General features: G+C 63.1%; 48 protein-coding genes, 1 pseudogene and 1 riboswitch (1 of these 50 running past the window's edge). Of the genes and pseudogenes, 26 read left to right on the forward strand and 23 right to left on the reverse strand.

What is annotated here, in order from left to right:
• From groL to V7M64_RS10055, 3 genes are all read left to right on the forward strand, one after another.
• Window positions 1-1,233, forward strand: a 1,233-nt coding sequence (gene groL, locus V7M64_RS10045) for a chaperonin GroEL (RefSeq protein ID WP_333679008.1), incomplete at its 5' end; no start/stop codon positions are given.
• A gap of 241 nt (window positions 1,234-1,474) precedes the next feature.
• The gene (locus V7M64_RS10050) at window positions 1,475-2,242 is read left to right on the forward strand and encodes a hypothetical protein (protein WP_333679009.1); all 768 of its coding nucleotides are present in this window, start codon (window positions 1,475-1,477) and stop codon (window positions 2,240-2,242) included.
• A 199-nt stretch (window positions 2,243-2,441) separates the two neighbouring features.
• A complete protein-coding gene (locus V7M64_RS10055) occupies window positions 2,442-3,185 on the forward strand; it encodes an MHYT domain-containing protein (protein ID WP_333679010.1) in 744 nt (247 codons plus the stop codon).
• 124 nt (window positions 3,186-3,309) lie between these two features.
• Here the strand turns inward: V7M64_RS10055 and V7M64_RS10060 are convergent, their stop codons facing one another.
• Both V7M64_RS10060 and cysG read right to left on the reverse strand, forming a co-directional pair.
• Window positions 3,310-5,211 carry an LTA synthase family protein gene (locus tag V7M64_RS10060; RefSeq protein ID WP_333679011.1) on the reverse strand — a complete coding sequence of 634 codons (1,902 nt, stop codon included), beginning with the start codon at window positions 5,209-5,211 and terminating at the stop codon, window positions 3,310-3,312.
• A 209-nt stretch (window positions 5,212-5,420) separates the two neighbouring features.
• Window positions 5,421-6,869, reverse strand: coding sequence for a siroheme synthase CysG (cysG, locus tag V7M64_RS10065; RefSeq protein ID WP_333679012.1), 1,449 nt, complete (start codon window positions 6,867-6,869; stop codon window positions 5,421-5,423).
• Window positions 6,870-7,178: 309 nt separating this feature from the next.
• Here cysG and V7M64_RS10070 point away from each other — a divergent pair, with 309 nt between their 5' ends.
• Entirely contained in the window at window positions 7,179-8,183 is a 1,005-nt protein-coding gene (locus V7M64_RS10070) for a LysR substrate-binding domain-containing protein (protein ID WP_333679013.1), read from the forward strand.
• Between the two features lie 220 nt (window positions 8,184-8,403).
• Window positions 8,404-8,919: a DUF4019 domain-containing protein gene (locus tag V7M64_RS10075; RefSeq protein ID WP_333679014.1), complete on the forward strand. Its 516-nt coding sequence runs from the start codon at window positions 8,404-8,406 to the stop codon at window positions 8,917-8,919.
• A gap of 123 nt (window positions 8,920-9,042) precedes the next feature.
• Here the strand turns inward: V7M64_RS10075 and V7M64_RS10080 are convergent, their stop codons facing one another.
• The 4 genes from V7M64_RS10080 to V7M64_RS10095 all read right to left on the reverse strand — a co-directional run bounded on the left by V7M64_RS10080 (window position 9,043) and on the right by V7M64_RS10095 (window position 15,198).
• The gene (locus V7M64_RS10080; protein ID WP_333679015.1) at window positions 9,043-10,788 is read right to left on the reverse strand and encodes a bifunctional sulfate adenylyltransferase/adenylylsulfate kinase; all 1,746 of its coding nucleotides are present in this window, start codon (window positions 10,786-10,788) and stop codon (window positions 9,043-9,045) included.
• Window positions 10,789-10,976: 188 nt separating this feature from the next.
• Window positions 10,977-11,699, reverse strand: a complete 723-nt coding sequence (locus V7M64_RS10085) for a phosphoadenylyl-sulfate reductase (protein WP_333679016.1) — start codon at window positions 11,697-11,699, stop codon at window positions 10,977-10,979.
• Entirely contained in the window at window positions 11,696-13,393 is a 1,698-nt protein-coding gene (gene cysI / locus V7M64_RS10090) for an assimilatory sulfite reductase (NADPH) hemoprotein subunit (RefSeq protein WP_333679017.1), read from the reverse strand. The genes V7M64_RS10085 and cysI overlap by 4 nt, the downstream gene beginning before the upstream one ends.
• Before the next feature lie 8 nt (window positions 13,394-13,401).
• Window positions 13,402-15,198, reverse strand: a complete 1,797-nt coding sequence (locus tag V7M64_RS10095) for an assimilatory sulfite reductase (NADPH) flavoprotein subunit (RefSeq protein ID WP_333679018.1) — start codon at window positions 15,196-15,198, stop codon at window positions 13,402-13,404.
• Window positions 15,199-15,437: 239 nt separating this feature from the next.
• Between V7M64_RS10095 and V7M64_RS10100 the strand changes: the two genes are divergently transcribed.
• The 5 genes from V7M64_RS10100 to cysA all read left to right on the forward strand — a co-directional run bounded on the left by V7M64_RS10100 (window position 15,438) and on the right by cysA (window position 20,620).
• Window positions 15,438-16,646, forward strand: coding sequence for a porin (locus V7M64_RS10100; RefSeq protein ID WP_333679019.1), 1,209 nt, complete (start codon window positions 15,438-15,440; stop codon window positions 16,644-16,646).
• Window positions 16,647-16,771: 125 nt separating this feature from the next.
• Entirely contained in the window at window positions 16,772-17,773 is a 1,002-nt protein-coding gene (locus V7M64_RS10105; protein ID WP_333679020.1) for a sulfate ABC transporter substrate-binding protein, read from the forward strand.
• A 5-nt stretch (window positions 17,774-17,778) separates the two neighbouring features.
• Entirely contained in the window at window positions 17,779-18,603 is an 825-nt protein-coding gene (gene cysT, locus V7M64_RS10110; RefSeq protein WP_333679021.1) for a sulfate ABC transporter permease subunit CysT, read from the forward strand.
• The gene (gene cysW, locus V7M64_RS10115; RefSeq protein WP_333679022.1) at window positions 18,603-19,460 is read left to right on the forward strand and encodes a sulfate ABC transporter permease subunit CysW; all 858 of its coding nucleotides are present in this window, start codon (window positions 18,603-18,605) and stop codon (window positions 19,458-19,460) included. Before cysT ends, cysW begins: the two co-directional genes overlap by 1 nt.
• Before the next feature lie 14 nt (window positions 19,461-19,474).
• Window positions 19,475-20,620: a sulfate ABC transporter ATP-binding protein gene (cysA, locus tag V7M64_RS10120; protein WP_333679023.1), complete on the forward strand. Its 1,146-nt coding sequence runs from the start codon at window positions 19,475-19,477 to the stop codon at window positions 20,618-20,620.
• A gap of 87 nt (window positions 20,621-20,707) precedes the next feature.
• Here cysA and V7M64_RS10125 read toward each other — a convergent pair whose 3' ends face one another.
• A complete protein-coding gene (locus tag V7M64_RS10125; protein ID WP_333679024.1) occupies window positions 20,708-20,995 on the reverse strand; it encodes a peptidoglycan-binding domain-containing protein in 288 nt (95 codons plus the stop codon).
• 145 nt (window positions 20,996-21,140) lie between these two features.
• Between V7M64_RS10125 and glnE the strand changes: the two genes are divergently transcribed.
• Entirely contained in the window at window positions 21,141-23,993 is a 2,853-nt protein-coding gene (glnE, locus tag V7M64_RS10130; protein ID WP_333679025.1) for a bifunctional [glutamate--ammonia ligase]-adenylyl-L-tyrosine phosphorylase/[glutamate--ammonia-ligase] adenylyltransferase, read from the forward strand.
• Window positions 23,994-24,072: 79 nt separating this feature from the next.
• Here glnE and V7M64_RS10135 read toward each other — a convergent pair whose 3' ends face one another.
• Window positions 24,073-25,047, reverse strand: a complete 975-nt coding sequence (locus V7M64_RS10135) for a mitochondrial fission ELM1 family protein (RefSeq protein WP_333679026.1) — start codon at window positions 25,045-25,047, stop codon at window positions 24,073-24,075.
• 120 nt (window positions 25,048-25,167) lie between these two features.
• On the opposite strand from V7M64_RS10135, the gene V7M64_RS10140 reads away from it, so the two are divergent.
• The 6 genes from V7M64_RS10140 to V7M64_RS10165 all read left to right on the forward strand — a co-directional run bounded on the left by V7M64_RS10140 (window position 25,168) and on the right by V7M64_RS10165 (window position 30,158).
• Entirely contained in the window at window positions 25,168-25,761 is a 594-nt protein-coding gene (locus V7M64_RS10140; protein ID WP_333679027.1) for a malonic semialdehyde reductase, read from the forward strand.
• Window positions 25,762-25,866: 105 nt separating this feature from the next.
• On the forward strand, window positions 25,867-26,454 hold the full coding sequence (locus V7M64_RS10145) for a YceI family protein (RefSeq protein WP_333679028.1): 588 nt from the start codon (window positions 25,867-25,869) through the stop codon (window positions 26,452-26,454).
• Between the two features lie 119 nt (window positions 26,455-26,573).
• Window positions 26,574-26,783: a zinc-finger domain-containing protein gene (locus V7M64_RS10150; RefSeq protein ID WP_324147952.1), complete on the forward strand. Its 210-nt coding sequence runs from the start codon at window positions 26,574-26,576 to the stop codon at window positions 26,781-26,783.
• Window positions 26,784-26,872: 89 nt separating this feature from the next.
• Entirely contained in the window at window positions 26,873-27,997 is a 1,125-nt protein-coding gene (locus tag V7M64_RS10155) for a glycosyltransferase (RefSeq protein WP_333679029.1), read from the forward strand.
• A 138-nt stretch (window positions 27,998-28,135) separates the two neighbouring features.
• Window positions 28,136-29,410 carry an O-antigen ligase family protein gene (locus V7M64_RS10160; protein ID WP_333679030.1) on the forward strand — a complete coding sequence of 425 codons (1,275 nt, stop codon included), beginning with the start codon at window positions 28,136-28,138 and terminating at the stop codon, window positions 29,408-29,410.
• Window positions 29,400-30,158 carry a glycosyltransferase family 2 protein gene (locus V7M64_RS10165; protein WP_333679031.1) on the forward strand — a complete coding sequence of 253 codons (759 nt, stop codon included), beginning with the start codon at window positions 29,400-29,402 and terminating at the stop codon, window positions 30,156-30,158. The genes V7M64_RS10160 and V7M64_RS10165 overlap by 11 nt, the downstream gene beginning before the upstream one ends.
• Before the next feature lie 53 nt (window positions 30,159-30,211).
• Here V7M64_RS10165 and V7M64_RS10170 read toward each other — a convergent pair whose 3' ends face one another.
• The 3 genes from V7M64_RS10170 to lpxL all read right to left on the reverse strand — a co-directional run bounded on the left by V7M64_RS10170 (window position 30,212) and on the right by lpxL (window position 33,140).
• Window positions 30,212-31,288: a glycosyltransferase family 4 protein gene (locus V7M64_RS10170; RefSeq protein WP_333679032.1), complete on the reverse strand. Its 1,077-nt coding sequence runs from the start codon at window positions 31,286-31,288 to the stop codon at window positions 30,212-30,214.
• The gene (locus V7M64_RS10175) at window positions 31,285-32,046 is read right to left on the reverse strand and encodes a polysaccharide deacetylase family protein (protein ID WP_333679033.1); all 762 of its coding nucleotides are present in this window, start codon (window positions 32,044-32,046) and stop codon (window positions 31,285-31,287) included. Before V7M64_RS10175 ends, V7M64_RS10170 begins: the two co-directional genes overlap by 4 nt.
• A 167-nt stretch (window positions 32,047-32,213) precedes the next feature.
• The gene (gene lpxL, locus V7M64_RS10180) at window positions 32,214-33,140 is read right to left on the reverse strand and encodes an LpxL/LpxP family Kdo(2)-lipid IV(A) lauroyl/palmitoleoyl acyltransferase (protein ID WP_333679034.1); all 927 of its coding nucleotides are present in this window, start codon (window positions 33,138-33,140) and stop codon (window positions 32,214-32,216) included.
• Window positions 33,141-33,245: 105 nt separating this feature from the next.
• On the opposite strand from lpxL, the gene waaA reads away from it, so the two are divergent.
• Entirely contained in the window at window positions 33,246-34,511 is a 1,266-nt protein-coding gene (gene waaA, locus V7M64_RS10185) for a lipid IV(A) 3-deoxy-D-manno-octulosonic acid transferase (protein WP_333679035.1), read from the forward strand.
• A 60-nt stretch (window positions 34,512-34,571) separates the two neighbouring features.
• Here waaA and V7M64_RS10190 read toward each other — a convergent pair whose 3' ends face one another.
• The 3 genes from V7M64_RS10190 to V7M64_RS10200 all read right to left on the reverse strand — a co-directional run bounded on the left by V7M64_RS10190 (window position 34,572) and on the right by V7M64_RS10200 (window position 37,080).
• Window positions 34,572-35,918: a TolC family outer membrane protein gene (locus tag V7M64_RS10190; protein WP_333679036.1), complete on the reverse strand. Its 1,347-nt coding sequence runs from the start codon at window positions 35,916-35,918 to the stop codon at window positions 34,572-34,574.
• A 33-nt stretch (window positions 35,919-35,951) separates the two neighbouring features.
• Window positions 35,952-36,611: a protein-L-isoaspartate O-methyltransferase gene (locus tag V7M64_RS10195; RefSeq protein WP_333679037.1), complete on the reverse strand. Its 660-nt coding sequence runs from the start codon at window positions 36,609-36,611 to the stop codon at window positions 35,952-35,954.
• Window positions 36,612-36,771: 160 nt separating this feature from the next.
• Entirely contained in the window at window positions 36,772-37,080 is a 309-nt protein-coding gene (locus V7M64_RS10200; RefSeq protein ID WP_333679038.1) for a hypothetical protein, read from the reverse strand.
• Window positions 37,081-37,186: 106 nt separating this feature from the next.
• Between V7M64_RS10200 and V7M64_RS10205 the strand changes: the two genes are divergently transcribed.
• From V7M64_RS10205 to V7M64_RS10220, 4 genes are all read left to right on the forward strand, one after another.
• Complete coding sequence (locus V7M64_RS10205; protein WP_333679039.1) at window positions 37,187-37,840, forward strand: TetR/AcrR family transcriptional regulator; 654 nt, start codon at window positions 37,187-37,189, stop codon at window positions 37,838-37,840.
• Between the two features lie 59 nt (window positions 37,841-37,899).
• A riboswitch (TPP riboswitch) is annotated at window positions 37,900-37,995 on the forward strand.
• A 132-nt stretch (window positions 37,996-38,127) separates the two neighbouring features.
• Complete coding sequence (thiC, locus tag V7M64_RS10210) at window positions 38,128-40,005, forward strand: phosphomethylpyrimidine synthase ThiC (protein WP_333679063.1); 1,878 nt, start codon at window positions 38,128-38,130, stop codon at window positions 40,003-40,005.
• 122 nt (window positions 40,006-40,127) lie between these two features.
• Window positions 40,128-40,460 (forward strand): DUF3224 domain-containing protein, encoded by a 333-nt coding sequence (locus V7M64_RS10215; protein ID WP_333679040.1) that lies wholly within the window; start codon window positions 40,128-40,130, stop codon window positions 40,458-40,460.
• Between the two features lie 451 nt (window positions 40,461-40,911).
• Window positions 40,912-41,484 (forward strand): ferritin-like domain-containing protein, encoded by a 573-nt coding sequence (locus tag V7M64_RS10220; RefSeq protein ID WP_333679041.1) that lies wholly within the window; start codon window positions 40,912-40,914, stop codon window positions 41,482-41,484.
• 163 nt (window positions 41,485-41,647) lie between these two features.
• Here V7M64_RS10220 and V7M64_RS10225 read toward each other — a convergent pair whose 3' ends face one another.
• Entirely contained in the window at window positions 41,648-42,664 is a 1,017-nt protein-coding gene (locus V7M64_RS10225) for a zinc-binding alcohol dehydrogenase family protein (protein ID WP_333679042.1), read from the reverse strand.
• 195 nt (window positions 42,665-42,859) lie between these two features.
• Window positions 42,860-44,071: an MFS transporter gene (locus V7M64_RS10230; protein WP_333679043.1), complete on the reverse strand. Its 1,212-nt coding sequence runs from the start codon at window positions 44,069-44,071 to the stop codon at window positions 42,860-42,862.
• Window positions 44,072-44,173: 102 nt separating this feature from the next.
• Between V7M64_RS10230 and V7M64_RS10235 the strand changes: the two are divergent.
• Window positions 44,174-45,099, forward strand: a pseudogene (locus V7M64_RS10235) (LysR family transcriptional regulator).
• 116 nt (window positions 45,100-45,215) lie between these two features.
• Here the strand turns inward: V7M64_RS10235 and ppa are convergent.
• Together ppa and V7M64_RS10245 are read right to left on the reverse strand one after the other, a co-directional pair.
• Window positions 45,216-45,749, reverse strand: a complete 534-nt coding sequence (ppa, locus tag V7M64_RS10240) for an inorganic diphosphatase (protein WP_333679044.1) — start codon at window positions 45,747-45,749, stop codon at window positions 45,216-45,218.
• Window positions 45,750-45,914: 165 nt separating this feature from the next.
• Window positions 45,915-47,348: a PLP-dependent aminotransferase family protein gene (locus V7M64_RS10245; RefSeq protein WP_333679045.1), complete on the reverse strand. Its 1,434-nt coding sequence runs from the start codon at window positions 47,346-47,348 to the stop codon at window positions 45,915-45,917.
• Window positions 47,349-47,594: 246 nt separating this feature from the next.
• On the opposite strand from V7M64_RS10245, the gene V7M64_RS10250 reads away from it, so the two are divergent.
• Entirely contained in the window at window positions 47,595-48,080 is a 486-nt protein-coding gene (locus V7M64_RS10250; protein ID WP_333679046.1) for a hypothetical protein, read from the forward strand.
• A gap of 22 nt (window positions 48,081-48,102) precedes the next feature.
• Here V7M64_RS10250 and V7M64_RS10255 read toward each other — a convergent pair whose 3' ends face one another.
• The 4 genes from V7M64_RS10255 to V7M64_RS10270 form a co-directional block, all read right to left on the reverse strand.
• On the reverse strand, window positions 48,103-48,960 hold the full coding sequence (locus V7M64_RS10255) for a 2OG-Fe(II) oxygenase (protein ID WP_333679047.1): 858 nt from the start codon (window positions 48,958-48,960) through the stop codon (window positions 48,103-48,105).
• A gap of 143 nt (window positions 48,961-49,103) precedes the next feature.
• A complete protein-coding gene (locus V7M64_RS10260) occupies window positions 49,104-51,182 on the reverse strand; it encodes a prolyl oligopeptidase family serine peptidase (RefSeq protein WP_333679064.1) in 2,079 nt (692 codons plus the stop codon).
• A 192-nt stretch (window positions 51,183-51,374) separates the two neighbouring features.
• Complete coding sequence (locus V7M64_RS10265; RefSeq protein WP_333679048.1) at window positions 51,375-53,399, reverse strand: sodium-translocating pyrophosphatase; 2,025 nt, start codon at window positions 53,397-53,399, stop codon at window positions 51,375-51,377.
• Between the two features lie 223 nt (window positions 53,400-53,622).
• Window positions 53,623-54,891, reverse strand: coding sequence for a 6-phosphofructokinase (locus tag V7M64_RS10270; protein ID WP_333679049.1), 1,269 nt, complete (start codon window positions 54,889-54,891; stop codon window positions 53,623-53,625).
• Between the two features lie 194 nt (window positions 54,892-55,085).
• On the opposite strand from V7M64_RS10270, the gene V7M64_RS10275 reads away from it, so the two are divergent.
• On the forward strand, window positions 55,086-55,670 hold the full coding sequence (locus V7M64_RS10275; RefSeq protein WP_333679050.1) for an adenylate kinase: 585 nt from the start codon (window positions 55,086-55,088) through the stop codon (window positions 55,668-55,670).
• Window positions 55,671-55,730: 60 nt separating this feature from the next.
• Window positions 55,731-57,086: a UDP-N-acetylmuramate:L-alanyl-gamma-D-glutamyl-meso-diaminopimelate ligase gene (gene mpl / locus V7M64_RS10280; RefSeq protein ID WP_333679051.1), complete on the forward strand. Its 1,356-nt coding sequence runs from the start codon at window positions 55,731-55,733 to the stop codon at window positions 57,084-57,086.
• A gap of 73 nt (window positions 57,087-57,159) precedes the next feature.
• Here the strand turns inward: mpl and V7M64_RS10285 are convergent, their stop codons facing one another.
• A protein-coding gene (locus tag V7M64_RS10285) for a hypothetical protein (RefSeq protein WP_333679052.1) crosses the window boundary here: on the reverse strand, window positions 57,160-57,671 show its end. Its footprint extends 904 nt past the window's final position; only the last 512 of its 1,416 coding nucleotides appear in the window; its start codon lies off the right edge, out of view; it ends in the stop codon at window positions 57,160-57,162.

Raw genomic sequence — 57,671 nt, forward strand, 5'->3', positions numbered from 1 at the left:
ACCGCTGACGACAAGGCCATCGCCCAGGTCGGCACCATCTCCGCCAACTCCGACGTCGCCATCGGCGACATCATCGCCACCGCGATGAAGAAGGTCGGCAAGGAAGGCGTGATCACGGTGGAAGAAGGCTCGGGCCTGGAGAACGAGCTGGACGTGGTCGAGGGCATGCAGTTCGATCGCGGCTACCTTTCGCCGTACTTCATCAACAACCAGCAGAGCCAGCAGGTCGAGCTGGAAGACCCGTTCATCCTGCTGTACGACAAGAAGATCTCCAACGTGCGCGAGCTGCTGCCGGTGCTGGAAGGCGTCGCCAAGGCCGGCAAGCCGTTGCTGATCGTGGCCGAGGAAGTGGAAGGCGAAGCGCTGGCCACCCTGGTGGTCAACACCATCCGCGGCATCGTCAAGGTTGCCGCCGTGAAAGCGCCGGGCTTCGGTGACCGCCGCAAGGCAATGCTGGAAGACATGGCCATCCTCACCAACGGCCAGGTCATCTCCGAAGAAGTCGGCCTGCAACTTGAGAAGGCCACTGTGCAGGATCTGGGCCGCGCCAAGAAGATCGTGGTGACCAAGGAAAACACCACCATCATCGACGGTGCCGGCGAAGCCGAGAAGATCCAGGCCCGCATCAAGCAGATCAAGGCACAGATCGAAGAGACCACCTCCGACTACGACCGCGAGAAGCTGCAGGAACGCGTGGCCAAGCTGGCCGGCGGCGTGGCCGTGATCAAGGTCGGTGCTGCCACCGAAGTCGAAATGAAGGAAAAGAAGGCTCGCGTCGAAGACGCCCTGCACGCCACGCGCGCAGCCGTTGAAGAAGGCGTGGTGCCTGGTGGTGGCGTGGCGCTGATCCGCGCGCTCAGTGCCATCGACAACCTGAAGGGCGACAACGAAGACCAGAACCTCGGCATCGCCATCACCCGGCGTGCGTTGGAAGCGCCGCTGCGCGAGATCGTGGCCAACGCTGGCGCCGAGCCGTCCGTGATCGTCAACCAGGTCAAGGAAGGCAAGGGCAATTACGGCTACAACGCCGCCAATGGCGAGTTCGGCGACATGGTCGAGTTCGGCATCCTGGATCCGACCAAGGTCACTCGTTCGGCGCTGCAGTACGCCTCGTCGGTTGCCGGCCTGGCGATCACCACCGAAGCGATGGTGGCCGAGCTGCCGAAGAAGGAAGAGCACAACCATGGCGCACCCGGCGGCGGCATGGGCGGCATGGGTGGCATGGACTTCTGATCGTCCATCGCCCCTGGCGAGTGAAAGCAGAAAGCCCCGCGCGAGCGGGGCTTTCTTTTTATGCGCGGCGATCGTTCGCATGCATCGATGATGTACGGCGGCCCGTCATGCCGAAAACGGGTAGCGATTGCTTCGTGCGCATCAGGTTTTGGGTGTTCGATCACACTTGCTGGGATGGGCGCTCGTCGTAAATTTCACCATTCGTTTGCCAGCATCGATGGAACAGGGGGAGCTGCATTCGATGATCGAGCTGGAAATACACATCCTGTCGGATCGCCGGGAAGGATTGCTTGTCGAATTGGGCCGCGTGGTGATCGCCAGCGGATTCACGTTGTTGCGCCAGAGGGTCTATCAGGACAAACAGGGCGCGTGGCTGGCAATGGTGGTGCGCGGCGAACCGGAGCGCCAGCTTGGCCTGGAAGAAATGCTGGCCACGCACCATCGCGTGCTGAGCTTCGAGGCAACTTTGCTCGCGCCAGGCGCTGCCGCGCCATCGCCGGCGCCACGCGTTGCCGAAGCGACGGCAAGTAGTCCGGCACCGCCCTCGATCCGGCACATCGGGCCGGACGTGGGCAAGGTCGAAAGCATGCTGCCGCAGCTGGCGCGTGACTATCCCAAGATTTTTCCGTGGCTGCTTGCACTGGAACATGAGGTGGCAGCCGATGCGCGCGAGGCTTCGCTGCTGCTGGCCGGCCGGCGCACCGGTGCCTGGGTTTACAAGCGCGACTACGCCATGGGCGGCAAGCTGGGCCTGGCCGATGCGATCAAGCGCATCGCCATGCCCGCGCTGCGCGCGCTGGTGGCGACCGATGTACGCGAACGTCATTTCCATCTCCAGAATTGCCCGCTGTGTCCGCCCGGCGGACAGTCGGGCTGTCGGTTTTTCAGCGGTTATCTCGAAGGCATGCTGGGCGAGTCATCCTCACCGCAGAGTGTGTTCGTGCGCCACCTGCATTGCCGCAGCAGCAGCCATGGCCAAGGTGATTGCGTGCTGGAGGTTTCGCATTGAGGCGCATGTGGAGGGTATGCGCTTCGGATGCAGACAGAAGGGTCGTGAGCGAGGGAGCGGCATGCACGCATTCGTTGCTGATCACCTAGTACGGCAATACAACACGCAACACACGTCGGGACGATGCAGGCAAGCCCTGCGCAAGGACTGCCCGTCACGCGCATCACTGACTGTAGACACGCAACCGGAGGGGGAAGTCATGCCTGGGCATCAGCACTACAACACGTTGCTGGTTCTGCTTTCGTACGCGGTATCCGTGCTCGGATCGTTCACTGCCTTGCAGCTGGCGGTTGCCATTCCGCTGGCGCGAACCATGCGGCAGCGCCTGATGGCGGTGCTCGCGGCGGGCGCGGCGATGGGCGTGGGAGGTATCTGGGCCATGCATTTCATCGCCATGCTTGCTTGCGACATGGGCATGCCGGTGAGTTACGACCCGGTGCTGACGGCACTGTCTGCCGTCATCGGTTTCGCGGCATGTTCGCTGGGCCTGTTCATTGCGAGCAGCGGGGCCTTCAGTTGGGCCAAGCTCGCCGCGGCGGGAATCTGCATGGGCCTGGGCGTCACCGGCATGCACTATCTGGGCATGGCTGCGGTGATGATGGCTGCGTACACCACTTACAACATGAACCTGGTCGCCGCTTCCTTGCTGATTGCCATCGTCGCTTCCGTGGTTGCTCTGTGGTTGGCCTTTAACCTGCGTGGCCGCATACAGATGATCGGCAGCGCGCTGGTGATGGGGGTGGCCGTGTGCGGCATGCACTACACCGGCATGGCGGCTTTCAATATCGAGGACGACGGCGGCCAGTTGCCGGCGGGTTTTGCCAGCGGCATGCGCGGCGGCAATCTCGGCGCGAGCATTTTCATCGTCACCGTGCTGCTGCTGGCGGCCGCACTGATCATTCATCACCGGCGGCAGCAGCGGCGAGCGGCGATCAGCATTTGATGGAAGGGTGCGGGAATATCGCTCGTCCCGTCTAAGGGCGTGCCCAATGGCACGCCGCTCATTGCAGCAAGGCGTGGCGCAATAAGGCGGATGCTCTAAACGCAGCGCGCCTCGAGCATCGCCCTCAGTGGTGCATGCCGATGGCCACGGAACCCGGCAGGCCCTGCTCGTTGTCCTGTTTGGCCACGGCCGTGTTGGCGGGGAGCAGGCTGGCCGGCAGCAGCTTGTCCAGCTTGCCTTTCATACGCAGCACGGCAACGCTGGCCATGTCTTTGTCGAACAGTTGTTGTTGCGCATCCAGCGTGGGCGGCGTGGCGCCCGGGGCGTAGGTGAGCCTGGCGAGCGAGGGTGCAAGCACTTGCGTCAGTGCGAAATAGGCATCGTCGTGAATCCCGGCGCGTTCCAGCAGCATGCCGGGCAACATCCACGATGCCATGTCGATACGCTGCGGCTGCCCCGGATTGCGCGGATCGACCAGCAGCCAGGTACCGGTCTGCGACAGCATGCCCTGGCCGTCGACGAAGCCGGTAGCGCGGAATGCCTCGCTGAGACCCGGCAGGTGATCGCCATAGAACAACAGCAAAGTGGGACGGCTGCGCTTGGCGAGCATGTCAGCCAGGCGGCCCAATTCGGCATCTGCATGCTGCATGTGGTACAGGTAGGTTTGTACTTCAACCTTGTCCTTGGCGCTGACCGCGGCCGGTACCGGCATGGCGTCGCGCGCGGCGGGTTCTTTCGGCGGCACGTCGTACGGTCCATGCGCTTCCAGGCTGATCGCGAACAGGAACTGCGGCGGGCCGGAGTCCTTCAGTTGCGCCATGATCTCGTTCGTCATCGCGCTGTCGGCCATGTATTTGCCGTCCATCGGCGCGTTGGCCGGGAAGCTCGATTGCGAGACGAAGCGATCAAAACCCAGCGCCTTGAACGCCGTGTTGCGATTCCAGAAGGTCGGGTCGTTGCCGTGAATGGCGATCGTTTCGTAGCCATGCGCGCGCAAGGTGCGCACCATGCTCGGCACGACCTTGTCGTGCAGTTGCAGGTATGGGAACTGCATGTTGCTGAAATAGCGCAGCGACAGCCCGGTGAGCACTTCGAATTCGGTGCGGATGGTGCCGCCGCCGTAGGTAGGTACGTGCAACGGGCCGCTCATGCCTTCTGTAGCCAGGCGGTCGAGATTGGGCGTGAGTTTGGCGTTTTCGTAGCCATGCACGATGCTTGGATCGAAGAACGACTCGCTCTGGATCACCACGATGTCGGGCAATGTGGTGTCACGGCCCACAGGCGTGTGCATGCGTGCGCGCAATGCGTCGCCGGTGGTCTGCAGCAAGCTGCTTACAGCGTTGGGATCGGCCTTTTCTTTTGTGCGCCGATCCTGCAGGTGGAACATCACCAGCGAGCTGACCAGGCCGGAATGAGTGGTGGTGGCCGCGGCAGACCACGGCTCCATCCACAATTTGTGACCGTTATACAGGCTGCGCCAGCCCGGCATGCCTAGTAGCAGGGTCGCCAGCGTGGCGCCGAGCAAGGTACCGGCCACCACGCGCCGGCCGCCCGTGCGCGGTGCAAACAGTGGCGGCTCATAGCGCCACATGGTGACAATGGCCGCGATACCGCCAAGCAGGGCCAGGTAGGGCCAAGGGCTATGCGGCAGGTAGCTGCCCAGCACGTGCAGGCCGCCCTTGTGCAACTGGTCCACCATGCGGAAATCGGCCGGCAACAGTGGCGTGCCGAGGTTGGCCACCTTCAAGGCATTGACCCCATACACCACCACCAGCGCCAGGTAGGCAAGGCCGAAGGAGAGCAGGGTGCGCCGGGTCAGGATCAGCAACAGCAGGGCCAGCATCAGCCCGGGCATGGCATTGGCCAGCGGGAGCGCCGGATGCGCCACCAGTTGGGAGGCCGTTACCCCCTGGTTGCCATCCAGCAGGCCGGTCAGCAGGACGAACGCCGCCATCATCGCCAGCACCAGGAGGGTGCGTACAGCGACGGACCGTTTGGATAGCAGCGTGGGAGAAACCAGGGGCATCGAAGTCCGGATCTGTCATCTGGGGAGATGCGGACTGTAACGTGACTGACATGAATCGGTTGTCAGCCACCTGGCTGGGGTCCGTAGAGGTTCATGCCGCTGGCGGGCAAGCTTCAGGAAGACGAAAGAAATCTCAAAAAACCCTTACGGCGCCATGATGGGCATGGATGGGCTCTGTCCGGTTCGGGCAAGGCTTGGGCATAGCAAAGTCATGCCGCATCGGCCAGCGAGCGAGGTACCGCAACACAGTGCACGGGTTCGCCAAGCAGCTCGCCGTACCAATGCGCGGCCTCGGCTTGTGCGGCTACCTCGCCCAGGACGAGCAAGGCCGGGGCACTGATCGCATGGCGTGCCACGAGGGTCGGCAGTACGCCCAACGTACCGGTCAAGGTGCGCTGCTGCGGCAGCGATCCGTTCTCGATCAAGGCAAACGGTGTGTTGGCGGCACGGCCATGTGCGAGCAATTGCAGGGTGAGCTCATCGAGCTGGCTGACGCCCATGTAGATCGCCAGCGTTTGACGCTCGCGCGCCAGATCCGACCAATCCAGCGTGTTGAAGGACTGCTGGCAGTGCGCGGTGACCAATCGCACCGATTGCGCATGATCGCGATGCGTCAGCGGTATGCCGCTGTAGGCGGCGCAGGCGAGTGCGGCGGTAATGCCCGGCACCACTTCATACGCGATGCCGTGCTCGCGCAAGAAAGCCAGTTCTTCGCCGCCGCGGCCGAACACGAAAGGATCGCCGCCTTTCAAGCGCACCACGCGCTTTCCTGCACGCGCATGTTCGAGCAATAGTGCATGAATCGTCGCTTGTGGCGTATGCAGCGCGCCGCCGCGTTTGCCTACTGCGATACGTTCGGCATCGCGGCGAGCGAGGTCGAGGATCGGCGCGCTGATCAGTGCGTCGTGCAGAATCACATCCGCCTCGTTGAGCGCACGCAACGCGCGCAACGTGAGCAAGCCCGGGTCACCCGGCCCTGCGCCCACGAGTACCACGGTGCCGGGAATTTGCGCTTCCTTTCGATGCGCCAGGGCGGCGACAAGCTGTCGTTCCGCTTGCACGGGATGCGCAGCACGCAGCGATGCATGCACGGTACCCTCATGCAGCCATTCGTATAAGCGCCGGCGCGCAGCAAGATCGCCGTAACGCGCACGAATGCGCGCGCGATAACGCTGTGCAAGGCGCAACAGCGAACCCACGGCAGGATCGAGCAAGCGCTCGATACGTTCGCGCAGGCGACGCGCCAGCATGGACGCCGCACCGCCGCGGGAGATCGCCGCCAACAGCGGGGAGCGGTCAAGCGCGCCTGGTATTTGAAAGCTGGAAAGCGATGCGTCGTCGACCACATTCACCCATCGCTGCACGGCATGGCCATCGGCAGCGATACGTGCGTTGAGGGGACGTGAACGCGTGGCCGCAATGACCAGCCATGCGCCATCGAGCCATTCGGGCTGGTAAGTCCCCGCGCACCAGGTAATTCGTTCCAACTGCAACCATTCCCGCAACTCCGGCACCAGCACCGCTGCGCCCACGGTGACGCGAGCACCGGCTTTCAACAGCATGGCCGTTTTTCGAGCCGCCACGTCCCCGCCGCCCACCACCAGCACGTGGCGGTCCCGAAGATCGGCATATAGCGGGTAAAGCGGCATGGAGCGCATCCGGCATGCAGGATTGAAATGCCACGCTAACGCCGTCATCGAGCGTTAGGAAATGGCTGCTCGGCCGGAAGATATGGCTGGACGGCATAGGTTTTCAGCCCATCACGCAGAAAAGACTTATAGATGTATAGACGTCCAAATAACGCTGTGTTAAGGTCGATGGACGACTGGTACACAAACCGGCAAGGGTGTGGGGATTGTGATGAAACGCTGTTCAGGGTGGTCCATGAGCTGCATGTGCTTCGGCACGATGTACTTCGACAAACGTCGAGCTAACCCCTGCGCACGATTCACCCTGGAGCCGATCTCATGACCCTCACGCAACTTCGCTACATCGTCGCCATCGCCGACGCCGGTCTCAACATCACCCTCGCCGCCGATAACGTCCACGCCACCCAGTCCGGCATCAGCAAGCAGCTCAAGCAACTGGAAGGCGAACTGGGTTTCCAGGTATTTACTCGCCGCGGCAAGAGCCTGGACGCGGTCACTCCCGCTGGCGGACAGGTGCTGGAGCGGGCGCGCAGCATCCTGCACGAGGCACGCAACATCCGGGCGCTGGCCGCCAACCTGCGCGAAGAAGCACAGGGCGAGCTGTCGGTAGCCACCACGCACACCCAGGCGCGCTTCGTGCTGCCCGAGGCCATCGCGCGCCTCAAGCAGCAGTACCCGGATCTTGGCGTGCACATCCGCCCGCAAGGCGAAGGCCGTGTCATCGGCCTGTTCGAAAGCGGCGAGGTGGACCTGGTCATCGTCAGCACCAGCGGCCAGGCGCCGGAGGGCGGTATCGCCGTGCCGTTGTTCCGCTGGTATCGCCGCGCAGTGGTGCCGCAGGGACACCCGCTGGCCAAGCTGGGCCGGCCGCTGCGCATCGAAGACCTGGCCGAATACCCGCTGGTCAGCTACGAATCCTCCCTGCAACCCGAATCGTCGCTGCGGCGGGCCTTTGCCGCCGCAGCACTGACTCCGCGCATCGCCTGCACCTCGGCCGACGCGGATTTGATCAAGACCTACGTACTCGCCGGCCTGGGCGTGGGCATCCTCGCCGAAATGGCGGTCACCCCGGCCGACCGCGAGCTGGTCGCGCTCGACATCGACAAACTGCTGCCGATCTGCACCAGCTGGATGGTGCTGCGCCGGGACCACGTATTGCGCAGCTATGTGGCGCAATTTGCCCGGCTGGTGGCGCCGCAGATCGACGAAGCGGAATTGCGCCGCGTGGTGGCTGGCCACGCCGAGCCCAATTGGCCCGCTCCGCCGCTGTGGAATGCATTGCAGCACCGCCACGTCCGGCGGCCGGTAACGCGCGCGGCCTGATACGAAAAAGCTTTCCTGCAAGAAAATGCATCGCTTTCCGTGTACGTGCCGGAAAGGTGGGGTCTGCGTTGTCCGAAAGCAGAGGCGCACAGGTTTTTAAATCCAGGCCGACGGCGCAGGCCTTGATCACCGTGACACCATGGCGCGTGCTTCGCTGCACGCATGGCCGCAGGTGCTTGTGTCCCAGCGGATCATTCACGGTTTTCATCAGGAGAATTTCATGGCACGTAAAGTTTCGTCCGCAACCAAGCGCCTGGCGTCCAGCGCCTTGGCTTCGGCAATGCTGTTGGGCGCGGGTACGGCAATGGCGCAAAACCTCGATCTGGACAAGGCAGTGTCGACGGCCGGCAAATGGATGGCGCAGGCTGATGCCGGCAAGGCCGACGCCATGTGGAAGGCCAGCAGCCCGACCATGCAGAAGAGCGTCACACAGGACAACTGGAGCAAGTACATCACCAGCTTGCGCGGTGCCGTAGGCAATGAATCGGAGCGCAACTGGATCGGTGTCAACAAGATCGACAACCCGAAGGACCTGCCGGCCGGCCAGTACCTCAACGTGATCTATGCCACCAAGTTCGCCAAGGCGATGGCGGTGGAAACCGTGTCGCTGGCGAAGGGTTCCTCCGGTTGGCAACCGATCGGCTACATCGTGCGCGACGCGAATCCGAAAGCGCCAGCAGCCAGCAACGGCAACGCCGCCCCATCCGCTCCTGCGGCTCAGCCGCCAGGCAAGTAAGCAACCTAGGTTGGGGTGAGCGGCGCGCGAACCCCAGCCATTCCAGATACCTGCATGTCATGTTGGGGTTTGGCTGGACTGCGCTTCACCCCAACCGACATGCACAGCGGCGTTTTCAATGGCTCATGCCAGCGCTTGCGTCTGCAACCACTCCAGCACCTTGTCAGCCGCTTCGCTCACCGACACCTGGCTGGTATCGATGCGCAGCTCCGGCGTTACCGGCGTTTCGTAGGGATCGTCGATACCGGTAAAGCCCTTGATCTTTCCGGCGCGCGCGGCAGCATACAGGCCCTTGCGATCGCGCGCTTCGCAGATTTCCAGAGGCGTGGAAACATGGATTTCAACGAAACGCCCATGCGCTTCCACCAGTTGCCGCGCTTCGGCGCGTGCGTTGGCATAGGGCGCGATGGGTGCGCAGATTACGATGCCGCCGTGACGCACCACTTCGCTGGCCACGAAACCGATGCGCGTGATGTTGGCGTCGCGATCCTCGCGCGAGAATCCCAAGCCCTTCGACAGATGCCGGCGTACTTCATCGCCATCCAGCACCGTCACCGGACGGCTGCTGGTTTCCAGCAGCCGCGACACCACCGCTTGCGCCAAGGTGGATTTGCCTGAGCCGGAAAGGCCGGTAAAGAACAGCGCCAGTCCCTGGCGTGCATTGGCGGGATGACGCTCGCGCAGGATCTTCACCACGTCCGGGAAGGTGAACCATTCCGGGATCGGCTCGCCGTTGTGCAAACGGCGGCGCAACTCGGTGCCGGAAATATCGCGCACCTCATCGTCCGGGCGTACCTCAGTCTGCGGCACATAGGTATCGCGATTGGCGGCATACACCATCGCCGGAAATGGCACGACCTCGATGCCGAGTTCGTCCTGATGCTTGGCCAGCAGTTGTTGCGCGGCGTAAGGATCGTAGAACGGCTTGCCTTCCGCGTCCTTGCCGGGGCCGGCGTGGTCGCGGCCGACGATGAAGTGGCTGGCGCCGTAGTTCTTGCGGATGATCGCATGCCACAGCGCCTCGCGCGGACCGCCCATGCGCATCGCCAGCGGCAGCAGTGCCAGCGTGGCCAGGCCCGGCGGATAGTGCTCCAGCAAGGCGCGATAGCAGCGCACGCGCGTGTAGTGATCGACGTCGCCGGGTTTGGTGCGGCCCACCGATGGTTGGATCAACAGCTTCGCGCCCACCTTTTCGGCTGCACGCAAGGTCAACTCGCGATGTGCGCGATGCATCGGGTTGCGCGTCTGGAACGCGACGATGCGATGCCAGCCGTGCTGATGGAACCAGTCGCGCAATTCGCGCGGGCTGAGGCGCAGCGACGTGAAGTCGTAATGCGGCGGCGGCTGGATACCTTGCACGCGTCCACCCAGGTAGACCGAGCCGGTGCGATCCAGCAATTCGGCCACGCCAGGGTGCGTGCGATCGGTGGTGCCGAACACGCGGCGGGCTTCCTCGATGCGGTCGGGGAAATACACATCCTCCACCGTCAGCACGGCCAGCGGCGTGCCTTGCGTGTCGTTGAGGCTGATCTGCGCGTTTTCGCCCAGCTTTGCCGCAAATGCTTCATCCACGTCCAGCACGATCGGGATCGGCCACAGCGTGCCGTCGGCCAAGCGCATCTCGTTCACCACGCCGTCGTAGTCCGCGCGGCCGAGAAACCCTTGCAACGGTGAAAAGCCGCCATTGAGCAGCAATTCCAGATCGCACAGCTGGCGCTGGTTGAGCGTCCATTGTGGCAGCGATGCACTGCGTCGCTTCAGTGCCTCGGCTTCGGCGGCCGGAAGATACAGCTCGCGCAACACGCCGCCATGCGGCGCGATCAACGCTTCGAGTTCAGCCGAGGCAAGTTCGGCGGCAAGGGCTTTCATGGTGTTTCCTCAGATTATCGGGGCGGTCTTTTTTAGAGCTGAATGGAGAAGAGTGAGAAGTGAGAGTGGCGAACCTAAGAGCTTGGGCAACGAATTACTTGGCAAAGAAGAATTCCAACAGCCTGGGGTGCTGATGTTTGCTGCAGGCTTGCTCCCACTTCTCACTCATCTCCACTCGGGCTTCGCTTTCATACGTCCAGGTGCAATCCGCATTCGCGCTTGATGCCGAAAAAACGGGTGTCCTCTTCACGCATGCCGGGTTCCCAGCGGCGTGTGGTGTGCGTATCGCCAATGGAGACATAACCTTTGTCCCACAAGGGGTGATAGGGCAGGTCATGGCGGCGCAGATACAGGCCGACGTCGCGGTCGGTCCAGTCGACGATGGGGTGCACTTTCCAGCGCCCATGCCGATGGTCCAGCACCGACGCCGCGGCACGGCTCAGCGACTGCTGCCGGCGCAGGCCGGCGAACCACGTGCCGGCGCCCAGGTCGGTCAGCGCCTGCTGCATAGGCTCCACCTTGGCCAGCCGGTTGTAGTGATCAAGCCCTTCACGCCCCTGATTCCACAGTTCGCCATGGCGCGCCTGCAGCCAGGCGGGCGAAAGGCTAGGGCGGATCACGTGGAGATTGAGCGAAAGGCGTTCGGTCAGCTCGTCGATGAAACGGTAGGTTTCGGGGAACAGATAACCGGTATCGATCACGATCACCGGAATGTCCGGCACGCGCTGCGACAGCAGGTGCAGTGACACCGCCGACTGGGCGCCGAAGCTGGATGAAAGCACGTGCCGGCCGGGCAGGTGTTCCAGCGCCCAATCCACGCGCTCTTCGGCGTTGAGCGCAAGCAGCCTGGCGGCCAGCTTGTCGCGCGCACGCGCGTCCAGCGCTGCTTGTTCGGTCGAGGGCAGGGTCATGCGAAAACCTCCGCATCGATGGCGTGGCGTGCGGTGGGGAGCGCGCCGCTGCGCACGAGGAAGTCGCCGAAACGTTCGTGTTCGTTCCGCTCGGCGGCGTAGCGGGCGAACAACTTGTCCAGTTCGGCGAGGATCTCGCCTTCGTCGATGTTTTCACGCACGACGCGATTGAGTCGGCGGCCGGCAAAGTCCGCGCCCAGGCGCAAGTCGTAACGGCCGATGGCGCGGCCGATCAAGGCGATTTCACCCAGGTACGGGCGTGAGCAGCCGTTCGGGCAGCCGGAAAGGCGCAACAGGATCGGCTCGTCGCGCAACCCATGTTGTTCGAGCAACGCTTCCAGCTTCGGCAGCAATTGCGGCAGATAGCGTTCGCTTTCGGCCATCGCCAAGCCGCAGGTCGGCAGGGCGACGCAGGCGACCGTGTGGCGGCGAATGCCGCTCAGCCGGCGGTAGCTGTCCAGCTTGTACTCGGCCACCAGCGCATCGATGCGTTCGCGCTGCGCCGCCGGTACATTGGCAATGATCAGGTTCTGGTTGCAGGTCAGCCGGAAATCGCCTTGATGCACCTCGGCGATGGCGCGCAGGCCGCTCAAATGCGGTGCTTCCGGCGCATCGGCAAGTCGCCCCGATTCGATCTGCAAGGTGAGATGCCAGCGGCCGTCGTCGCCTTCGGTCCAGCCGTACCGGTCGCCGTTGTGATCGAAGTGATAGGGGCGCGACGGCTGCAACGCGAAACCCAGGCGTTGTTCCAGCTTCGCCTTGAATGCGGACACGCCCATCCGGTCGATGGTGTACTTCAGGCGTGCATGCTTGCGCTCCACGCGATCGCCATGATCGCGTTGCACTTCGATCACGGCTTCGGCGGTACGCAGCAATTGTTCCGGCTCGACAAAGCCGATCACGCTGCCCAGGCGCGGGTAGGTGCTGGCATCGCCATGGCTTGCGCCCATGCCGCCGCCGACGGCGACGTTGAAGCCCAGCAGTTCGCCATGCTCGATGATGGCGATAAGGCCAAGGTCCTGCGCAAACACGTCCGCATCGTTGGTGGGCGGTACGGCAATGCCAATCTTGAACTTGCGCGGCAGATAGGTGGGACCGTACAGCGGCTCGCTCTCTTCCTCGCCGCCGGCAACCAGCTTTTCGTCCAGCCAGATCTCGTGATATGCGCGCGTCTTCGGCTTGAGATGGTCCGACAGGCGCTCTGCCCAGCGATAGGCGATGCGATGCGCCGGGGTCTCCACCGGATTGGCGCTGGCGACCACGTTGCGATTCACGTCGCCGCAGGCGGCAATGGTGCTGACCAGCACGTGGTTCATCGCGGCAATCGACCGCTTCAGGTCACGCTTGAGAATGCCGTGCAACTGGAACGTCTGGCGCGTGGTGATGCGCAGCGTGTGGTTGGCCCAGGTGCGCGCGATGTGGTCGAACGACAGCCATTGCGCCGGACTCAGCACGCCGCCGGCCAAGCGTGCGCGCACCATGAACTGGTAGGCAGGTTCAAGCTTTTGCTTGCGGCGTTCCTCACGCAGGTCGCGATCGTCTTGCTGGTAGCTGCCGTGGAACTTCAGCAGTTTGTTGTCGTCTTCGCTGATCGCGCCGGTGACCGGGTCGGCCAGGCTCTCCACCAAGGTGCCGCGCAGGAAGCGGCTGTTCGCCTTGATGCGTTCAAGTTCGGAAAGGGCTGCATCGCTCATTGCGTACCTCAATACACATCGCGGGCGTAACGGCCCTGCTGGATCAACTGGCTCAACCAGGCTTCGGCGTCTTCGCTCGAGCGTGCGCCGTGTTCGGCGACGACCGCGACCAATGCCTTGTGCACGTCCTTGGCCATCCGATTGGCGTCGCCGCAGACGTACAGATGCGCACCGCTTTCCAGCCATTCGTAGACGCGGCGCCCTTGTTCGAGCAAGCGATGTTGTACATACAGCTTCTCGGCCTGATCGCGCGAGAACGCAAGATCGATGCGATGCAGCTGCCCGTTCTTCAACGCCTGCTGCCATTCGACCTGGTACAGGAAGTCCGAATGGAAATGCGGGTTGCCGAACACCAGCCAGTTGCGTCCGCTGGCGCCGCGTTCGGCACGTTCCTGCACGAAGGCACGATAGGGCGCGATGCCGGTGCCCGCACCGATCATGAGAATGTCGCGATCGTCGGCCGGCAAGTGGAAGCGCTCGTTGGCTTCGACGAAGACCGGCACGTTTTCGCCTTCCGCCTGCCAGGCAAGATAGCGGCTTGCCGCACCCCAGCGTGCTTCGCCGTCCAGGGCGTAATCGACATGGCTGACGGTGAGGTGCACTTCGTCGCTAACCACGGATTGAGCGGAAGCGATGGAATACAGGCGCGGCGCCAGCGGACGCAGCGCGGTGACGAGTGTTTCTGCTGTCCATCCGGCGGGATGGCGACGTAACAGATCCAGCACCTGCCAGCGCGAGAACAGATCGGCCAGGGTGTCGCGCGCGGTCGGCGCCAGCAGTTCACGCAGCTGGGCATTGCCGCTGCGCTCGGCATGCGCGGCGAAGAACGGGCGGGTCAGCTGAGTCAGCTCGCGATGGGCGGCCAGCCAGGTGCGCAAAGCATGTTCTTCGTTGCCAATGCGAACCGCTGTATCGCCGTCCAGCTTCAGGGTGGTCAAGATCGCCTCGACCAGCGCCGGCGATTGCGTCGGCCAGATACCCAGTGCGTCACCCGGCGCGTAGTGCAGCCCGGAGCCGTCCAGAGAAAATTCCAGATGGCGCACATCGCGATCGCTGTCGCGGCCGGTGATGCGCTGGTTGAGCAACAGCGGCGCCTGGAACGGCTGTTCGCGATGCCACACCGGTCCGGTGCGCGCCGTGCGCAAGGTGGTGACCTTGGCCAGCGGGGCAGAGGTCTTCAGCTGTTCGCGCGCCTGCTGCAGCGCCTGTTCCAGCCATGGCTGCGCGACGGTCTCCAGATCGACATCCGCCTCGCCGGCGGTGAACAGGCGCTGCGCACCTAGCGCAGCCAGGCGTTCGTCAAGCTGGCGGCCGATGGCGCAGAAACTGGGATAGCTGGAATCGCCCAGGCCGAGCACGGCGTAGCGCAGTGCTTCCAGCTTGGGAGCGCGAGCGCTCGCCAGGAATTCGACCAGCGCGCGTGAATCATCCGGCGGCTCGGCATCGCCTTGCGTGCTGATTACCACGTAAAGCAGCCGTTCCTGCTTCAATTCACGCGTGGCATACGCATCCGCACGCACCACCCGCACCGCCAGGCCGGCCGCGGAGGCGCGGCGAGCCAGGTCTTCGGCCAATCGCTTGGCATTGCCGGTCTGGCTGCCGTACAGCACGGTGAGGCGGCCCTGCGCTTCCGGCGCTGCGGCAGGTTCCGCGGCCGTGTGCTTGCCGGCCGGCAGGCGCTGGCCGGCGACGCCAGCGAGATAACCGGACAGCCACAGCAGTGCCGATGGTTCCAGCCCGTCGATCAGGCGCGCAACCAGGGGCTGCTTCTCTTCGGGCAATGGCGATAGTGTGGCGGCGGTCATCACATGCGTTCCTTGGACGTATAGACGTCCATCTGGTCTTAAGGATGTTAGGACTCCGTTTTTTGGCGAAGAAATGATGGGCCGGCATATCCGCATGCCATTCCCTCCTTTCCATCGCGGGAAACGCCGCGGGCAGCATGGAACTCAAGGACGCCGCCCCCCTACCCAGCCGGCGTTTTATCCAGGGACCGCTTCACCCATCCATCACAAGCGCCGCTATGGCGCCGGAGCCATCGACCATGCCGCGACGATCCAAGCCTGCCTTTGCCGTGCTAACGCTGGCCGCATCGGTTTTTTCCCTTGCGACGCTGGCGCCTTCCACAGCCAAGGCGGGCGACGACGATTGGCTCTATCACTGGCCTACGCACTACACGACGGGTGACGGCACCGATATCGGGCTGGTGTTGCGCTATCAGTACGACGTCAACAATTTTTCGCATGACGACAATAAATTCACGGATGCGGCCACGAATCGCCGCAAATACCTGGGTTTCTACGTGAAGAAACCGGGTGTCTACGATGCCAGCGTGTATTACGACTTCCAGTCCAAGCAATGGCAGGACGCATTCGCCCGCTTGCAGTCGAAGGCGGTGTTCGGCCAGGACTACGGCGCACTGCGTTTCGGCCAGAGCAAGACGCCGGTGAGCTTCGAAGGCGTGACCACCTCGACGCAGACCACCTTCATCGAGTTGGCACTGCCTTCGCAGGCGATTTACGAGAATCGCCGCGTCGGTGTCGATTGGGCCATCCAGCGCACGCACTGGCTGGCCAGTTTGGGTTATTACGGCGAAAACCTGGCAGGCAAGAATCACGGCCATACATTGGCGGCGCATGCGGTGTGGGTGCCGATCCACGAAGCCACCAATGTGCTGCACCTGGGCGTCGCCGCCTCGCAGGAGCGGCCCTACGGCCTGGTCAACGCGCTGGGCGTGCAGCAACCGGCCACGACCAGCTTCAAGGCGCCCCCGGAAGCGGGCCTCACCCCCGTCACCCTGGTCAGCTCCGGCACGCAGACCAACGTCGATCACATCAATCGTTTTGGGTTGGAAGAACTCTGGATCAACGGTCCCTGGTCGGTGCAGGGTGAGTATCTGCGCGCGCAGACCGTCTTCAACCTGCCCAAATCGAATTACGACCTCGACGGCTACTACGTTTTTGGCAGTTGGGTGCTCACGGGTGAATCACGCCAATATCACGATGGCAACGTCAGCAACGTGATGCCTTCGCATCCATGGGGAGCGCTGGAATTCGCCGTGCGCTACAGCGAGCTCAACCTCAACGATGGGCGGGTGCTGGGCGGCAAGGAGCACGATTGGACGGCCGGCGCCAACTGGTACGTCGGTTCGCATCTTCGCCTGCAGGCCAATGTGATCCGCGCGTTCAGCAACCGCAAGGGGCTGGTGATCGATCCGCACATTTTTGAGTTGCGGGCGGAAGTCTTTATCTGATGTGACGCCTCTCTCATGGGAGAGGGTTTTAAGCCATATGGATAGGACCAACCGTGCTTTCGGACGTCCAGCCTTCCAAATCTATAGTTCAAAGTGGGCGAACTTGCCCTAAGGAGACGACACGCATGAAACGCCGATGGATCATCCTGGCCGCGCTGCTTTCGCTAAGTGCGGCGTTTGCACATGCGCAGGATGCGAAGCTCCTCAATGTCTCCTTCGATCCGACCCGCGAGTACTTCAAGGATGTGGACGCGGCGTTCAAGGCGCAATGGGCCAAGCAGGCGGGGCAGGCCGTCACCGTCACCACCTCCAACGGCGGTTCCGGCAAGCAGGCGCGCGCCGTGCTCGATGGCTTGCAGGCGGATATAGCGACCCTCGCCCTGGCCTACGACATCGACGTACTGGCCGATAAAGGCCTGCTCGCGAAAGACTGGCAAACGCGGTTGCCCAACAACAGTTCGCCGTACACCTCCACCATCGTGTTCCTGGTGCGCAAGGGCAATCCAAAGAAGATCCACGACTGGCCGGATCTGATCCGTTCCGATGTACAGGTGATTACGCCCAATCCGAAGACATCCGGCGGCGCGCGCTGGAATTTCCTTGCCGCCTGGGGCTGGGCCGAGCGCCAGCCCGGCGGCAGCGCAGACAAGGCGCGTGCGTACGTCACCGCGCTTTACAAACATGTGCCGGTACTGGATACCGGTGCGCGCGGCGCCACCAATACCTTCGTTCGGCGCGGCATGGGAGACGTGCTCATCGCTTGGGAAAGCGAAGCGCTGATGACGCAGCAGGAAGCCGGCAAGGACAACTACCAGATCGTGGTGCCGTCTTCCACCATCGTGGCGGAGCCGCCGGTCGCCGTCGTCGATACGGTCGCCGCCAGGCACGGCACGCAGAAAATCGCGCAGGCGTATCTGCAATTTCTATACAGCCCGGAAGGGCAGGAGATTGCGGCCAAGCATTTCTTCCGGCCGCGGCTTGCCGCCGTTGCCGCGAAATACGCGGCGCAATTCCCGGCGGTGAAAACCTTCACCATCGGCGAGCAGTTCGGTGATTGGCGCAAGGCGCAGGCCACCTATTTCGCCGATGGTGGTGTTTTCGACACGATTCTCGAAGGAGCGCAGTGACGGTCATGGCGCGGCACGTCTTGCCAGGATTTCGCCTCAGTACCGGCTACACCTTGCTGGTGCTGGGCAGCTGCGTGCTGCTCCCGCTGGCGGCATTGCTGTGGACGGCGTGCGAACTGGGGCCCGCGGGCTGGTGGGCGCAGATCGGTACGCGCCGCGTGCTGGCGTCATTGAAATTGAGTTTTGGCGCAGCGCTGCTTGCTGCAACCATTGATGCCGTACTTGGCTTGCTGGTGGCCTGGGTGCTGGTGCGTTACCGCTTCGCATGCCGGCGGCTATGCGACGCGTTGGTCGATCTGCCGTTTGCGTTGCCGACGGCCGTGGCCGGCATTGCGCTGACGGCGCTGTATGCGCCGAATGGCTGGCTCGGCAGCCGCCTCGCGCCGCTCGGCATTGAAGTGGCCTATACGCGCCTGGGCGTGCTGCTGGCGATGGTGTTCGTGGGTTTGCCATTCGTGGTACGCACCTTGCAGCCGGTGCTGGAAAGCATGGAAAGCGATCTGGAAGAGGCCGCTTATACGCTGGGTGCGTCGCCGGGCCAGCGCTTCTTCCGCGTGCTGCTGCCGTTATTGCTGCCGACATTGTTGACCGGTTACGCGCTTGCGTTGGCGCGCGCGATCGGCGAGTACGGTTCGGTGATCTTCATTTCCGGCAATCGATTGTTCCGTACGGAAATCGCGCCTTATCTGATCGTGCAGAAGATCGATTCGCAGTACGACTATCGTGGAGCCGCGGCGCTTGGCGCGGTCATGCTGGCGGCTTCGCTGCTCTTGCTGGTGGCTATGGCGGGCTTGCAGCGCTGGACACGGCGCTGGGCGGTGGTGCGCTGATGGCCGTGATCGCTTCGGTGGTATCGATCGGCCGTCCGGCGTTGTCGGCGCGTATCGCACGCATGGTGCTGGTGCACACGACGCTTGCCGTGCTGGCATGGCTGCTGGTGCTGCCGCTGCTGGCGATTTTCGCCGAAGCACTCCATCAGGGCTATGCAGCCTATCTCGATGCCATCAAGCAACCCGACACGGTCGCCGCCGTGCGGCTGACCTTGACCGTCGCCGCCATTGCCGTGCCGTTGAATCTGGTCTTCGGGCTCGCGGCCGCGTGGTCGATGACGCACTTCGAATTTCGTGGCAAAGCCCTGCTTGGCGCGTTGATCGACCTGCCGTTTTCCATCTCGCCGGTGATCGCCGGCATGATGCTGATCCTGGTGTATGGCAAGGATGGCTGGCTGGGTTCCTGGCTGGAGGCGCATGGCCTGCAGGTGATTTTTGCCGTGCCGGGGTTGGTGTTGGCGACCGTGCTCGTCACCTTGCCGTTCGTGGCGCGCGAGTTGATTCCGCTGATGCAGGCACAAGGCTCGGAGCAGGAGGAAGCGGCGCTCACGCTGGGTGCTGGTGGATGGCAGATCTTTTTTCGCGTCACCTTGCCGCGCGTGCGCTGGGCGTTGCTGTATGGCGTGTTGTTGTGCAATGCGCGCGCCATGGGTGAATTCGGCGCCGTGTACGTGGTGTCGGGCCATCTGCGCGGCATCACCAACACGTTGCCGCTCCAGGTCGATCAGCTTTACCAAGAGAATTTTTCCGCTGCCTTTGCAGCGGCTTCACTGCTGGCATTGCTAACTGTGGTCACGCTCGGCATCAAGCGCGTGGTCGAGTGGCGGCATGGCGATGCCTTGAACATCCACCATTGAGGATCCATCGCAGCATGGGTATCGAGATTTCCCGCTTGCGTCGCCGGTACGGCGCCTTCGTGGCGCTGGACGACGTCAGCCTGACCATCGGCGACGGTGAATTCGTGGCCGTGCTCGGCCCGTCGGGCTCGGGAAAAACCAGTCTGCTGCGCATCCTGGCCGGACTGGACCAGCCTGACGCCGGCAGCGTGGTTCGTGATGGGCATGACTTGCTGGCGCTGGATGCGCGGCGCCGTGGCGTAGGGCTGGTGTTCCAGCACTATGCGCTGTTCCCGCACATGACCGTGGCGCAAAACGTGGCATTTGGCTTGCGCGTGCGTCCTTGGCATGCGCGCCCCAGGGCGTCCGTGATCAAGGCAAGCGTCGAGCACCTGCTGCGCCAGGTGGAGCTGGAGGGTTTCGCCGATCGCTATCCGTCGCAGTTGTCGGGCGGCCAGCGCCAGCGCGTGGCGCTTGCGCGTGCGCTGGCGATCGAACCTCGTTTGCTGCTGCTGGATGAGCCGTTCGGTGCGCTCGATGCGCAGGTGCGGGTGAACTTGCGCAGCTGGTTGCGCGAGTTTCATCGCTCGCTCGGCATCACCACGTTGTTCGTCACGCACGATCAGGACGAGGCATTGGAGATGGCCGATCGCGTGGTGCTGATGAATCGCGGCCGCATCGAACAGATCGGCACGCCGGAGCAAATCTACCGGCAGCCGGCAACGCCGTTCGCGTCACGCTTTATTGCACGTGGCCAATCGGTGCCGGCCGAGGTGCGCGGCCAGCATTTGCATCTGTTCGGCCATGCATGGCGCATCGAAAACTTTGCTGCGGACGATGCGCACGAGATTGCCGTGCACGTGCGGCCGGAAGACATTGCATTGGCACCCGTGGCGGGTGAGGGCTTCAAGGCGCAATTGGTCAACCTTCGCCACGTGGCCGGCACCGTCCGTGCCAGCCTGCGGGTGGGAAACCGGGACGAGCCGCTCGAGGCGGAATGGAACGAGCGCGATTGGGCCAGGCACAGCGCGGCAGTCGATGGCGTGGTCGACATTCATCTGCAGGCGCTGACCGTCTTTGCCACCGATCGGGAAGGGCGCGTGCAGGAGCGATCCACCGTGCATCCACCGCATGCGAGCTTTCCCGTAGCGATAGGGCCGTGGCGCCGCGTCGAAGCGTAACTCCATGACCCTCATTCTCGCGAAAGCGAAAATGACGGCCATACATAGGTTTGGATGACATCTCAGCACTGTTACGCATGATCCTGCCTACATGGAGCGCTTGCGTGCGAGATGGCGCACGGCATGGCGTAATGCCCGCCAGGTTTTCGGTCCGGCGACACCATCCACGACGAGGCCGTAATCGCGCTGGAATGCCGTGATGGCATGGTACGTGCGACGGCCGAAATCACCATCTGCGTTTACCGGACCATCCATGTCGCAGTAGCCGATGTGGCGCAAATGCTGTTGCAGTTCCTGCACCGTGCCACCCTCGTCTCCGTATTTGAGCGCCGTGGGTGCCTCGGCAGCATGCTTGTGTTGCTGGGCGTCTTTCATACACAAACCTTCGCTTCGATCCGACTGTCGCAAAGGTTGCGGCCTGTACGGGGCTTGGCGCTGTCGGGCGATGGCGAAGGTCGATGCGCGTCATCGCCGTGCTGCAACGGTTCTGTTGAGCAAGCCTCAGGCCCATAATGGCCGTATGGCTGTCATCCCTGCACCTACTGAATCGCCCGCGCTGCGGGCTCTTATCGATGATCGCTACGCGCAGCTGGTGGCGCGTTGCCGCGCGGTGGGCGTACCCCTGCATGACGATGCAGGCGTCGCCGAGCGCATCCGCCGCACCTTGCTGGCGAGCGATTTCGCATTCGAAACATGGCGCAATCAGCCGCAACTGCTGGCGCCGCAAGGCCTGGAACGGTTGCGTGCCAGTGCCGATGCTTCCGCGCGCATCGAAGCACTGAAGCTCGATCCCGATGAAGCGGCCTGCATGTCGTCGCTGCGCCGGTTCCGCCATGCCGAAGCGCTGCGCCTGGTATTCCGCGACGTCAACGGCCTGGACGATCTGCCGGAAACCTTGTCCGCCACCAGTGTGTTGTACGAAGCCTTGCTTGGCGCCGCGCTCGATTGGTCCGAGCGCGCGCTTGCCGCGCGTTACGGGCATGCACGTGGCGAAGACGGCAGCCTGCAGCGGCTGGTGGTGGTCGGCTTCGGCAAGCTCGGTGGCGGGGAGCTGAATTTCTCGTCCGACATCGACCTGGTGCTGGCCTATCCGCAGGGCGGCGAAAGCGATGGTGCGCGCGTGCTGGATAACAGCGAATATTTCGTGCGCCTGGGACGTCAGCTGGTGCGCCTGCTGCACGAGCCGACCATCGACGGCATTTGCGCGCGCGTGGATCTGCGCTTGCGCCCGTTCGGCAACGCGGGCCGCCTTGCGTTGCCATTCAGCGCGATGGAGCAGTACTACCAGCGCGAAGGGCGCGATTGGGAACGCTATGCCTGGATCAAGGCGCGTGCGGTGGCCGGCGATCGCAGCGCGGGCAAGCAATTGCAGGAAATGCTGCGGCCGTTCGTGTATCGCAAATACCTGGACTACACCGCGTTCGCCGGCTTGCGCGAAATGAAGGCGCTGATCGATGCCGAAGTGGCGCGCAAGGACCTGGCTGACAATCTCAAGCTGGGACCCGGCGGTATTCGCGAAATCGAGTTCATCGTGCAACTGGTACAGCTGATTCGCGGTGGCCGCGAACCCAGCTTGCGCGTGCGTGGCCTGTTGCCGGCGCTGACGGCTTGCGAAGCGCGCGGGCATATTCCCACCGTGCGCGCCAAGGCGCTGCGCCAGGCGTACGTGTTCTTGCGCCGGCTGGAGAATCGCGTGCAGATGATGCGCGATGCGCAGACACACGATTTGCCCGACGACGACCTGACGCGCGAACGGCTTGCGCTGGTCCTGGATTATCCGGCCTGGGAACCGTTGGCCGAGGAATTGGCGAAACACCGCGACATCGTCGCCACCGAATTCGAAGCCGTGCTGATGCCGGAAGGCGGCGCGAAGGCCAGCGTGCCGGCAGCGGATGCGATTCTGTGGCAAGGCGCTTGCGACGAATCGCTGGATGCCGGCGTGATGGAAGCTTCCGGCTTCGTGCCGGGTGGCGAAGCGGCGGAGGCGTTGCTGAAATTGCTGCAAGCCTCGCAATTGCGTGCGATGTCGGCGCGTGCGCGCGAGCAGCTGGATCATTTGATGCCGCGATTGCTGGCCGCGGCGCGCGAGACGGCGGCGCCGGTGGCGTGCTTGCTGCGCCTGTGCCGCCTGGTGCAAACGGTGGCGCGCCGGCCTTCCTACCTCGCATTGCTGGAAGAACAACCTTCCGCACGCAAGCGTCTGGCGCAGCTGTTTGCCGATAGCGCCTTTTTGGCCGAGCGCGTGATTGCACAACCCTTACTGCTCGACGACGTGCTTGATCCGCGCATCGATCAACTGCCGCTCAAGCGCGCCGACATCAGCGCGGAAATCGCGCATGTGCTCACCACGCTCGACGAACGCGAAGCGGAAGCCGAGCTGGAACGCATCAACGAATTCAAGTCGAGCATCGCCTTCCGTTTGGGCCTGGCCTTCAACGATGGACGCGCCGATGCGGTGGCGACGGCGCGTCGGCTTGCGGCGCTGGCGGAAGCGGTGGTCAATGCCGTTGCCGCACTGGCCGAGCGCGAAGTCGTCGCCGCGCATGGACGCTTGCCGGGCGAAGGCTCGGGTTTTTCGATCCTCGGCTACGGCAGCCTGGGCGGCGAAGAACTGGGTTTCGCCTCCGACCTCGACCTGGTCTTCGTGTTCGACGGCCAGCGCGCGCACGCGATGAGCGACGGCCCGCGTCCGCTGGACGGTTCACGCTGGTACCAGCGCCTTACCCAGCGGGTGATGAACTGGCTGACGGTGCTGACGCGTGCGGGACGCCTGTACGAAGTGGATACGCGCCTGCGGCCGGATGGCTCCAAGGGCCTGCTGGTCGGTAGCCTGGAGGCGTTCGTGGCCTACCAGCAAAGCCGCGCATGGACGTGGGAGCATCAGGCACTGCTGCGCGCGCGTCCGGTGGCGGGCGATGCGGCCTTGAACGGCGAGCTGGTGGGCGTGCGGCGCCGCACCCTGGCGGTGCCGCGCGATCGCCCGGCGGTGTTGGCGGAAGTCAGCAGCATGCGCCGGCGCTGGCGCGCGGAGCGCGATCGTTCCGGCGCCGGGCAGATCGATTTGAAACAGGGCCACGGTGGCTTGCTCGATATTGAATTTGCCTTGCAAGGGTTGGTGCTTGCGCATGCATCGTCATCGCCGTACCTGCTATCGACGACGGGCAACGCCGGCTTGATTGAAGTCTGCCGCGACGCCGGCCTGCTGGATATCGCGCAGGCGAACTGCTTGAGCCGTGCGCATGCGGAACTGTTGCGGCGCGCGTTGTTCTGTACCTTGGATTTGCGCTCGCGTATCGCGCCCCGGGATGCCGAGCTGGAAGCGATGTGCAGCGACGTGAGCGTCGTAACGCGTGCGCTCGGTTTTGAGTTCTAGCCAGCGCGCAACCTCGTAGGCTGGCGTGCAATCCCGGCTCTCGCACGGCGCGGCAATGCCGGGATTGCAATCTCCCAGCTTACAAGGGTGACGCGAGCATGCGATGGCGCACCGCTGTAGCCATCATGGCGGTTTCGCGCAGCGGCATCTGCTGCGCGGGGGCACTGGCATCGAGGTCGTGCAACAAGCCGGCTTGGCGCAAACTGGCATGAAAACGCGCGAGTTTTGCGGGCAGGGTTCCCGCGACCAACGTATGCACCGGGCAACCCACGGCACACGCCTCGCTCAGCATGTTCACCGAGTCCGGCGTCACTACCAGGCGATCGGCCCAGCCCAGCACGCCGGGGTAGGGATTGTTGCCATCGTCAGGTCCTATCCAAAGCAAGCCAGGAATGCCGTGCAGCGCAGTGCGCATCACCTCGGCCACCGCAGCAGGCGTGCGGCGCGAGGCCAGCACCAGCAGGCTGCCGCCTTCGCGCTGCCGGCGCGCAAGCAACGAGTCGATGAGCTGCTGCGCATAGTCGGCATCCATGCGCATGCCGGCGCGCGGTCCGCCAAGCAGCACGCCGACGCGTGGACGGGGCAGGTATTCCAACGCGGGGCTGGCGTCGCGGCCATCGGCAAGCCATGCATCGTCGACGGGATTCAGCGAGCCCAGCGGGTTGAGCACATTGGCGCCGGTCAGTCCGTCATGCCGGGGCGCGATGACCGTGTCCCAGTATGTGGGTTCGGTGCGTGGGTCGAGGATCTGTACGGTATGGCAATAACCTTCGGTCAGGGCACGCAGCAGGCGCGTCAGCAAAGCAGCGCTGCGCCCACAGCCGACGGCAAGTCTCGGCCATGGCGCGGCGAAGGTCGCGCGTTGCGCGGGGGGCAGGGCCAGGCGTCCGCCAAGGGCCAGCCGCGGCGAGAACCATGACCATGGTGCACGCGGCGAAAGCACGAGGTGCCGCACCGGCATGCCCATCTGTTCGGCCAGCGCCAGGGCCTGGCGCTGGTTGCCGGCGGCGTGGTCGGTGATCGCCCAGCATTCGCCTGGAAAGTTGTGAGGCAATTCCTGGCTTGAGCGTTCGATTGTCGCCGGATCGTGCACAGTACGTTCGCCTCGTTCGCCGCTGATCCATCCGGCTTGCGCTTACACTCTGGTCTTTCACTCTTCACGCAGAGGATACCCATGAGCGAGAAGCTTGCCGAGGCAGCATTAGACCAGTTGTTCCGCACGGCCCGTACCTATAACGCTTTTCTGCCCAGGGAAGTGACCGACGAGCAGTTGCACGCGCTGTACGAACTGGCCAAGTTCGGCCCGACCAGTGCCAACTCCTCGCCGATGCGGCTGGTGTTCGTGAAGTCCGCGGCGGCCAAGGAAAAGCTCAAGCCGTTCCTCTCCGAAGGCAATCGCGCCAAGACGCTGGCGGCGCCGGTCACGGCGATCGTGGCAACGGATCATGCGTTCTACGAAAAGCTGCCCCACCTGTTCCCGCATGCCGATGCGCGCAGCTGGTTCGTCGGCAATCAAGCGCTGATCGATACTACGGCGTTCCGCAATGCCACGCTGCAAGGGGCGTACGTGATCATGGCCGCGCGCTCGATCGGCCTGGATTGTGGCCCGATGTCCGGCTTCGACAATGCCGGCGTCGACCAGGCATTCTTCGCCGGCAGCACGATCAAGTCGAACTTCCTGATCAATATCGGTTACGGCGACAGCAGCCGCGATCTGTTCGCGCGCAGCCCGCGCCTGTCGTTTGATGAGGCCTGCCGCGTCGCATGAGGTTTTCCCACGGATTGCCGTGCGGTGATGCCGCGCGGCAATCGTTTGTTCAAAGCAATAAAGCGTTTTCCCCTATCCACTTTGATTGAAGGCAGGAGACTTTTCATGCGCATGCTTCGCTACGTATTGCTGGCCGGTTTGCTCGGCGCCGCGCTGTCGGCCCAGGCCGCACCGCAGACCTACAAGCTCGATCCAAGCCACACCATGGTGCTGTTCAGCTGGAGCCACTTCGGCTTCTCCCATCCCGTGGCCGACATCGGCATCTCCGACGGCACGCTGGTGTTCGACGAGAAGGATCCGTCCAAGGCTTCGGTGGACGTGACCATGCCGCTGAGCAACCTGGACACGCACGTGCCGGCACTGGACAAGCACCTGAAGGAGCCGGATTTCTTCGACGCCGAGAAGTACCCCACCATCACCTTCAAGAGCACCAGCGTGCAATCGCTGGGCAACAAGCACTACAAGGTGACCGGTGATCTCACCGTGCACGGCGTGACCAAGCCGGTGGTACTCAATGCCACGCTCAACAACGTCGGCGCGCATCCGATGACCGGCCAGCAGGCGATCGGCTTCAACGCCACCGGTACGCTGAAGCGTTCGGAGTTCGGCCTGGGCGCGTATGTGCCCAAGGTGAGCGACGAGATCCAGATCAACATCACCACCGAAGGTTCGGTGCCGAAGGCTGGGCAGTAAGCCTGACGCAAGGATCGCAGAAGGAGGGGTGGGCCGCGGGCGGCTGCGCCCTCGCTACTCACCCCTTCTCCCTTGCTAAGATAAGCGGTCCCATAGCCTCACCCCTGGAGCAACATCCCATGTCGGGTAACTCTGCCGCAGCCCCCAAGCTCATTCCGGCCAATGCCGAAAATCGTTACGAAGTGACGCGTTCGGACCTGCCGCTGTCCTGCCCAATGCCCGGTATGGCGCTGTGGAACTCCCATCCGAAAGTCTATTTACCTATCGTTGAGGATGGCGGCGAGTCCGTATGTCCTTACTGCGGCGCGCATTACGTCCTGCGCGACTGAGCCGCAGCTCTCGCTCCCGAGCATAGCCCGCGCGAAACGGCACGATTGCTGCTTGGATTCTACGGATGAGAGTTGCGAATGAGGGAACCATGTCCGTTGCCGCCACACCGGCCAGAACGCTGACCGTTGTGCAGCTCATCCCCGCGCTGCATTCGGGCGGCGCTGAGCGCTCGGTGCTGGAGATGGGACAGGCGCTGGTGCAGGCCGGACATCGCTCGGTAGTCATTTCCGCGGGCGGCCGTATGACCGCGCAGCTCCAGGCCGAAGGCAGCGAACACATCACCCTGGATATCGGCCGCAAGTCGCTGAGCACGCTCGGCAGGCTGTGGCGCCTGCGGCGCATCCTGCGCGAGCTGAAGCCGGACGTGGTCCACGTTCGCTCGCGGCTGCCGGCATGGCTGGGCTGGTGGGCACTCAAGGGCATGTCGCCCAGGCCGCATTTCATCACCACCGTGCACGGGCTCAACTCGCCCGGCCGCTACAGCGCGATCATGCTGCGCGGCGAGCGCATCGTGGTGGTCTCGCAAACGGTGCGCGATTACCTCATCAGCCACTATAGCAAGCTCGATACCACCCGCATCCGCATCATTCCGCGCGGTATCGATCCGGAAGCCTTTCCGTACGGGCATCGTCCCGAGGAGGGCTGGCAGAAGGCCTTCTTCAACGAATTTCCCAAGCTCGCCGGCGCACCGCTGCTTACCCTGCCCGGCCGAGGCACGCGCCTGAAAGGCCATCACGACGCGATCGAACTGGTGGCCGAGCTCAAGCAGCGCGGCATCGACACGCGCCTGCTGCTGCTCGGCGTGGTCGAGCCCGGTCGTGAAGCCTATGTGCGCGAGTTGAAAGACCTGATCAAAGGCCGCGGCGTGGAAAACCAGGTAGTGATGACCCCGGCACGCCAGGACGTGCGGGACATCTACGCCATGTCCGCCCTGGTGCTGCAACTTTCCAACAAACCCGAAGCCTTCGGCCGCACCGTGGTGGAGGCTTTGGCGCTGTGCCGTCCCGTGCTCGGCTATGCCCACGGTGGCGTGGGCGAGTTGTTGGCCGAGCTCTATCCCGCCGGCCGCGTACCGCCCGGCGACCGCGAGCGCCTGGTCGAGCGTGCCGCCGAACTGCTGCGCGTCGCGCCACCCATCGCGCCGCTGCAACGCTATCGCCTGATCGACATGCAGCACGCCGCATTGGCGTTGTACGAGGAAGTGACAGGCTAGCCCTGCACTTTGTAGTCTCGAAAGGCAATCCCCGCATCCCCACGTGCATGTTGCGGGGGATCGTCCCAGCCCACGCGGTGACAGCAGCCATTTGGCTCGTTTATTGTCCTGCGTTGACTAGGCCTCACTCCCCCGCCCGTGACCTCTCAGCGTCTCCCGGATTTTCTGCAAAGCATCGGATTCTTCGCATGGTGGCCGCTGTGGTTGCTGGCGGTGCTGCTGCCGTTTGGCCGGAGTGCTGAGCTCGGCACGCTGCTATGTCTGGTCGGCGTTGTACTGGTGTTTAGCCGTGACCGTACAGCGTGGCGTGGCGATTACGCGGCGCGATTGTTTTTCGTGTTGCTGGCCTGCTACGTCGGTGCGGCCTTGGTGTCATCGTTCGCGGCGGTGATGCCTGGCAAAAGTTGGAGCACCACGGCCGGACTGCTGCGCTATCTGCCGCTTGGCTTATACGCGGCCCATACGCTGCGTAGCACGCGGTCGCTGCACCGGTTCTATGCGGCGTTGGCTGCCGTGATCCTATTCTGGGTGGTGGATGCATGGATGCAAATGCTGACCGGCTGGAGCCTGCGCGGCCATGCGGAGCCCGAACGCATCTCCGGCTTGTTCGGCGCGGACGATCCCAAGCTGGGGCCGACATTGGCGGTGCTGTCGCCGTTCTTGCTGTGGACGGGGCGCCATCATGGAGGAAGGTGGGGCTTGGTCCTCGTGTTCCTGCTGCTGCTTGGTCCGGTATTGCTGAGCGGCTCGCGTTCCGCGTGGATCGGCTTTGGCGTGGTCACGCTGGTGTTCATTTGGCGCGAAGCAGGTTCGCCGCTGCGTTTTTTGGCCATATGTGTGGCATGTGGCCTGGCATTGCTGGCGGCAGGCGGTATCGCCTGGAAGACCTCGGCGCGTTTCGATGCACGCATGCAGCGCACGTTGATGGTTTTCAGCGGGAACGAGCAATCGATCAACCAAGCAGCGACGGGGCGCCTGGATATCTGGCATACCGGTTGGCGCATGATCGAGGCCCATCCGCTGCTTGGCGTGGGTGTGCGTGGATTCCGTTACGCCTATCCGCATTACGCGCCGGCGAACGATCACTTCATGGTGGCGGAGAATTGCGGCGATGGCGTCGGCGCCTGCCATCCGCATCAGTTGGTGATGGAGGTGCTGGCCGAAACCGGTATCGCGGGCGCACTGTCATGGCTGGCGGGTGTGGCGCTTGCCGTTCGCGCGTGGCGCCGTGCGGGGACGGTTGGCCGAGCGGCGGCGTTTCCTATCACCGTATCGCTGGCGGCGATGCTGTTTCCGCTCAATTCCCATCTGGCCTTTTATTCCGCCTGGTGGGGCCTGTTGTTTGCGTGGCTGCTGGGGCTATGGTGTGCTGCGCTGTTTGCTGTGACGAAGGAGCCGGGCGATGGCACGTGAACCGCTTTCGGTAGTGCTGATCACCTACAACAACGCCGACACCCTCGATGCCTGCCTGCGCGAGGTGGACTGGGCGGACGAAATTGTCGTGCTCGATTCCGGTTCCAGCGACAGCACGGTGGCGATTGCGCGCATGCATGGCGCGCGGGTGGACGTGCATCCGTTCGACGATTACGGTCCGCAAAAACAGCGCGCCTACGATCTGGCACGCAACGACTGGATTCTCAACCTGGATGCGGACGAGATTCTTTCGCCGGGCACGCGCGCCATCATCGAGCGTGCGCTGGAAGATCCCCGGCACGACGGTTTTCGCATTCCGCGTCGCGAGCGCATGTTCTGGACCGTGCAGCATCGGTGGAGCCACCGCAATGGTCACCTGCGGCTGTTCAATCGCAGGCGTGGCGGCATGAACGATGTGGAAGTGCATTCGGCGGTGGAAGTGCGCGGGCCGGTGAAAACGCTATGGGGCGCGGATTTCGTCAACAACGGTGACGGCGATATCGCCACCCGCGTGGAAAAGATCAATCGCTACAGCAGCGGCATGGTGGCGCATAAGCTGCGTCGTGGGCAGCGGTTTACCGGTGTGCGCATGGTGATGTATCCGCCGCTGTTCTTTTTTCGGCAGTTTGTGTTGAAACGGTATTGCTTGAGCGGCTGGGCGGGATTTATCGCCAGCGTATTGGGCGCGTTTTATGTGTTTTTGAAGTACGCCAAGTTGCATGAGGCGCATAGGGCGCTGCGCAAATAAATATCATGGCTGTCTTCCGTTTTCGCGGGAATGACAGCGTCGAGAGCGTGGCGTTAGTCGTTGCCCAATATCCGCACAAACTCGTCCGCAATCACGCGCGTACTGAAATGCCGGTCCACGAAATCGCGTGCCGCCGCACCCATCGGCTCGCGCGTGCCCGCCTCGCACATCTTGAGAATGGCATCGCGCCACGCAGCTGCGTGGCCGGGCGGCAGCAGCAATCCGGTCACGTTGGGCGAAAGCGTTTCAGGCACGCCGCCGATATGGCTGCCGAGCACCGGTGCGCCGGCAGCTTGGGCTTCCACCGACACGCGGCCGAAGGTTTCGGTGGCGATGGAGGGGAACGCCAGCATCGAAATCGCGCTGTAGTAGGGATGCACGTCGTCGATCCAGCCGAGCATGTGATGGCGATGCGCAAAGGAGCCGGCCTCGATGCTCTCGCCCAACGGTTGCACGTCCGGGCCATGGCCCAGCCACAGGCAGTGCAGGCGAGATTCCTGTGCCATCGCGCCATCGAGTGCTTCCAGCAGCGTAAAAATGCCCTTGCTGTGATGGATGCGGCCAAAGTAGCCCAGCACGATGGCATCCTGCGGGATGCCAAGCCGGTGCAGGATCTCGCTGCGGCGTTGCGCGTCCGGCTTGCACCACGCCATGTTGACCGGGTTGTACAGCACGCGCACCCGTTGCGGCGGCACGCCGCGTTCCAGGTAAGCCTGTCGTGCATGCGCGGAGACGGCAAAAAAGCGTCGCGCCAGGCGCGGTACCAGGTAACCGGACACGCGTCCCATCGGAGGCGTGCGATGGCGGAACAGCGCGACCGGTATGCCGAGCACACGGCTCATTAGGATCAACGGCCAGTATTCCTTGCCGAAGTTGCCGACCAGCCAATCCGGTTGCAGGTCGCGCGCCGCCCTGAAGGTGGCGCGATAGCCGCGCAGGTCGAACACATTGCGGAATTTCGCCGGATAAAGCTTGGCGCCCGAGTTGGCCAAGGCGTTGGCGATCAAGCCACCTGGATAAACCACCGCGCTGACCTCATGGCCCGCTTCCACCATGGCCTGGGCCAAGGCCACGAAATGGGTGGCCGCGCCGGTGTTTTCCGGATTGGTGCCGACGAAAAGGAATTTCATGCGCGCCCGCTCTCGTAGCGTTTGTTTTCGTATTGGGTGAATGCGCGCATGGCGAATTGCGGCAGCATGTGATGCCGAGCGACTTGCACGCGCGGCAGGCGCCACAAATCCGTGCCGATGATGGCGCGGCCTCGCTGGGTGGTCGTGGCCGCCATGTAGCCTGATGCGCGTGTTATGTCGGCGACCCGATCGTCCATGTCGCCGTAGGGGTAGCAGAACTGCGTGACCGGCGCGCCCAGCACGTCTTCGAGATCGGACTTGCTGCCGGCGATCTCATCGTGCAGCTGCGTGTCGCTGCATTGGCGCAGGCGTGGATGGGAGCGCGTATGTGCGCCGATTTCCATGCCGCCTTGGTGCCAGGCGCGCAGCTGCCCTGGGGTCATCAAGGGTTTTCGGATGCCAAGCTTTTCGGCGTCCCAACTGTTGTAGCCGCCGATGCTGCCGCTCACCACGTAGCAGGTGGCGGTGAAGCCGTAGCGTTGCAGCACTGGCATGGCGAACTGGAGATTGTCGACGTAGCCGTCGTCCAGCGTGATGACCGCGATGCGCCCCTGCTGCTCCCCGCGCAGGTAAGGCATCGCATCGCGCATCGACAGGCCGGCGTAGCCCAGGCGCTTGAGCAGCCACATCTGGCGCGCGAACGCACCTGGACTCACATACAGGCTGCGCCAGCGCTCGAGGCCGCGTGGCGCCTGCGCGACGTTGTGGTACATGAAAATCGGACAGGCCCGGGCCTGCTGTCCTTGCTGCGCTGTCATGCCGTGTTCCTGGTCAGCCTGACGCAAAATCTTACGGCAATCGGCGGTGCCGGACGGTTTTCCGACCGGCGAAGGGAGTGGTTGCGGGGCATGACGATGGGCGCGAAGAGGGCCAATGCGCCTATGTACCGGGAGAGGCTGACGCCAGCCTGTCGGGTGATCGCCGCTCAATAAATCGGTGGAGAACCTTCCGGCCGCGTCTTGAAGCGCTTGTGCACCCACAGGTACTGCTCCGGCGCCTCGCGCACCATGTCCTCGATGCAATGGTTGATGCGTGCGGTGTCGGCCTCGGCATCCGCGCCGGGCAGGTTTTCCAGCGGCGCGCCCAGGCGCAGGGCATAACCCTGGCTGCCCGGCAGGCGGCGGTGGAAGAACGGCACCACCACCGAACGGGACAGGCGCGCCAGGTGATGCGTGCCGGTGATGGTGGCGGCGATCACGCCGAAGAACGGCACGAAGGCGTTGTCCTTGCTGCGCATGTCCTGGTCGGGCGCGTACCACAGTGTGCCGCCGCTGCGCAGGTATTTCACGGTGCCGCGGATGTCGTCCTTGTCGAACATCGCACGTGCATAGCCCAGGCGTGCGCGCAGCACCGCCCATTCGAACACCGGGTTGTCCATGCGCCGGTACATGCCGGCGATGCGGATGCGTTGCGATACCAGCCGCGCGCACAGTTCCAGGTGCGAAAAGTGGCCGCCGACCAGCAGCACGCCTCGGCCTTGGGCGTGCGCGGCTTCCAGATGTTCCAGCCCTTCGATGGTCACGGGGATCTTCTCGATGGCGCGGTCCGAACCCATCCAGCCGAGCGTGAACTCGACCAGCATCATGCCGATGTCGCGCAGATGCGCATCGACCAGTGCCGCCTGCGCCTTGGCGTCCAGCTCGGGGAAGCACAGCGCGATGTTGGTCGCGGCGATCTTGCGCCGCGGCGAGGGAACGCGTTCGATCAACCAGCCCAGCGCGCGGCCGATGCCCATCAATACCGGGAACGGCAGCATGGCGATCAGCTTCATGAGCCCTAAGCCGATCCATGCCGGCCAAAGGCGCGGTGCGAGGAGGGAGCGGGTGAAAGAGGGATAAGGTGTTCCGGGCATTCGGACGATTGTAGCGGCTGGCTTACGTTCCCTCTCCTGTTCGACCGAAGGCGGGTGGCGTGTCGACCCGTATACTTTCGCGTCCCGGGCCGGAACGACACCACGTTGCGCTACCTCTACACCCTCCTGATGTACCTGGCCACGCCGCTGATCGTGATGCGCTTGCTGACGCGCGGGATGCGCTACGGCAATTACCACCAGCGCTGGCCGGAGCGTTTCGGCTTCTTCAAGGCGCCGGACCTGCGCGGCAGCATCTGGGTGCATGCCGTCTCGGTGGGCGAGGTGAATGCGGCCGAGCCGTTGATCAAGGCACTGCGCCAGGACTACCCCAACGCGCCGCTGGTCGTTACCACGGTGACGCCCACCGGTTCGGCACGCGTGCAGCAGCTGTTTGGCGACAGCGTGTTTCATGTGTATTTGCCGTACGACCTGCCGTTCTCCGTGCATCGCTTTCTCAAGCAGGTGCGGCCGCGGCTGGCGCTGATCGTGGAGACGGAGATCTGGCCGAACCTGTACTTCGGCTGCTATCGGCGCGGGATTCCGCTGATGATCGTCAATGCGCGCCTGTCCGGCCGCTCACTGCGCGGCTACGCACCGATGCGCGCGTTGCTGCGCTCGGCGCTGCGCTGCGTGCGGCAGATCGCGGCGCAATCGCGCACCGATGCCGCGCGCTATCGGTTGCTGGGAGCCGATCCGGCCCTGGTCACCGTCAGCGGCAATCTCAAATTCGACATGCCGGTGCCGGATGGCGCACTGGAAGGCGGCGAAGCATTCCGTCAGCAATGGGGTCATCTGCGTCCGGTATGGATTGCCGCCAGCACGCACGAGGGCGAGGAGCTGGCGGTGCTGGAGGCGCACCTGGAAGTGCTCAAGCGGCTGCCCGATGCCTTGTTGCTGATCGCGCCGCGCCATCCCGAGCGTTTCCGCCTGGTGGAGCATTCCGTGCGCAGCCTGGGCTTCACTATGGCGATGCGCAGTGCCGACCGCGTGCCGGGGGAATCACACCAGGTCTTCGTGATCGACACGATGGGCGAGCTGATGCCGTTTTTCGCCGCATCCGACGTCGCCTTCGTCGGCGGCAGCCTGGTGCCGATCGGCGGCCACAACGTGCTCGAGCCTGCCTCGCTGGCTCGCCCGGTGCTGGTGGGGCCGCATACCTTCAATTTCGAGGAAATCACCCTGACGCTGATTCGCGGCGGCGGCGCGAAGCGCGTGATGCAGAGCGAAGCGCTAGGTGGCGAGGTGCTGGAACTGCTGCAGGACGAGGTGCGTTGCAGGCAGATGGGGCGCCAGGCGCGGGTAGTGTTCGACAGCGAGCGGGGCGCCGTGCGGCGCGTGATGCATCTGATCGATCGAATGCTGCAGGAATAGTTTTCTTGCAGGCACAAAAAAGGCCGGAACGTCCGGCCTTTTTTGATCGATTCATGCAGGTTACTGCAATAGCGAATTGACGTTCTGGATATCGTCATAGGTGATGGTGCCGGCCGATTGCTTCAGCAGCAGGCGGTTGAGCACCAGCTGATGGCGTGCCGTCGAGTAGGTACTCTGCGCCTGGGTCAGCTGCTGGATGGAGGTCAACACGTCCAGCATGATCTGCGTGCCCACCTGGAAGCCGGCCTTGGTGGCGTCCACGGCCTTCTGCGCCGAATCCACCGCGGCCTTGCCCGATTCCACTTCGCTGATACCGGCCAGTACCGAGTTGTAGTAGTTCAGCGTGTTCTGGATGGTCTGGCGGCGGGTCAGTTCCAGCGAATCCTGCGCTTCATCGCGCTGATAGATGGTCTGACGCACCTTCGACTGCGTGGCGCCGCCTTCGAAGATCGGCACCGACAGCGTGATGCCGATGGTGTTGCCGTAACGGCCGTTGCCGGCGACGTTGTAGCTGCCGTTCTCAAGCCATGAAGTGCTCTTGCCGCGAGACAGGCTGGCCGTGATCGTCGGCAAGTGGCCGGCGCGGGCGGCGTTGACGGTATGCTCCGCGGCGTCGACGGAGAGCTGCGAGGACAGCAGGGTCGGATTGTTCTTCAGCGAACTGTCCACCCATGACTGGGGATCGGCCGGCGCGGGCGGCGTCATCGGCAGGTCGTCGCGCAGCTTCTTCAGATCGCCGACCGGCTTGCCGGTGATCACGCTCAACGCCTGGCGATCGTTGGCCAGGGTGTTCTCGTAAGTCACCGTGGTCGCCTTGGCGGCTTCGTAATACGACTTGGCCTGATACACGTTGGTGATGGCGGCAATGCCCACCTTGTATTGCTGTTCGGCCTGGTCGTAGGTGACGCGAAAGGCTTCTTCGTTCGCCTTGGCGTAAGCGACCTGTTCCTCGTCGTTCAAAACAGTGAAATAGGCGCTGGCGACGCGCACGAATAATTCCTGCGCGGCAGCCTCATAGGTTTTTTCCTGCGCATCGGCGGTGGAGTGCGCGGCCTGGAGGTTGGCGACATCGGACAGGTTGAGGATGGTCTGGTCGATGCTGGCCGAAATCGAGCGCGTGCGCTCGTGTCCGCTGATGATGCCGCTGTTGCCGTTGTTGAGGCCGGTAAAATTGTTATTGCCGGTAATGCTTTGTTGCTGCAGGCTCATGCCCGCGCTGATCTGCGGCAGCAGCAGCGCGCGTGCCTGCGGGATGCCTTCGTGAACGGAGAGACGGGTGGCGTCGGCCTGTGCCAGCACAGGGTCGTTCGCACGCGCCTGACGGTATGCATCCAGCAAATCCTCGCCATGGCTGGGCAGGGACACTGCGGCCAGGGACAGGGCAAGGGTCAGAAGCTTCAAGCGCATGGTTCGCCTCGTAGGTCGGGGAATCGATCAGGGTCAAAAAACGAATCGGCGGGGTGGTTCGGCGTGCGCGAGATAGGGCAGATCCGTCTCGAACAGGCTTTCCTCGCGATAGCGGCCGTTGCCTTCGTGCGTGAGCACCAGCACCTGCTGCACGGGCGACTCGCCGCGAACGACGAGCAACCGGCCGCCGGGCTTGAGCCAGCTGAGGAAACGGTCGGGAATACGGTAAACGGCGCCAGTGACAATCACCGCATCGAACGTGCCTTGCGGCTGCCAGCCGCTTACGGCTTCGCCGGTCAGCAATTGCACATTGGCGATGCCGGCCGCTTTCAGGCGTTCAGCGGCGGCAGCAGTGAAGTCGGCATGGATATCCACGCTGGTGACATGGCCGGCCAGGCTGGCCAGGCAGGCGGTGAGGAAGCCCGAACCGGTGCCGATTTCCAGCACACTGTCTTCGGGTTTCAATTCCAGGGCCTGCAGCACGCGGCCTTCGATCACCGGCTTCATCATCACTTCGCCGTGGCCAAGCGGCAGGTTCAGGTCGGCGAAGGCCAGTTGGCGATGCGCAGGCGGCACGAAGTCTTCGCGACGGACGTGACGCAGCACGTCAAGCACGCGACCATCCAGTACCTCCCAGGGGCGCACCTGGTTCTCAACCATGTTTTGACGCGCCTGATCGAAGTTCATCGCCATGAAAACCAGCCTATACGGATCAAAAAAGATCAAAAAGGATAAGCGTTTAGACCCCGTTTCGACAATGGTAAGGTTGCGGTGCGACATGCCGTACACGAAGTGCCGGAAGTCATCGCAACGACCTGACGTAAGTCATGCAATCTCCTGTGTCCGCGGACACTTACGCGCTCTTCCGATGCAAGCGAACAGCGCTCAAACCCAGCCCGGGAGGCAGGCGCGAAAGGGCCGTTTCGGTACCCGCGCCGAGCGCCGGATCAAGCCGCTCGATGCGCCCAAGCAACCATTCGCCGCGCGATCCCGCCGCAACGCACCACCACGCCAGCCAACGGCACAAACGATGCTTGTCCGTAGCATCCAGAGTCGGCATCAGGGCGCGGATCGCGAATACCTGTCTGCGCGCTGTCCGGCTATCTTCCAGCCACGCCGAAAGCAGGCGCTGGATCTTGCGGTAGGGAGCGCTGAGCGCCATTTCTGGAGTCGTTACGCACATGGGCCGAAATATTCGGTATCATTCGGAAAATAAGTAAACCGGCCCGTATATTAAATTGGGTTTTCTGATTTGTGAAGGTGCATCTATGAACTCGATCCCGCTAGCCAAGCCGCATGGGCCAGGTCGCCCTAAGGACATGGAAAAGCGCGCGGCCATTCTCGAGGCCGCCAAGGCTCTGTTCATACGCAATGCCTTCGCCGGCACCAGCATGGATGCCATCGCCGCGGAGGCGGGCGTATCCAAACTTACGGTCTACAGTCATTTCGGTGATAAGGACAACCTGTTCCGCGAGGTCATCCGCGCACGCATCCAGGATCTCCTGCCCGAAGAGACCTACCAGTTCGACTCCAGCACCGATATCGGCGAGATCCTCAACCGCATCGCCCTCACGCACGCGCGCCTGGATTGCGATCCGGAAACCGTGGGGACGTTCCGCGCCATTCTCAGCGACTGCCGCCAAGGCAATCCGCGTTACGGCAAGTTGATGTGGGAAGAAGGCCCGATGCGCTCCCGTGCCCTGCTGGAGCGCCTGCTGCAACAGGCGGTGGATGCCGGCAAGCTCGACATCGCCAACGTGCCGCGCGCGGCCACGCAGTTCATTTCGCTGATCAAGGGCGATTCCATGATGCGGCACATGTTCGGCTGCGTCGATTGCCAGCAGGCCTACGCCAGGGAAATCGAAGAAAACGCCCGCGCCAGCGTCACCATGTTCCTGCGCGCCTACGCGCCTTCGCACTGAGCTACAGCTAGCCTGCACTCGTTTATCACCCCGCTTCATGGTCAAATAGCGGGGCTGTTGTTAGGAAGCGGGGGTGCCGACCACCTGTCGGCTGAGAGAGTCCCTTCGAACCTGATCCGGTTAGCACCGGTGTAGGGAGCTTCGTCGCACGATCACCGCCGTGCGTTGGCGCCATCGCTTCAGTTGCTCGTATGCGAATCCGTTCGCAACACCCCGCACATCCATGTGCGGATTTCCCAACAAAGCGCGTTCCCCCGGGATACCGCTTGAGCACTGGACGAATGCCGATGAATGCCTTGCCCTCCGAACTCGTGCGCGCCGCGCAAGAACTCTCCGAAGCCGTCACGCGCCCGATTCCGGGTTCGCGCAAGATCCACGTCCAGGGCAGCCGTCCTGATCTGAACGTGCCGATGCGCGAAATCACGCAGGCGCAGACACCGACCTTGTTCGGCGGCGAGGCCAATCCGGATATCACCGTTTACGATACGTCCGGTCCGTATACCGATCCTGGCTACACCGTCGATCTCGTAGCAGGCCTGCCAGCGTTGCGTGCGCCGTGGATCATGGAGCGCGGCGACGTCGAGCAGTTGCCGGGACTCACCTCCGCCTTTGGTCGCGAGCGCGCCGCCGATGCCAAGCTGGATGCCGTGCGCTTCGGCCACACGCGCGCACCGTTGCGCGCCAAAGCCGGTGCCAACGTCACGCAGATGCACTACGCGCGCCGCGGGATCGTCACGCCGGAGATGGAATACATCGCCATCCGCGAAAACCAGCGGGTCGAGGCGCTCAAGCACAGCGCGCTGTGCAAGCAGCATCCGGGCGAATCGTTCGGCGCCTCGCTGCCCAAACTGATCACGCCCGAATTCGTGCGCGACGAAGTGGCGCGCGGGCGCGCCATCATTCCCGCCAACATCAACCATCCGGAAAGCGAGCCGATGATCATCGGCCGCAACTTCCTCACCAAGATCAACGCGAACATCGGCAACAGCGCGGTCAGTTCCGGCATTGCCGAGGAAGTGGAAAAACTGGTGTGGGCGATCCGCTGGGGCGGCGACACCGTAATGGATCTTTCCACCGGCAAGAACATCCATGAAACGCGCGAATGGATCATCCGCAATTCGCCGGTGCCGATCGGCACGGTGCCGATCTACCAGGCGCTGGAAAAAGTCGGCGGCGTCGCTGAAGACCTGACTTGGGAATTGTTCCGCGACACGCTGGTCGAGCAGGCCGAGCAAGGCGTGGATTATTTCACCATCCATGCCGGCGTGCTGCTGCGCTTCGTGCCCCTTACCGCCAGGCGTGTTACCGGCATCGTCTCGCGCGGGGGCTCGATCATGGCCAAGTGGTGCCTGGCGCACCACCGGGAAAATTTCCTCTACACGCACTTCGAGGAAATCTGCGACATCATGAAAGCCTACGACGTATCCTTCAGCCTCGGCGACGGCCTGCGTCCGGGATGCGTGGCGGATGCGAACGATGCGGCGCAATTCGGTGAACTGGACACGCTGGGCGAACTCACGCAAATCGCCTGGAAACACGACGTGCAAGTGATGATCGAAGGCCCCGGCCACGTGCCGATGCAGTTGATCAAGGAAAACATGGAACGCCAGCTGGAGAAGTGCCACGAAGCACCGTTCTACACGCTGGGGCCACTCACCACCGACATCGCACCCGGCTACGACCACATCACCAGCGCCATCGGCGCGGCGATGATCGGCTGGTTCGGCACTGCCATGCTCTGCTACGTCACGCCGAAAGAACATCTTGGCCTGCCGAACAAGCAGGACGTGCGCGACGGCATCATCGCCTACAAGATCGCCGCACACGCGGCCGATCTCGCCAAGGGGCATCCAGGTGCACAGGTGCGCGACAACGCACTCAGCAAGGCACGCTTCGAATTCCGTTGGGATGACCAGTTCAACCTCGGCCTCGATCCGGACAAGGCGCGCGAATTCCACGACGAGACGCTGCCGAAGGATGCACACAAATCCGCGCACTTCTGCTCCATGTGCGGTCCGAAGTTCTGTTCGATGAAGATCACCCAGGACGTACGCGATTACGCCGCCGAGCACGGAGTGAATGAAACCGCCGCGCTGGAAGAAGGGATGGCCGAGAAAGCAGCGGAATTCCGCGCGCAAGGCGCCGAGGTTTATCACAAGGCGTAATGCTTGCATCGACGCATGCCTTGCCCGTCGCCCCGGCAAAGGCCGGGGCTCGGGACCTTGGGCATTCCAGATTCCGGTCCGTATCCCGAGTAATGTCCAATAACCAAAAAAGGCGATGTGCCATGCAGGCAAAGGGACCCTTCGACGTGAAGCTCGCACCGCAGCCGGCAGCGCCCGGCATCGAGCAGGCCAACCTTGGGCGGATGACGCTCGACAAGCAATTCCACGGCGATCTTGAGGCCACCAGCCTTGGCGAAATGCTTTCCGCCATGGGACAGGTGCAGGGCTCAGCTGGCTACGTGGCGATCGAGCGCGTGACCGGTTCTTTGCACGGCAAACAAGGCAGCTTCGTGTTGCAGCATCACGGCATCATGAATCGTGGCGTGCCGGAGTTGTCGGTAACCGTCGTGCCGGATTCGGGAACGGATGCATTGACGGGTTTAAGGCAACACTGATTAAGTATCGCCGTCGTCACCCGCCCTGTCTGTTCGCAGGCCACAGGGGCGCCGGCGAAGGCAGACTGGCTGTCTGTCGAGACGGCGGACCGAAGGCATGCGAACAGACAGGGCTGGCCCCAACAGGTTGAATACAAAGTGATGGGGTGATGTCTGGAAGGCCCGCAGGCTGCGCCGCGCGGCTTGGGCAAGACGGCCAGTCTTCCCGGCGCCACGCGACACACCCTGCGAGCCTTCCAGACATCATGACGACGGCGATACTTAATCAGTGTTGCCTTAACTGGCTCCATGCAGATTCAGATCGAACAAGGCAAGCATTTCTACGTCTTCGATTACGAGCTGACATAGCGATCGGGCTGGGCGGAACGCCTTCGCGACTTTATTTTCACCCGTACTTCGCGGCGGCAAAGACAGGATGGCAGGCAGCAACGGCTCAATGCGGGAGATAGCCATGGCGTCCAAGCCCTTTCTCACTGACATCCAGACCATTCGCAAGCGCGCGCGGGAACATATCGAAAAAGGCGCGATCACCGAGGGCTACAAAGCCGATCGCGATACCGTGGTCAAGCTGCTCAATGAAGCGCTCGCCACCGAAATCGTGTGCACCTTACGCTATAAGCGGCACTACTACATGGCGTCGGGTATTCACGCCAAGAGTGTGGCGGAAGAATTCCTGGAGCACGCGCGGGAAGAGGAAGAGCATGCCGACATGCTGGCGCGACGCATCACGCAACTCGATGGCGCGCCGAATTTCAATCCGGATGGTTTGCTGACACGCAGCCATTCCGATTACGTCGAAGGCGCCGATCTGGTGGACATGCTCAAGGAAGATCTGATCGCCGAACGCATCGCCATCGATAGCTACCGTGATATCGCCCAATACCTTGGCAATGATGACCCCACCTCGCGTCGCGTGATGGAAGAAATTCTGGCGAAGGAGGAGGAGCACGCCGAAGATCTGTCGACGTTGCTCGAGGAGCTGGGCAAGAAGGGCGAGCCGGCCAAGCCGATGGTGCATCACTGAAGCTACTCGTCGCCCAGCGAAGGCCGGGCCCACGTACACCATCTGCATTTTGTGGCAATCCACGCAGTCGTCATTCCCGCGAAAGCGGAATCCATCTTCGATTTCGGCGTTAGAACAACATGGATTCCCGCTTTCGCGGGAATGACGGCCTTATGAGAACCAGCTACCAGCCCGCAAGCACCAGCTTGCCAATCGTGCTGCCCGACTCCAATCGCCGGTGCGCGTCACGCAGGTTTTCCGCATTGATCGGGCTCAACGTCTCGCGTTGGATGCCCCGTAGCTCGCCTTCGTCCATCAACGCCGCCACACGTTCCAGGATGCGTCCTTGCTCGCCCATATCGGCGGTTTGGTAGCGTGGCCGCGCAAACATCATTTCCCAATGGATGCCAATGCATTTGGCTTTGTAGGGATCGCCGATGTGCACGGGCGTCTTCGGTTCCACGATCAAGCCGACATGTCCTTGTGGCGCCAGCAGTTCGCCGAGTTCGGTCCAGTAGTGGGCGGTGTCGGCCAAATTGAGCACGGCGTCAACTTCATTGAAACCCAGTGCGTTCAGTTGTGGCGTCAACGGCTGACGATGATCGATCACATGCTGCGCCCCCATCGCACGGCACCACGCCTGCGTTTCGGCCCGCGATGCCGTGGCGATCACGGTGAAGCCGGCGCGGCGCGCTAGTTGGATGGCCATCGAACCTACCCCGCCGGCACCTGCAATCACCAGCAGCGACTTGCCGTCGCCACCACGTTCGGGCCGATACGGCATACGATGGAACAGCAACTCCCACGCGGTGATGGCGACCAACGGCAATGCCGCGGCGGCAGCGGCATCCAGCCGGCGCGGACGGCGTGCAACCAGGCGCGCATCCACCGCCTGGTATTGGGCATTGCTGCCGGCGCGCGTAACGTCACCGGCGTAATACACCTCGTCGCCCGGCCCGAAGCCGGTAACGTCGGTGCCTACCGCGTCGACCGTGCCAGCGGCATCGAAGCCGAGCACGCGCGGCTGTGCTTCCACGTTTGGCTTGGGCGAGCGCAGCTTGGTATCGACCGGGTTGACGGATACCGCTTCCACGCGCACCAGCAGATCGTGCGGACCGATCTCCGGCTTGGGCAGCTCCACGTCGAGCAGTGACTGCGGATCATCGATAGGCAGATAACGGGTGAGGGCGACGGCTTTCATCATGGGTCTCCAACGGTTGACGAGGTCTGGACGGCCGGCGGTGTGCGCTTGGCGAATTGGCCATTCCAATACGGGTAGTGGGGATAAGGTGGCGTGACGGCGTTGACGGCATCCGGTCGTGCGATCTGTTCGCGGCTCAGATTCCAGCCGAAGTTTTTGTTCTTTGCGTGCTCCCATTGCGCGGTGAGGCCACTATCAGGCGCTACGGCTCGGGCACGTATTCGCTGGCAGGCGCGGCAGATTCGTTTCGCGCTGCCACGCCCACAAGGCGATCAATAAGCCCGAGAAAGTAACGAGCGCCGCTATCCAGGTGAGCGCGCCGAGGCCAGGGCCGCGTATCACCACGATGCCGCCGAGCCATGCGCCGAGGGCATTGCCGAGATTGAACGCGCCGATGTTCAAGCTGGAGGCCAGGCTCTTCGCATCTTCCGCCTTGTGCAGCACCCACAACTGCAGCGGTGGAACGGTGGCGAAGGCGGCAATGCCGAGCAGTCCCACGAACAATACCGCCAGCATTTTGCTGTGCAGCGCGAATGTCATCACGCCAAGCACCACCATCAGTGCGACCAGCGTCAGCAGCAAGGCACGTGTCAAATGGCGATCGGCAAGCTTGCCGCCAAGCAGGTTGCCGGCGACCAGGCCCACGCCAAACATCAGCAGGATGGGCGATACCGCGCTTTGCGCAAATCCGGTCACCTCGGTGAGGATCGGCTGGATATAGGTGAACACGGTAAACACGCCGGCAAAGCCAAGCACTGTCATCAGCAAGCCAAGTAGCACGGAGGGATTGCCAATGACGCGCAATTCTTCGCGCACTGCGATGCGCTTGCCATGTTCATGGCTCGCGGGCACCAGTGCGGCAATCACCAGCATGGCAACGACGCCGATTGCGGCAACGGCCCAGAATGTCGAACGCCAGCCAAAGTGCAAACCCAGCCATGCACCCGCCGGCACACCCAGCAAGGTGGCGATAGTGAGGCCGGTGAACATGATCGAGATCGCCGAAGCGCGACGAGCTGCCGCCACCAGGCTGGTGGCGACCACGGAGCCGACACCGAAGAACGTGCCGTGCGCCAGCGAGGTGATCACGCGTGCGAGCAGCAGCACCGTGTAGTTCGGCGCCATCGCACAGCAGATATTGCCGAGCGTGAAGATCGCCATCAGCCCGATCAGCACCGCCTTGCGCGGCCAGCGGCTGGTGGCGATGGTCAGTATCGGCGCGCCCACGAACACGCCGAGCGCGTAACCGGAAATCAGCAGGCCGGCGGTGGCGATGCTCACTTGCAGATCGGTCGCCACCTGGATCAGCAGGCCCATGATCACGAACTCGGTGGTGCCAATGCCGAAAGCGCCGGCAGCCAATGCGTACAGCGCCAGCGGCATAGGGCGGGAGGGGGAGGTGGCCATGCAATCGACTCCATCGAAAAGCGATGGGCTGCAGCGTAGGCGCTTGCATCTTCAGCAAAAACCACCAGGATGGCGAATCACTTTCAATAATTCATTGAAAATATGGATCGCGTCGGCGACCTCATCTTGTTCATGCGCGTGCTGGATCAGGGCTCGATCAGCGCTGCCGCACGCAGCCTGGATCTTTCCGTCGCCGTCGCCAGCCAGCGTTTGAAGCGGTTGGAACAGCATCTGGGCGTACGGCTACTGCATCGGACCACGCGTCGGCTGAGCCCCACGCCGGAAGGCCTGGCCCTGGCCGAGCAAGGACGGACCCTGGTGGAGGATCTGGAGGCGCTGACGTCAGGGCTGCGCCAAGGCGCCTCGGATGTGGGTGGGACCCTGCGCCTTACGGCCTCCGCATCGTTCGGCCGCCAATTTGTCTCGCCGCTGCTGCCGGCCTTCATGGCGCGCTATCCGCGCGTGCGTTTGAGCGTGCACTTCAGCGACGAGCTGCAGGACTTGGTCAGTGCCGGCTTCGATCTTGCCATTCGCATCGGCGCACTGCATGACTCGCGCTTGGTGGCGCGCAAGCTGGCGGCGAACCGGCGCGTGCTGTGCGCCTCGCCTGATTATTTGCGGCGCTTTGGAGCGCCGAAAACGCCGGAGGAGCTGGGCAAACACGAATGCCTGATGCTGGTCGGCAGCCATGGCCGCCAGGACATCTGGCGCCTGCACGATGCGCAAGGCCAGTTGCACACGGTGCGGATCAATGGCCGGCTGGAATCGACGCTGGGCGAAATGCTGCGCGACGCGACGCGGCGCTGGCCGGACTGGGCATTGCGCAGCATTCCACCTGGCACGTGTGCGATGACTTGCGCGCGGGGCGATTGAAAGTGGTGCTGCCGGAGTATGCGATTGCCGAGACGGGTATCTATGCGGTGATGCCGCAACGGCGATTGGTGCCGCTGCGCGTGCGGGCGTTTGCGGATTTCCTGGCGGAGCAGTTTGGCGACGTACCACCGTGGGAGCGGGGTTTGGACGTTTAAACGTCCACTGACGGCACGGGCATCAACGTTACCGATCCGTCGTACCGGCGAATGCCGGGTCCAGTGCCTGCAAGTCGCCGGGTCCCGGCTTTGCCGGGACGACGATATATCTGGCCTTACGCCTTCTGCTTGCAACGCCCCACGCCAGCAATGATTTCGGCCTTGGCTTCAGCCGCGCCCACCCAGCCTTCCAGCTTCACCCACTTGCCCTTCTCGAGATCCTTGTAGTGCTCGAAGAAGTGGCCGATGCGCTCCAGCCAATGACCGGACACGCCCTTGATGTCTTCAATGTGCGCGTAGCCCGGGAAGATCTTCTTCGACGGGATCACCACCAGCTTCTCATCCGAACCGGCCTCGTCGGTCATCTTCAGCATGCCGACCGGATGGCAGCGGATCACCGAACCCGGTACCAGCGGCAGCGGCAGGATGACCAGCGCGTCGAGCGGGTCGCCGTCGCCGCCCAGGGTGCCCGGCACATAGCCGTAGTTGCAGGGGTAGCGCATGGGAGTGGAGAGGATGCGATCCACGAAAATCGCACCGCTTTCCTTGTCCACTTCATATTTGACCGGCTCCGCATCCTTCGGAATCTCGATGACGACGTTGATCTCGTTCGGCACGTCGCGGCCGGCGCTAACCATATCCAGGCCCATGGGGCACTCCTCACATCTTTGCCAAAGCAGGGAAAGCCGCTCAGCATAAGGCAAAGCTTGTCGCGGTGCACCAAGCGCTGCTGGCCCTTCGTTCCGAAGCTTATGAAAAAACTTCCAACCGGCCGCTCTGGCCGAGGGCGGCAGGACTGCTGCCCGGCTGCGGCCTTACGCCTGCTCCATGTAGTCCAGGCATTGGCCGAACAAGCGCATCGCTTCCCGCAACTCGTTCACCGACAGCCCGCAATAACCCAGCAACAAGCCCTGCCGCTGTGGCGCATGCACATACAGCGGACTCATCGGGTGAAGTCCCAGGCCATGTTCGTGCGCATAGGCGACCAGCGCTTCGCGACGTGGCGCATCATAGCCGCGGAGCCACACCACCAGGTGCATGCCGGCGGGCGTATCGGTGATCTCGACACGATCGCGCGCATGCTCCTGCAAACCGGCAATCAGCATGTCCCGTCGCGCCTTCAGCTCCTTGCGCGCTGCGCGCAGATGGCGCTCGAAGCCGCCATCTTCCATGAAGCGCGCCAAGGCCGCTTGCTCGATGACCGGGCAAACCATGTCCGTCAGGTATTTCGCGTTGAGGAAATCGTCGCGCAGCGCGGCCGGCATCACCATGTACGCGAGTCGCAAGCCACCGAACATTACCTTGGAAAACGTGCCGACATAGATCACGCGGTCCTGTTCGTCGAGCGAACGCAAGGCTGCCAGCGGATGAGCGTCGTAGCGGAATTCGCCGTCGTAATCGTCTTCCAGGATCCAGCATTGGTGGCGATCGGCGTAATGCAAAAGATCGAGCCTGCGCTGCATGGAAAGCACGGCGCCGGTAGGAAAATGATGCGAAGGCGTGACGTAAATCAGGCGCGGCGATTGCTCGGGAAGCTCGCTGCAAATCAATCCGTGCTCGTCCGTGCATACGCTGACCAGCTCGGCGCCATGTGCAGCCAACGCTTGGTGCGCTAGAAAATAGTGCGGCTCTTCCAGCACCACGGAATCGCCTTCATTCACCAGCACCCGCGCAGCCAGGGTAATAGCCTGTTGCGTACCCGTGACGATCAGCACGTCGTCCGGTTCCGCCTGCACGCCGCGGCGACGCGCCAGGTACTCACAAGTCTGCTTGCGCAGCGCGCCGAGCCCCGCCAGTTCCACCGCGTTGAGGCGGGTATACACGGCCGCGCGGGCAAGTTGCCGCCCCCACGCATTGTTGAGCGTGGGATTGATCATCGGATAACCGTATTCCAAGTTGTAACGCAGGCCCCGATGCATGCGCGGGATATCCCAGTTGCGCACCTTGCGCGCCCGTTCTGCATAGCGGGAAGGCGCATCAATGTCGGTGCGCGCGTGATGCACCAGCGGCCTGGCTTGCAGATGGCTGACGAAGCTGCCCGAGCCTACCCGGCCGTCGATAAAGCCTTCCGCACGCAGCTGTTCGTAAGCGGCGAGTACGGTGGTACGCGAAATCTCCAGCTCGTGCGCCAATTCACGCGTGGGTGGCAGCTGCGTGCCCGCAGCAATGCGGCCGTCGAGAATGGATGTTTTCAGTGCACGCGTCAGCTGATCGTAAAGCGGACCCCGCCCGTCGAGTTCTAGAAACACGCAACGCCCTCCTAATGGCCCTAACAAAATAAGGGCAATTGGCTATGGAGGCCATGTGCCGACTTTCATAGTCTGGACCGGTCGCAGGGCTCGCTAACAAAATTTTATCGTCAGATCCTCCCCAGGCAGACGAACCCGGCGGCGACGGCGTCTCCCTCACTTCCCGCTCCCGCGAAGCAGTTGTCCCACGCAACGCTTCGCGGGCTTTTCTCGGCTGGCATCTTCGTTCTGATCGAGTGATAACCCATGTCAGTACCTTTTGATCCTTGCGCGCCCGGGCATTTGCGCGCGCATCCCACCTTGCTGTTTGCCGCATTGGTTATCGTGGTGCTCGCCACGGCGGATCTTCTGTTTGCATGTTCGTTCTGGTATGCGCTGTATCGCGTGCCGCCCATGCGCATCCTGCAGAACATCGCTGCGGGCTTGCTGGGCAAGCGTGCCTTTCTCGGTAGCGGCACGATAGCGCTGGGCGCGCTGCTGCACTACGTCATCATGAGCGTGATGGTAAGTGTGTATTACCTCGCCAGCCGGCGCGTGGATGCGTTAGTCGAGCAACCCTGGTTGTATGGCTGCTTGTATGGGGTGGGGCTTTTCGTGGTGATGAATTTGATTGTCGTGCCGCTGTCGGCGGTGCCGAAAACGCCGGTGCCGACGAGCTGGGTGGCCAGCAGCATCGTGGTGCATGTGATCATCGGCCTGGTGATTGCCTTGAGCCTGCGACGAGCGGGGTAATCGCTGCCTCAAACGGAGAGCGTCAGCGCGATGCCTTCTGAAACGGATGTTCGCGCAACCATTTGGTGGCGATCCATTTCTCGCCTTTCTCCACCGGCAACCCGGCGTGCAGTGATGCCTCGTCGCCGGTGTCGTAAGCGAAATAGACGGCCGAACCACGCAGCGCCGTGACCGTAAGGCCCACTTCCGGAAAGGCCGTGCCGCCGCCTGCATCAGGCGTGTTCAAGTACATCACCAGGCTGGCAATGCGTTGACCGCCTTGGGCCGTGATGGCGGCAAACCCGGGTTGGTCGGGATTGAACCAGTCGTAGTGCGCGTCATATTGCTGGCCAGGACGATAATGCAACACCTGCAAGCCTTCGCCGTGATCAACCGGAATGCTGAGCATGGTGGCGATGCGTTGTTCGATGCGTTGGATCAACGGTGTTTCGCCAATGGTGAAGAACATGCCTTCGCTGGTGCGGCGCGCATCGATCTGCTGCTTGCCGGCGCTGTCGACCGTCTTGGCACGTTGCAGGCGTGGCGTGGCCTGCTCGATCAACGCCGTGCATTCGTCGGCAGAAAGAAAATCATTGAGCACGCGCAGCGCTGGCGATTCCATGCTGAGACCCACCTGGACGGTATGGCCATTGACCACCAGCCGCGGTGCTTGCGGATGCCGTGTGCGTCGGCCCTGGCTTTTGGGCGCGGGTGCTTGCGTATGTGCATCCAGTGCCGCCATCGGCATGTTCAACACGGAGGCGACGATGCTGCGGCTTTGCCGCGGGTCGTAGCCGGTCTCCTGCATCATCTTCAACACGATGTCGACGCTGTGGCCTGCACGCGTGGTGGTGAGAATCCATTCGCGGAGCTCGGGGCGTATCGGGAGGTGCGATTTCATGGCGCGATTTTAGCCGCTGCATCGTAAGCGCGCGTAGGCTGGGATGAAATCCCAGCTTTTGGCCGGCACATGATGCTGGGATTTCATCCCTGCCTACGTCGCCAGCGCCCCCCCCTGTGCGAGCAGAGGGCGCGGTAACGCGCTTACTTCAATCGATCCCACAGGAACTCATAAGCCAATGCGTGCATATACGCCGCCTGCTTGTTGTCCGCGCCGGCGCCGTGGCCGCCTTCGGTGTTCTCGTAGAACCATACGTTCTTGTAACCCATGCCTTCCATCTTCGCCGCCATCTTGCGCGCCTGCACCGGCCCGACGCGATCGTCGCTGGTGGTGGTGTAGAACAGCACGGAAGGATAAGTCGCATCGGCTTTGACGTTCTGGTAAGGCGAGAACGTCTTGATGAAAGCCCACTGCTTGGGATCGTCCGGATTGCCGTATTCGGCGATCCACGAGGCGCCCGCGGAAAGATGCACGTAGCGTTTCATATCCAGCAGTGGCACTTCGCAGGCGATGGCGCCGAACAGCTGTGGATACAGCGTCAGCATGTTGCCCATCAGCAGGCCGCCGTTGCTGCCGCCTTCGGCGCCCAGGTGTTTGGATGAGGTAACGCCACGCTTGATCAGGTCACTCGCCACAGCTGAAAAGTCCTCGTACGCACGCGGGCGATTCGCTTGCAGTGCAGCCTGGTGCCAGCGCGGGCCGTATTCGCCACCGCCGCGGATATTGGCGATCACGTAGACGCCGCCGCGATCCAGCCAGGCACGGCCGATGCTGCCGCTGTAGAACGGCTGCAGCGAGACCTCGAAACCGCCGTAGCCGTAGAGCAGGGTGCGATGGCTACCGTCGAGCTTGAGGTTCTTCGGGGCGATCTCGAAGTAGGGCACCTGCGTGCCGTCCTTGGAGGTGACGAAGTGCTGGCTTACCTCGTATTTCGACGCGTCGAAGAACGCCGGGCTCTGCTTGATCGCCTGCGCCTGGCCATCATCCAGCACGCCACGTTCCAGCGATGACGGCGTCAGGAAGCCGGTCACGCTGAGCCAGTACTCGTCGCTGTGGTCCGGATCCGTGTCCACCACCGAGACGGTGCTGAACTTGGGTGCGCCTGGCATGTCTTCGCGTGCCCAGGTGCCGTCGGTTTTTGGCGTGAGCACATCTAGGCGGCTCTTGACGTCGTCCATGATGTCGAGAATCAGGTGATGCTGCGTCCACGCATAATTCGACAGGGCCGTGTGCTGGTCCGGTGCGAACAGCGTGGTGAACTGGCGCTTGCCGGCCATGAAATCATCGAACTTGATGGCGATCAGCGCACCAGAGGGGTACGTGTTGCCGCCCACCGTCCATGCGTTGCGCAACTGCACCAACAGCCATTCACGATGCGGATCGACCATCGCGGCGTCCGCCGGCACGTCCAGATGGATCAGCTTGCCGTCCTTGAGCTGATACGTGTCGCTGTGAAAGAAGTCGTGCGCGACGCTAACGAAATCACGTTCGAAGCCTGGCGTGCGGTCGTGATTGGCGCTGACGGCAAGGTCCTCCATCTTGCCTTCGTACACCGTGGTGGCTGCGCTCAGTGGCGTGCCCCGCTTCCACACTTTCGCAATGCGCGGATAACTCGACGTGGTCATGGAGCCGGGTCCAAAATCGGTGCCCACATAAATGTGGTCCTGATCGATCCAGCCGACCTGCGTCTTGGCCACCGGCAAGCGGAAACCGTCTTGCACGAATGACTTGCTGGGAATGTCGAACTCGCGCATTTCCACCGCATCGCCCCCATCCGGGGACAGGTTGAGCAGGCAGCGCTTGTAGTCGGGCTTCAGGCAATCGCTGCCTTTGAATACCCAGCGCTTGCCTTCGGCCTTGTTTAGCGCGTCGATATCCAGCAGCACATCCCACTTGGGCTCGGCTTTGCGATATTCCTCCAGCGTGGTACGGCGCCAGAGTCCGCGCGGATGCTCCTTGTCCTGCCAGAAGTTGTAGAGGTAATCGCCGCGCCGTTCCACGTAGGGAATGCGTGCATCGGAATCGAGCACTTCCAGGATGCGGTCGCGCGTATGCGCAAAGGCCGGGTTGTCGGCGAACTGCTTCTGGGTGACGGCGTTCTGGGCCTTTACCCAGTCCATCGCACGCGTGCCGTGGATGTCTTCCAGCCAGAGGTAAGGATCGTCGGAACTTGCAGCGGCGCCGGGCGCCGGAGTGTCTTGGGCTTGGGTCATGCCGCCCATTATGACGGCGAGCGCCAGCGCCAGCCGTGTCGATGTTTTCCAACTCATGCCTTCCCTCCCATGGTGGTGGCGGGCCGCGCCCGCGCGGAACGGCCAGCATGCATGGCGACCTCGATGGAGGGAATAGGCAAGAGGATGGGCACAGGAGGGCAAGGCCTGCAGCGCCTTGTCCTCCTGTGCTGTTTTACGCAGTCAAAGCAATGGAATCAGCAAAAGCGCCACGATGTTGATGATCTTGATCAGCGGGTTCACCGCCGGGCCGGCCGTGTCTTTGTACGGATCGCCCACCGTATCGCCGGTGACCGCGGCCTTGTGCGCATCCGAGCCTTTGCCACCAAAGTTGCCATCCTCGATGTACTTCTTGGCGTTGTCCCAGGCACCGCCGCCAGTGGTCATCGAGATGGCCACGAATAGGCCGGTGACGATGGTGCCGATCAACATGCCGCCAAGCGCGATCGGCCCAAGCGCGAAGCCGACGATGATCGGTACCAGCACCGGCAGCAGGGAGGGGATCAGCATTTCGTTGATCGCCGACTTGGTCAGCAGGTCCACCGCGCGCGAGTAATCCGGCTTGGTGGTGCCTTCCATGATGCCGCTAATCTCGCGGAACTGGCGGCGCACTTCTTCCACCACCGCACCCGCGGCGCGGCCCACGGCTTCCATCGCCATGGCGCCGAACAGGTACGGGATCAGGCCGCCGATCAGCAGGCCGACGATCACGCGGTGGTCGGAGAGGTCGAAGGCGAAGGTGGTGCCCGCATGTTCCAGCGACAGGTGATGCGTGTAGTCGGCGAACAGCACCAGCGCGGCCAGGCCAGCCGAGCCGATCGCATAGCCCTTGGTAACGGCCTTGGTGGTGTTGCCCACCGCATCAAGCGGATCGGTGACGCCACGCACGTCCGGCGGCAACTCCGCCATTTCGGCAATGCCGCCGGCGTTGTCGGTAATCGGACCATAGGCATCGAGTGCCACGACCATGCCGGTCATCGACAGCATCGCGGTGGCGGCCACGGCTATGCCGTACAGACCTGCCAATGCGTACGCGCCCCAGATCGCGGCGCAGACGGCCAGCACCGGCAATGCGGTCGATTTCATCGATACGCCCAGGCCCGCGATGATGTTGGTGGCATGTCCCGTCGTGGACGACTTCGCCACATGGCGTACGGGCCCATATTCGGTGGCGGTGTAGTACTCGGTGATCACCACGATCACGCCGGTCAGCACCAATCCGATCAGCGCACTGCCATACAGGCGCGAGACGCCCAGCGTGGCGTCGGCCATCAAGCTCTTGGTGATCGGCCAGAACGCGATCGCCGCCAGCACGGCGGAAATCATCACGCCCATGTACAGCGCATTCATGATCTTCGTGCCGCGTGCGCGGACGAAGAACGTGCCGATCACCGAGGCGATGATCGACGCACCGCCCAGCAGCAGCGGATACAACACCGCGTTCACACCGGCCTGCTCGCCGACCACGCCGCCGAGCAGCATGCTGGCGATCAGCGTCACGGCGTAAGTCTCGAACAGGTCCGCCGCCATGCCGGCGCAGTCGCCGACGTTGTCGCCCACGTTGTCGGCGATCACCGCGGGATTGCGCGGATCGTCTTCCGGAATGCCGGCTTCCACCTTGCCCACCAGGTCGGCGCCAACATCCGCACCCTTGGTGAAGATGCCGCCACCCAGGCGCGCGAAGATCGAGATCAATGACGAGCCGAAGGCTAGGCCGATCATGGCGTGCAGGGCGCGGCCGTTGTCGTAGCCCATGTGCGTGAGCACTGCGTAATAACCCGCCACGCCAAGCAGGGCCAGGCCAACCACCAGCATGCCCGTGATTGCGCCGCCGCGAAAGGCGACGTTCAACGCGGCAGCCAATCCACCGCGCGCTGCTTCAGCGGTGCGCACATTGGCACGTACCGAGACGTTCATGCCGATGTAGCCGGTCGCGCCGGAAAGTACCGCGCCAATCAGGAAACCAATGGCCGTCCCCCAGTCCAGGGCGAACCCGATGATGACCAGCAGCACCACGCCAACGAGCGCGATCGTGCGGTACTGGCGGTTGAGGTAGGCACGTGCGCCTTCCTGGATAGCCGAGGCAATCTCCTGCATACGTGCGTTGCCTGGCGACTTCGCCAGCACCCATCGCACTGAAAATGCCCCGTACAAGATCGCTACGACCGCGCAAGCTAACGCGATCCACAAGCCATACTGCTGCAGCATCGGTGCCTCCCCATCGTTGGTTGAACCAAGTGATCTGAAGCCGACTGATTGGGGCAGTATAGACAGAGGTTCGCGATTTATTCGTTGTGCGTCGCAGCGGTCATGCGGGTGCGGCAATGTGTGCGCGACACCTCGGAATGACACAGGGATGCGCTGCTTTTCAAATGCAGGAAGCAGGGCATCCCAGGCCTTCTCGATGTATGGGCCGCGTGAAGCGCGGGATTCAGGCAAAGGCGGGCAGCTTCGCCGCCACCAGATGGTTTTTCAGCGACGCATACTTGGGCAGGCCCTCGCGTCCATATGGCGGCGGCGCTTCGCCGCGAATCAGCGGTGACAGATAACGTCGCGCGGCAGCGGTGATGCCGAAGCCATCGCGTGCGATGAATTTGTCCGGCATCTTCTTTTCATGATTGGCGATCCTGCGCAACGGTGCCGGTTCCAGTTTCCAGCGATACGGTTCGTCGGACGTGCGCACGATCACCGGCATCACCGCGTTCATGCCCGCCAACGCGTAATCCACGGCGGCCTTGCCGACCGCATAGGCTTGGTCGGCGTCGGCCTTGGATGCCAGGTGGCGTGCTGAGCGCTGCAGGTAATCCGGCAAGGCCCAGTGATATTTGTAACCAAGCCTCTCCTTCACCAGCGCAGCCAGCACCGGCGCCACGCCGCCAAGTTGCGCATGGCCGAACGCGTCGCGCGTGCCGGCTTCGGCCAGGAACTGGCCTTCGGCATTCTTGATGCCTTCGGAGGCCACCACCGTGCACCAGCCCACGCGTTCCACCGTGGCTTTTACCTTGGCGAGGAAGGCGGCTTCGTCGAACACGCGCTCGGGGAACAGGATGATGTGCGGCGGCGCATCGTTGCCTTCGCCGGCCAGACCTGATGCAGCAGCGATCCAGCCGGCATGGCGGCCCATCACTTCCAGAATGAACACCTTGGTGGACGTATCGGCCATCGAGGCGACGTCCAGGCTTGCCTCCAGCGTGGACACCGCCGTGTATTTCGCCACCGAGCCAAAGCCCGGGCAGCAGTCGGTCACCGCCAGGTCGTTGTCCACCGTCTTGGGCACGCCGATGCAGCGAATGTCGTAATCCATGGCTTGGCCGAGCTGTGAAATCTTCAGCGCCGTATCGGCCGAATCGTTGCCGCCGTTGTAGAGGAACCAGCGGATGTCATGGGCGCGGAAGACGTCGATCAACCGCTCGTACTCGGCGCGATTGGCCTCCAGCGATTTCAGTTTGTAGCGGCAGGAGCCGAACGCACCGCCCGGGGTGTGCCTGAGCGCGGCAATGGCGGATGCCGTCTCTCTGGTGGTATCGATCAGCTGCTCACGCAATGCGCCCAGGATGCCGTTGTGCGCCGCATACACCGGAACGCGGTGAGCGCGTGCCGTCTGGATCACGCCTGCGGCCGTGGCATTGATCACGGCGGTGACGCCGCCGGACTGGGCATACAGCAGACGACCGGTAACGGGACGTGCTTTCGACTTCATGGGCTGCTTTCTCCGAAGGCATATGACAATTCGACGTCAGTCACGGATCACATATTTATCAAGCAGTTGCTGTGAATTGGAGGCGTTTGTCGTTTGACGCCACCCCCCACAGACGCTACCTTGACCGGCATTCATCTGGGAATCTCGGGGAACTGCCGCAGTGTGCGACAGAACGCGGGATCTTGTGGAGATTTATGCGACTCGTCCTTCTTGGCGCGCCCGGCTCGGGCAAGGGTACCCAGGCGGCTCGGCTGAAGGCCGATCTCGGCGTGCCGCACATCTCGACCGGCGACATGTTGCGCGCGGCGGTGAAAGCAGGCACCCCGCTCGGCATGAAGGCCAAGGCTGTCATGGACGCCGGCCAACTGGTCTCCGATGACATCCTGCTCGGCATGCTGGAGGAACGCCTGGCCGAGCCCGACACGCGGCCCGGCTTCATCCTCGATGGCTACCCGCGCAACCTTGCGCAGGCCGATGCACTGGATCACCTGCTGGCCAAGATCGGCCAGCCGCTGGATGCGGTGGTGAAACTGGACGTGCCGAGCGAAGTGATCATCAAGCGCTGCGAAATCCGCTTCGCCGCCGAACACCGCAAGGACGACGATCCGGTGGTCGTGCGCGATCGCCTCAAGGTCTACGCCGAGCAGACCGCGCCGGTGGCCGATTTCTATGCACGCCTCGGCAAGCTGCAGGTGGTGGATGGGGTCGGTGAGCTGGACGACGTCACCGCGCGCGTGAAGCGTGCGCTGGCGAATGAGGCGGTGGCGGCGAACAGCTGATCTGCACTGCTTGCTCCCCTTTCCCTCCGGGAGTGGGGCTTAAGACCACACAGGCTATTCATGCGTCTGCACATCCTCGGCATTTGCGGCACCTTCATGGGCGGCGTCGCCGCCTTGGCACGCGAACTCGGCGAAACGGTGGAAGGCTCCGATGCCAACGTCTACCCGCCGATGAGCACGCAGCTCGAGGCGCTCGGCATCGGGTTGATGCAAGGCTACAGGGCCGAACATCTGCAGCCGGCGCCCGACTTGGTCATCGTCGGCAATGCGATGACGCGCGGCAATCCCGCCGTGGAATACATGCTCAACGAGCAGTTGCGCTACGTATCCGGCCCGCAATGGCTGGGCGAGCGTTTGCTGGTCCAGCGCGAAGTGCTGGCCGTGGCAGGCACGCACGGCAAGACCACCACCACCAGCCTGCTGGCGCATTTGCTCGACAGCGCAGGCTTGGCGCCCGGCTTCCTGATCGGCGGCGTGCCCGGCAACTTCGGCATTTCCGCGCGGCTGGGGCAGGGCAGGCATTTCGTGATCGAGGCTGACGAATACGACAGCGCGTTTTTCGACAAGCGCTCGAAATTCGTGCATTACCGGCCGCGCATTGCGATCCTCAATAACCTCGAATACGACCATGCCGACATTTTTCCGGACGTCGCCTCGATCCAGCGCCAATTCCACCACCTGGTGCGCACGGTGCCGGGCAACGGCAAGCTGATCGTCAATGCGCACGATGCGTATCTTGCGAATGTGCTGGCGATGGGTTGCTGGACGCCGGTGGAAACCTTCGGCATCGGCAAGGGCGACTGGCAGGCACGCCTGATCGAAGCGGATGGTTCGCACTTCGCCGTGCAATACAAAGGCGAAGCCATCGGCGAAGTGACCTGGCCGCTGCTTGGTGATCACAGCGTGATGAATGCGCTCGCCGCGCTCGCCGCTGCAACAGCGGCAGGCGCTGACCCGCGCGCGTTGCTGCCGGCGTTTGGCGCTTTCCAGAGCGTGAAGCGACGCATGGAAGTGGTTGGCGAAGTCGATGGCGTGCGTGTCTACGACGATTTCGCGCATCACCCTACCGCCATCGCCACCACCCTGGCCGGTTTGCGCGCAAAAGTGGGCAAGGCGCGCATCCTGGTGGCGCTGGAACCGCGCTCCAATTCCATGCGCTTGGGCGCGCATGCCGAAGCCCTGGCGCCTTCACTGGCCGATGCCGATGTGGTGGTGTTTCTGCATCGCCCCGAATTGCCGTGGGATGCGCGACGGGTGACCGACGCGTTGCACGGACGTGCCAGCACGGCACCCAGCGTTGACGACTTGCTCGCTGCGCTGAAAGCACAAACGCACAACGGCGACCACGTGGTGTTCATGTCCAACGGCGGCTTCGAGAACGCACCGCGTCGCTTCGTCGAAGCGCTCGCTCCGTAGGTTGGGTTAGCGCAGCGTAACCCAACCTATCACCACCGCATTGTTGGGTCGCGCTGCGCTAACCCAACCTATGTCAACCGATCGAGGCATCAAAGCGTGGCGCACGCGACACATATTCGCGCTGCGCGGCAAACCACACGCCTGCGCCAAAACCCAATGCGACCAGTGCGAGCAAGCCACCGCCGATGGCATAGCCGATCGCACCCACCAGCCAATAACCGCCCCAGTACACCGCCATCGCGCCGAACATCACCACCAGATTGACCATGGTGCGACCCGCCGTGCCTTCCGGACCGATCAGATGCAACGCCAGCGCCGCAAGGCTTGTGGCCAGCGAAACGATCGTTGCCACGAACAGCATGTGCCAGGGATCCGGCGCGTGCACCAGCACGGCGCCGAGCGCGGTGTAGACGAGCGCGGTGAGCAGGCTGATCGGCACCAGGACGAGCAGCGCATCCGACATGGTCTGTTGATACTCGGCGCGCGTCCGTGGTGCCAAAGTCAGGTAGAGATCGGCCATGTTCGGCCGCATGCGCACCATGCCGACATTCAATTGCGGAAAACGCGAGGCGCTCAACATGATTG

It is taken from the genome of Dyella sp., assembly GCF_036746095.1.
GTDB lineage: Bacteria > Pseudomonadota > Gammaproteobacteria > Xanthomonadales > Rhodanobacteraceae > Dyella_B.

Coding starts and splice junctions, on each gene's coding strand:
- V7M64_RS10050 (WP_333679009.1), top strand. CDS start 1,475: ATGATCGAGCTGGAAATACACATCCTGTCGGATCGCCGGGAAGGATTG.
- V7M64_RS10055 (WP_333679010.1), top strand. CDS start 2,442: ATGCCTGGGCATCAGCACTACAACACGTTGCTGGTTCTGCTTTCGTAC.
- V7M64_RS10060 (WP_333679011.1), bottom strand. CDS start 5,211: ATGCCCCTGGTTTCTCCCACGCTGCTATCCAAACGGTCCGTCGCTGTA.
- cysG (WP_333679012.1), bottom strand. CDS start 6,869: ATGCGCTCCATGCCGCTTTACCCGCTATATGCCGATCTTCGGGACCGC.
- V7M64_RS10070 (WP_333679013.1), top strand. CDS start 7,179: ATGACCCTCACGCAACTTCGCTACATCGTCGCCATCGCCGACGCCGGT.
- V7M64_RS10075 (WP_333679014.1), top strand. CDS start 8,404: ATGGCACGTAAAGTTTCGTCCGCAACCAAGCGCCTGGCGTCCAGCGCC.
- V7M64_RS10080 (WP_333679015.1), bottom strand. CDS start 10,788: ATGAAAGCCCTTGCCGCCGAACTTGCCTCGGCTGAACTCGAAGCGTTG.
- V7M64_RS10085 (WP_333679016.1), bottom strand. CDS start 11,699: ATGACCCTGCCCTCGACCGAACAAGCAGCGCTGGACGCGCGTGCGCGC.
- cysI (WP_333679017.1), bottom strand. CDS start 13,393: ATGAGCGATGCAGCCCTTTCCGAACTTGAACGCATCAAGGCGAACAGC.
- V7M64_RS10095 (WP_333679018.1), bottom strand. CDS start 15,198: ATGACCGCCGCCACACTATCGCCATTGCCCGAAGAGAAGCAGCCCCTG.
- V7M64_RS10100 (WP_333679019.1), top strand. CDS start 15,438: ATGCCGCGACGATCCAAGCCTGCCTTTGCCGTGCTAACGCTGGCCGCA.
- V7M64_RS10105 (WP_333679020.1), top strand. CDS start 16,772: ATGAAACGCCGATGGATCATCCTGGCCGCGCTGCTTTCGCTAAGTGCG.
- cysT (WP_333679021.1), top strand. CDS start 17,779: ATGGCGCGGCACGTCTTGCCAGGATTTCGCCTCAGTACCGGCTACACC.
- cysW (WP_333679022.1), top strand. CDS start 18,603: ATGGCCGTGATCGCTTCGGTGGTATCGATCGGCCGTCCGGCGTTGTCG.
- cysA (WP_333679023.1), top strand. CDS start 19,475: ATGGGTATCGAGATTTCCCGCTTGCGTCGCCGGTACGGCGCCTTCGTG.
- V7M64_RS10125 (WP_333679024.1), bottom strand. CDS start 20,995: ATGAAAGACGCCCAGCAACACAAGCATGCTGCCGAGGCACCCACGGCG.
- glnE (WP_333679025.1), top strand. CDS start 21,141: ATGGCTGTCATCCCTGCACCTACTGAATCGCCCGCGCTGCGGGCTCTT.
- V7M64_RS10140 (WP_333679027.1), top strand. CDS start 25,168: ATGAGCGAGAAGCTTGCCGAGGCAGCATTAGACCAGTTGTTCCGCACG.
- V7M64_RS10145 (WP_333679028.1), top strand. CDS start 25,867: ATGCGCATGCTTCGCTACGTATTGCTGGCCGGTTTGCTCGGCGCCGCG.
- V7M64_RS10150 (WP_324147952.1), top strand. CDS start 26,574: ATGTCGGGTAACTCTGCCGCAGCCCCCAAGCTCATTCCGGCCAATGCC.
- V7M64_RS10155 (WP_333679029.1), top strand. CDS start 26,873: ATGTCCGTTGCCGCCACACCGGCCAGAACGCTGACCGTTGTGCAGCTC.
- V7M64_RS10165 (WP_333679031.1), top strand. CDS start 29,400: ATGGCACGTGAACCGCTTTCGGTAGTGCTGATCACCTACAACAACGCC.
- V7M64_RS10170 (WP_333679032.1), bottom strand. CDS start 31,288: ATGAAATTCCTTTTCGTCGGCACCAATCCGGAAAACACCGGCGCGGCC.
- V7M64_RS10175 (WP_333679033.1), bottom strand. CDS start 32,046: ATGACAGCGCAGCAAGGACAGCAGGCCCGGGCCTGTCCGATTTTCATG.
- lpxL (WP_333679034.1), bottom strand. CDS start 33,140: ATGCCCGGAACACCTTATCCCTCTTTCACCCGCTCCCTCCTCGCACCG.
- V7M64_RS10190 (WP_333679036.1), bottom strand. CDS start 35,918: ATGCGCTTGAAGCTTCTGACCCTTGCCCTGTCCCTGGCCGCAGTGTCC.
- V7M64_RS10195 (WP_333679037.1), bottom strand. CDS start 36,611: ATGGCGATGAACTTCGATCAGGCGCGTCAAAACATGGTTGAGAACCAG.
- V7M64_RS10200 (WP_333679038.1), bottom strand. CDS start 37,080: ATGGCGCTCAGCGCTCCCTACCGCAAGATCCAGCGCCTGCTTTCGGCG.
- V7M64_RS10205 (WP_333679039.1), top strand. CDS start 37,187: ATGAACTCGATCCCGCTAGCCAAGCCGCATGGGCCAGGTCGCCCTAAG.
- thiC (WP_333679063.1), top strand. CDS start 38,128: ATGAATGCCTTGCCCTCCGAACTCGTGCGCGCCGCGCAAGAACTCTCC.
- V7M64_RS10215 (WP_333679040.1), top strand. CDS start 40,128: ATGCAGGCAAAGGGACCCTTCGACGTGAAGCTCGCACCGCAGCCGGCA.
- V7M64_RS10220 (WP_333679041.1), top strand. CDS start 40,912: ATGGCGTCCAAGCCCTTTCTCACTGACATCCAGACCATTCGCAAGCGC.
- V7M64_RS10225 (WP_333679042.1), bottom strand. CDS start 42,664: ATGAAAGCCGTCGCCCTCACCCGTTATCTGCCTATCGATGATCCGCAG.
- V7M64_RS10230 (WP_333679043.1), bottom strand. CDS start 44,071: ATGGCCACCTCCCCCTCCCGCCCTATGCCGCTGGCGCTGTACGCATTG.
- ppa (WP_333679044.1), bottom strand. CDS start 45,749: ATGGGCCTGGATATGGTTAGCGCCGGCCGCGACGTGCCGAACGAGATC.
- V7M64_RS10250 (WP_333679046.1), top strand. CDS start 47,595: ATGTCAGTACCTTTTGATCCTTGCGCGCCCGGGCATTTGCGCGCGCAT.
- V7M64_RS10255 (WP_333679047.1), bottom strand. CDS start 48,960: ATGAAATCGCACCTCCCGATACGCCCCGAGCTCCGCGAATGGATTCTC.
- V7M64_RS10260 (WP_333679064.1), bottom strand. CDS start 51,182: ATGGGCGGCATGACCCAAGCCCAAGACACTCCGGCGCCCGGCGCCGCT.
- V7M64_RS10265 (WP_333679048.1), bottom strand. CDS start 53,399: ATGCTGCAGCAGTATGGCTTGTGGATCGCGTTAGCTTGCGCGGTCGTA.
- V7M64_RS10270 (WP_333679049.1), bottom strand. CDS start 54,891: ATGAAGTCGAAAGCACGTCCCGTTACCGGTCGTCTGCTGTATGCCCAG.
- V7M64_RS10275 (WP_333679050.1), top strand. CDS start 55,086: ATGCGACTCGTCCTTCTTGGCGCGCCCGGCTCGGGCAAGGGTACCCAG.
- mpl (WP_333679051.1), top strand. CDS start 55,731: ATGCGTCTGCACATCCTCGGCATTTGCGGCACCTTCATGGGCGGCGTC.